Genomic DNA, 57333 nt, shown 5'->3' on the forward strand with positions numbered 1-57333 from the left:
CCCTGATCTGCCTCGCCTACAACGTCAAGAAAGCCGCCAGACTGGCCGCCTGAAGCCGCAAGCGCCGCGCCTCGGGCAAGTCCAGCCTCACATCCTGCTCCCGACAAACCATCCGCTCACTTTCCACAAGCGCCAAAAAGACCGGTTACGCAAAGCTCTCCGTAGGGAGAGGGCAGGGTGAGGGGTCGGCCGTTTGACGTTTTGGCCGTGCGCCAACCGCTGCCACGCTGCGAGGCTTCCACGTGACTGGTCCAGGGGCCTACACCTCACCCCTGCCCCTCTCACTGAACTCGGGCCTGCCCGAGTTCAGCACTCAAAGTGTTGAAGTCGGGTAGACCCGACTTCAATGCAGGAGAGGGGTTCCCCGCGCCTCCTGGAAGAAGGGTAGAACCCGCCCACTCATCCCGGTTCCGGGCCGATATAGCGGGCGCGGGGGCGGATCAGGCGTCCGGTCTGGAACTGTTCGAGCGCATGGGCGATCCAGCCGGTGCAGCGCGCCGTCGCAAAGATCTGGAACGGCGCATCCTCGGGAAGCGCCAGGACTTCGGCCAGGGCTGTGAGCGCGAAATCGATATTCGGCGGCGCGCCGGTGATCGCCTCGATGGCGAGGCGGACCTCCTCATAGTGAGCCGGCAGGGCGAAAACCGCCATCAGCGCCCGCGCCCGCGGATCGCCCTCCGGATAGATCGGATGCCCGAAGCCCGGGATCGGCACGCCGAGCGTCAGGCGCGCGCGGATCGCGGATTCGATGCCGTCGCGCCGGCATTCTCCGAGCAAAGCGCGCACGCGCGGCGCCATGCCGCCATGCAAGGGGCCAGACAGCGCTGACAGCCCAGCCAAAGCGCAGGCGGCGAGCGAGGCATGGGTCGAGGCGGTGACGCGGACAGCGAAGGTCGAGGCGTTCAATTCGTGATCGGCGAGCAGGACGAGGCTGCGGCGGATGAGATCGGCGCCGGTCGCGTCGCAGGCCCAGGCTGTTGCGAGGCGCTCATGGATCGGCCCATTGCCCGAGCCGCCGGCGACGGCGTCGACGAGCGCATCGAGGACGGCTGCCGCCTCGAAATAGAGCGATTTCAAGGTTCGGCCGCCAATCACCGGATCGCTGGCGGCACGGGCCGCCATCGCCGCGAACATGCGCTGATTGCCGCTGCCGGGTGCGATCGCGTTGCATTGTGTCGGGAAGCGCGCATCGCCGCAGGCCCAGAGCAGGCGCGCGACATCCTCGAGCCGCGCCGTCTGCGCCAGGGCCTCGGCGTCCCGCCCCCGATACCAGAGGCGGCCATGGGCGATCGTGGTGATGCTCGAGGCCAGGACGGGCTCCCCCCAGGCGATCGTGTCCTCCGCGATTGCTGCATTGCGTCGGCCGCGCGCCTTGCGATGCTCCAGCCGCGAGACATCCGCCGCGCGATAGAGGCTGCGTCGCGGCTCCTCAGGGTCTTCCTTCGCTTCAATGCGGCCGCGGCTGACATAGGCGTAGAGCGTCTGCGGCTTGAGCCGCAAACGGGTCATCACCTCCTGCGCCGTCAGCCAGTCATTCATCTCGATACATTGAATCTCGATATGTTGATTATATTGTTCAAGATTGATTATGTTGCATCGCAGCGCGATCCTCAAGGCCTTGTTGATGGAGGATCCGATGTCGGATGGACTTGATGATGTTGTCGCTGCGGAGACGGTTCTGTCGGATGTCGATGGGGCTGCCGGCCGCCTGATCATTCGCGGCCATCTCCTCGACGATCTTGCCGGCCGCACCAGCTTTGCCGAGGCCGCCGAGCTTCTGCTGGACGGCTTCTTCGAGGATTTGCCGCGCGGCGCGGCCTTCGCGGCGGCGCTCGGCCAGAGCAGGCTCGACGTCTTTCGCGAGGTTGCGGGCCTCGACGCTGAACTCGTGCGGCGGACCCCAATCGAGGCGATGCGCGCGCTGACGGCGCGATTGGCGGATGGCGACGATGTCGCCACCGCGCTGCGATTGATGGCGGCGCCGGCGGTCTTCACGCCCGCTGTCATCCGGATGCAGCGCCACCAGGCGCCGGTCGCGCCCGATCCGGCGTTGCCCCATGCCGCCGATATCCTGCGGATGATGCGCGGCGAGGCCGTCGACCCGGCGCAGGCCGCCGCGCTCGATACCTATCTCGTGACGGTCTGCGATCATGGCCTCAACGCCTCGACCTTCGCGGCGCGCGTCGTCGCCTCGACGCGGGCCGGTTTGACCTCCGCCGTCCTGGCCGGAGTAAGCGCCTTGAAGGGGCCGCTGCATGGCGGCGCGCCGGGGCCGGTCATCGAGATGCTCGACGAGATCGGCGAGGCCAGCAACGCCCGGGCCTGGCTCGAGGCGGCGCTGCAGCGCGGCGACCGATTGATGGGCTTCGGCCATCGCATCTACCGCGTGCGCGATCCCCGTGCCGATGCGCTGAAGCGTGCGATCCGCAGGCTCGATCCGAATTCCGGCCGCCTCGCCTATGCGGAGGCGGTCGAAGCCGCGGCTCTTGCGATCCTGCGCGAACGCAAGCCCGCCCGCTCGCTGCAGACCAATGTCGAGTTCTACACGGCGCTCCTGCTGGAAGCCTTGGCCTTCCCCCCGGAGAGTTTCACCTGCGTCTTCGCCATGGGCCGGGTCATCGGCTGGATCGCCCATGCGCAGGAGCAGCTCGCAGGAGGACGGCTCATCCGCCCGAAATCGACCTATATCGGCCCCGAGCCGAGGCAGGCCGCCTGAGGGTGGAGGGAGGCTTCCCTGGTCGGTACGGGCGCGGGGAACCCCTCTCCCGGATGGGAGAGGGGCAGGGGTGAGGGCAGGCCAGACAACCAGATCACGCAAGCGGTTCCGCATCGTCTCTGACGCTATCGGGATGGAGCCGGCGCAGCGGCTCCGTCGCGCCCCCATGATCGGCGGCACATCCTCATCCCTACCCTTCTCCCATCCGGGAGAAGGGTTGCCCGGGCTCTTTCCGGTACGTTCGGCACGGGCGACCACAGGCGGGAACCCCGCTCACTTCGCCTGCAGGCTCGCCCATAATTCGTCGGCGGCGTCGTTGCGGCAATCGGGGCTGCGGAAGAGCCGGATCTCGATGGGGATGTCGAAACGCTCGGGCCCGGCCCGGACCAGGCGGGCGCGGGCGAGGTCCTCTTCCGCCAGGGTGAGCGGAAGCCAGGCGATGCCATGCCCGTCCCGCGCCATGGTCAGCAAGGTCGCGGCCAGATGCGAGGTGAAGACGGTCGCCATGCCGGCAGCGTCGCGCGCCAGCGCCGTGTCCTGCGCGAGCGCCATTTGGGCCAAGAGGATGCGGCCGAGCCCGGAGGCCTGGCTATAGGCGAGGAGCCGCGCCGGCCGCTCGCCCGTTCCCGGGAGCGGCCAGAGGGGGCGCCCCTCGGCATCCGGCGCGCTAAATGGCACCAGCACGTCGTTTCCCACCCGGATGCTTGGGAAGCGCTCGGCTTCGAAGCGCGTCGGCGTCTGCGCATGATGGTGGCAAAGCAGGAAATGCACCTCGCCGCCCAGCATGATCTGCTCGCAAGCCTCCAGGCTGTCCGAGATCAGGTTGAGCGTGCCGAGCGCCTCGAAGCGCATGTGCCGACGTATCCAGCTGGGGAAAAAGGTGAAGGAGAGCGCATGCGTCGCCGCGATCGACAGCGCTCCTCTCTCGCGCTCGCCGACGGCCCTGGTCTCGCGCTGCAGGTGCTGCAGGCTGCGCAGCAGGTCCTGGGCGAGGGGCTGGAAATAGGCGCCGGCCGGGGTCAGCGTCGCGCCCTGGGCGCTGCGCAGGAACAGCGGCACGCCGATCCAGTCCTCGAGCGCGCGGATGCGCCGGCTGAAGGCCGGCTGCGTGACGTTTCGAACCTCGGCCGCGCGCGAAAAACTCTTTTGCTCGGCCAGCGCCAGGAAGTCCTTCAGCCAATCCAGATCCATGATGCCGCTCGTGCATGGGGTGAACCGATCTTGGCATTGGCCGACCGGCAGAGGCCAGACATACAGGACGGGGTATCGCCAGCCAGCCCCGCAGGGAGAGCGCCATGCGCATCGTCGATGTCCGCGAAATCACCAAGCCGATCGCCTCGCCGATCCGCAACGCCTATATCGACTTCTCCAAGATGACGACGAGCCTCGTGGCGGTGGTGACCGATGTGATCCGCGACGGGCGGCGCGTGGTCGGCTACGGCTTCAATTCGAACGGCCGTTACGGCCAGGGCGGCCTTATCCGCGAGCGCTTTCGCGGCCGCATCCTCGAAGCGGCCCCCGAGAGCCTGGTCAATCAGAGCGGCGACAATCTCGATCCCCACAAGATCTGGGCGACGATGATGACGAATGAGAAGCCGGGCGGCCATGGCGAGCGTTCGGTGGCGGTCGGCACGCTCGACATGGCCGTCTGGGACGCTGTCGCCAAGATCGCGGGCAAGCCGCTGTTTCGCCTCCTGGCGGAGCGGAAAGGCCGCGAAGCGAATCCTCGGGTCTTCGTCTACGCGGCGGGCGGCTACTACTACCCGGGCAAGGATGACAGTGCCCTGCGGGCCGAGATGCGCGGCTATCTCGACCGCGGCTACACTGTCGTGAAGATGAAGATCGGCGGCGCTGGCCTCAGTGAGGATCGGCGTCGCATCGAGGCGGTGCTGGCCGAGATCGGCTCGCAGGCTCAGCTCGCCGTCGATGCGAATGGGCGTTTCGACCTGGAGACCGGCATCGCCTACGCCAAGATGCTGCGCCAGTATCCGCTGTTCTGGTACGAGGAGGTCGGCGATCCCCTCGACTATGCCCTGCAGGCGGCTCTCTCCGAGTTCTATCCCGGCCCGATGGCGACGGGCGAGAACCTGTTCTCGCATCAGGATGCTCGCAATCTCCTGCGCTATGGCGGGATGCGGCCCGATCGCGACTGGCTGCAATTCGACTGCGCCCTGTCCTATGGCCTCGTCGAATATCTGCGGACCCTCGATGTGCTCGCGCAGTTCGGCTGGTCGCCGTCGCGTTGCATCCCGCATGGCGGCCACCAGATGTCGCTCAACATCGCGGCCGGCCTCGGGCTCGGCGGCAATGAGAGCTATCCCGACCTGTTCCAGCCCTATGGCGGGTTTCCCGACAGCGTTCGCGTCGAGAACGGCCATATCGTGATGCCGGAGCTTCCCGGCATCGGGTTCGAGGGCAAGTCCGACCTGATCAAGGTCATGCGCGAACTGGCGGAGTGAGGGAGCGGGTCCGGCGGGCGAGCTGGGGCTGGTAAGGACTCACTGGAACCACACCGTCATTCCGGGCTCGATCCTTCGGATCGCCCCGGAATGACGGCGGCATCAGCACAATCAATCCTTGCTGACGACCGTTGGGCTTGAAGGCGCAGTCGCCACCTTCGACATCGACCAGGAGCTCGTCCAGGTTTCTGTGAGGGTGCGGGATCGCGATTTCAGGAAGAGGCGCAGTTCGGCGGATTCGCCGGCGGGCAATGTCGCGTCGACGATGGCGCGGAAGCCTTTCGCGGCCGGGTTCGCATCGACGATCGTCGCGGTGATCGCCCCCGCCGTGGTCGATGCGACGATTTCGACGCGCTTGGGATCGGACAGGTAGTATTCGAGATCGCCATCGGTGAAATCGACGATGAAACGCTTCTTGCCGACGTCCTTGGCTCCGCTATCCTCGGTGTTCGAGCCGTCGAAGCTGTTACGGACCTGCCCGTAAGGGTGCAGAGCCTTCGTCGTCGAGAGCGCCGAGATGCGATAGCTGAACTGCCTGGCTTTCCTGGGTTCGAGCGGGGTGCTCGGGGTCCAGCAGGCGACGATGTTGTCGAAGGCTTCGCCGGTGGTCGGAATCTCGATGAGATCGACGCGCCCCTCGCCCCAGTCGCCGGCGGGCTCGACCCAATATCCCGGCCGCGCATGGTACTGCGCTTCGAGATCCTGATAGTGGCCGAATTCACGGTCGCGCTGCATCAGGCCGAAGCCGCGCGGATTGTTGTCGCCAAAGCTCGAGATCCGCAGCGATTTCGGATTCCGGATCGGCCGCCAGACCCATTCGCCGCCACCGGTCTTGAGCATGAGCCCGTCGGAATCGTGGATTTCGGGCCGGAAATCGGTGCGCTGGCCGAGATCGCCTTCGCCGGCGAGGAACATCGAGGTGAGGGGGGCGATGCCGATGCGGGGGATTTTTACGCGCGGGATAATCGTCGCCGTCACGGCAACGCTGGTCTGCTGTCCCGGCGTGACGACGAACCGATACGCGCCGGCGACGGAGGGCGAATCCAGCAAGGCGTAGATCACGAGATCGGTGCTTTCGCGCGTCGGCTCCTCCAGCCAGAGCGCCCTGAAGAACGGAAACTCCTCCGGCTGCTCGCCACCGACATCCAGCGCCAGCCCACGCGCGGACAGACCATAGCGATGGCCGCGCCCGATCAGGCGAAAATAGCTCGCGCCGAGAAAGGCGATCAACTCGTCCTGCACGTTCAGGGCATTCAGCGTCGTCGTCACGGCAAAACCGGCGAAGCCCAGCGCCGGCGAAAGCTGCTTGGGAACGGGAACCTTGCCGTATTCGAACAGACCGGTCGTGAAGGCGAGCGGGATGGCGCTGCCATCCCTAATGACGTGCAATTGCACCGGCTTGTCGTGGAGAAACCCGAGATGGAAGGGATGGAGGCGGTAGTCTGAGCCGCCATCCCGCCAGAACGCCTTGTCCCTGCGGAAGCGGATCTCCCGGTAGCTGTCGTAAGTCAGCTTCGACAGTTCCGGCGGGATCGTCAGCCCCTCGGCATCGAAGGCGCGCTCGCCCAGCGCCCGCGCCTGTTCGACGACGTCGTCATAGCTGAAGGGCCGGCCGCCCGGCGATGCCGGAGGCGCGGCGGCGCCGGGCCTGGCTGTGGCGAACAGGGCTGATGATGCGAGCATGGCCAGGGCCGTGCGGCGCGAAGGAAGCTGCACGGCCTGGTGATCGGGCGCCATGGCATGCGCGCTCTCCGCAGCCATCGATGCGTCTCCTGGTCGGATCATGCCGGTGCGGCGACAGTCAGTCATGGCGTGTAGGGTGACGGAACGATCACACGTATCTTACGGACGGGGGCAATCTCGGTTTTCGTTTCGACGGCTTGCGGAGAGGGCTTTTCCAGAGGCTGGGCGAGAACCGGATCGATCTCTGGCTTTTCGCCCAGGACGACGGAAACCCGCGTGTTGGCACCCGCCGGGCGTTGAGCTTGCGCATGAGCCTGCTCCGCAGCAGTCAAGCCCGCAGCGACCATCATCGCCGCCAGCGCTCCAGCAAATCTAATTCGCGTTTTCATTGTCGATCCGCCCAGTGATGCCTTGTGCATCGTGAACCGGTCAGCCGCGCTAATGTTCCTTTGTCCCGGGCGGTCCGAGGTGTCGGAGTCCGTAATTGCGAGGAGTGGTTTCGATCAGTTGCGGACCAAAGCATCGAGTTGGCCGAAATTCGGATTCCGACGCGCCCTGCCTTCGAACTAGCGCCTAGAAGTAAACCACCAAAATCCAAGGCAGCTGACAGCCGTGATGAACATCAGAATCTTGCTGCCGACCGGTGCATTATTCGCCGCATGCACCATCCAGCTTTGCCACTGCCCCGACTTGTGGGCGAGCCAGAACATAAAGACGCAGATCACAACGAGGGCCGCGATAAGTAAGATCGTCATTTGACCTTAGCCGCCCCACCTTGCCGAGCTTAATAGGTGTGCGTCATTCGCGGGGCTCGGCATGTCCGCTCCCCACGCCACAGCTGCCATCGCAGGCAATCCAGCTGAATGGCCGGGTCGACCCAAAGCTAGCGCCTGATCTCACACCCCGAACTGCGTGCGCCAGGCGGCGATGTCCTCCAGCGCGACATTCGAGCCGCAGAGCACGAGGCCGACGCGCTCGCCCGGCTTGAACTTGTCCTTGCTCGCGATCGCGGCGGCGACGACGCAGGCCGCCGCCGGCTCGAGCAGGACGCGGCCGTTCTGCAGCACCCAGAAGATCTCGCGCACCGCCTCGCTATCGGGCACGACGACGATGTCCTCCAGGAATTGCCGCGCGGCGGCCATCGTCCGCTCCGTCGCGAAGGGGGCGTTCAGCGTGCGGGCGATCGAGGTCGGGCGCAACGGCACCGGCTTTCCCGCCGCAAGCGCCTGCGTCATCGTCGTGGCGCCTTCGGTCTCGACGCCATGGATGCGCACGGCCGGGTCGAGCCCTTTCAGCGCCGCGCCGACGCCGGCCGAGAAGCCGCCGCCGCCGATCGAGATGAAGACATGGTCGAGCCGCCCGCTGGCGTCGCTGGCGAGTTCGAGCCCGAGCGAGCCATGGCCGGCTATGATGGCGGGATCGTCGAAGGAGTGGATGTTGGTCATGCCCTTGGCGGCATAGTCCGCCGCCTTGGCGAAGGCCTCGATCGCGTCCTCGCAGAGCTCGACCTCGCCGCCGGCGCCCTTTGTCAGCGCGATGTTCAGGGGCGCAACGTCCTTCGGCATCAGCACCAGCGCCCGCGTGCCCATTGCGCTGGCGACCATCGAGACGGCGATGGCGTGGTTGCCGCCCGAGACCGTGACGACGCCGCGCGCAAGCTCCGCCTCGCTCAGGCCCATCAGCTTGTTGAAGCAGCCGCGCACCTTGAACGAGCCGCCAAGCTGCAGCGCCTCGACCTTGACCACGGTCTCGACCCCGAGCCGGGCCGACAGGCCCGCGCTGTGATAGGTCGGGGTGCGCCTGATCTTGCCGGCGATCCGGGTCGCGGCAGCCTGGATGTCTGCGAGGGTGACGTCGAAATTCATGGGCATCCGCCTTTTTGCTGGGCTGCTGCCGTTATAGGCGATCAGCGGCTGCGGGCGAGGGGGCATTTGCAGGTCGCTCACGCGCACCGCGCGATTGACCCGGCGCTCCAGCGGCGTAGCCTGCCGGCACGAAACCTGCCTCTCGCCCGACCTTTGGAGACTGTGACCCGTGACCCTGACGCCCAAGGAGATGCTCGCCAAACTGGTTTCGTTCAACACGGAATCGCAGCGCAGCAATCTCGAGCTGATCCATTTCTGCCGCGACTATCTCACCGCGCTCGGCGTCGAGAGCACGCTGGTGCCCAGCGAGGACGGAGAGAAGGCCAATCTCTATGCGACGGTCGGGCCGAAGGTTGAGGGCGGCGTCGTGCTGTCGGGCCATACCGATGTCGTGCCGGTCGAAGGCCAGGACTGGACCTCCGATCCCTGGACGCTGACCGAGCGTGACGGCAAGCTCTATGGCCGCGGCGCCTGCGACATGAAGGGGTTCGACGCCATCGCGCTCGCCCTCGTGCCGGAGATGCTGCAGGCGCCGCTGAAGCGCCCGGTCCATATCGCCTTGTCCTATGACGAGGAGGTCGGCTGCCTGGGCGCGCGCATCCTGGTCGAGGCGATGGCGGCGGCCGGCATCAAGCCCGCGGCGGTGATCGTCGGCGAGCCCTCGATGATGCAGGTCGTCACCGGCCACAAGGGCGGCACCCGGATGCGCACCACGGTGAAGGGCCACGCCGTCCACTCCAGCCGCGTCGATGTCGGCGTGCCCGCCGTGATGATCGCGGGCAAGCTGATCGAATGGCACAACCAGACCATGGCGGAGAACAAGGCGCGGGCGAGCAACGAGAACCCCTTCGAACCGCCCTACAGCACCTTGCATGTCGGCGTCGTCCAGGGCGGCACCGCGGTCAACATCACCGCCGAGCATTGCGTCTTCAGCCATGAGGTCCGCGTCGTTCCCGGCGATGAGGGCGTCGATTTCGTCGGGCGCTATAAGGCCAGGGTCGCCGAGATCGAAGCCGAGATGAAGGCGATCGCGCCCGAGACGGGCATCACCGTCGAGATCACCTCCGCCACGCCGCCGCTCGGCCCGGAGAAGGACGGCGCGGCCGAGGCGCTGTCGCGCCGCCTGACCGGCGACAATGGCAGCCATGTCGTCGCCTATGGCACCGAGGGCGGCCTGTTCCAGGGCGCGGGCTGGTCGACCGTGGTCTGCGGCCCCGGCGACATCGCCCAGGCGCATCAGCCCGATGAGTTCATCACGATAGCCCAGCTCGAGGCCGGCACGGCTTTCGTGCGCGGCCTTATCGCCGATCTCTCGCGCTGATTGTAGTCGCGCCGGTCCAAGGCACGGCGATTGCATCGCTGGTGACGCAAGGATGATGGCCGGGGCGCTCGAATAAAAGTTCAATCTGGAACGAAAAGGCGGCGTCAAGCTGGACGCCGCTGCCAGAGCGTCTCTAAGCTGTCGTCTTCTGCGATTGTCCGCCAACGCATGTGGACGGTCGAAAAAGCCGCTCCCGGGAGGGGTGGGCGTCTTGGAGCTCCGGTTCCATTCGGAGCTCTCAACCAAAGGGGAGCAACCGGTCATGTCGTTCAAGACGAATTGCCTTGCCGCCGTGGCGGGCCTGGCGCTGATGTGCGGCGCGGTCCAGGCGCAGACCTTGCGCTACGCCAACCAGGGCGAGCTCAAATCGCTCGATCCCTACACCGTCAACGAGACGACGACGCATGCCCATCTCGGCCACCCCTATGAGGGGCTGATCCGGCGCGGCAAGAACCTCGAGATCCTGCCCGGTCTCGCCGAGAAATGGGAGGTCTCGGCCGACGGCCTGACCTGGCGCTTCTTCCTGCGCAAGGGCGTGAAGTTCCATGGCGGCGAGGATTTCACCGCCGAGGACGTGGTGTTCTCGGCCGATCGTTCGCGCGCGCCGGGCTCCAACGTCCAGACCCGCGTCCCCACCGGCGCCAAGGTCGTCAAGATCGACGACTACACCGTCGACTTCCAACTGCCCTCGCCCAACCCGATCCTGCATTACCAGTGGGACACCTGGTACATCATGTCGAAGAAATGGGCCGAGGCGAACAACTCGACCCAGCCGACGCCGGCCAACGCCACCACCCCGACCTTCGCCTCGCTCAACGCCAACGGCACCGGCGCCTTCAAGGTCGAGAGCCATCAGCCGGGCGTCAAGACCGTCTACAAGGTCAACGAGAACTGGTGGAACAAGAGCCCGGAGCACAATCTCAAGGAGATCATCTTCACGCCGATCGCCTCTGATGCGACCAGGGTCGCGGCGCTGCTGTCGGGCGAGGTCGACGTGATCGAGCCGGTGCCGATCCAGGACATCCAGCGCGTCAACGCCTCCGGCAACGCCCAGGTGCTGACCGGGCCGGAACTGCGCACGATCTTCCTCGGCATGGACCAGACCCGCGACGAATTGCTGGAGTCGAGCGTCAAGGGCAAGAACCCGTTCAAGGATGTCAGGGTCCGCCAGGCCTTCTATCAGGCGATCGACATCGAGACGATCAAGAGCCGCGTCATGCGCGGCCTGTCGACGCCATCGCCGCTGATGATCGCGCCGGAACTCTTCCCTAGCACCGGCTTCACCCGCGCCAAATTCGACAGCGCCGCCGCCAAGAAGCTGCTGGTCGATGCGGGCTATCCCGACGGTTTCGAGCTCGGCATGGACTGCCCCAATGATCGCTACGTCAATGACGGCGCGATCTGCCAGGCTGTCGTCGGCATGCTCGCCCGCATCGGCGTCAAGGTGAACCTCAACGCCCAGCCCAAGGGTCAGTATTTCGGCAAGGTGCTGAAGCCCGGCGGCTACAAGACCTCGTTCTATCTGCTCGGCTGGACGCCCGGCACCAGCGACGCCCACAACGTGCTCTTCGACATCATGGGCTGCCGCGACAACCCCGACTCCTCGCGTGGCGAGTCCAATGTCGGGGGCTACTGCAACAAGAAGCTGGACGCGCTGACCGACAAGATCCTGGTCGAGGCGGACAAGGCCAAGCGCGACGCGATGATCCGCGAGGCCTTCCAGCTCTCGATCGACGATTTCGGCTACATCCCGCTGCACCAGCAGGCGCTGGCCTGGGGCGTGTCGAAGAAGGTCAAGCTGCCGCAGCGCGCCGACAATGCGGTGAACTTCCAATACGCCATCAAGGAGTGAACGGGAGCGCGTTGTCGCGCATCGCTGCCGCCCCACCCCGTCATTGCGAGCGTAGCGAAGCAACCCAGAAGGGTCTCGCTCTACGGTTCCTGGATTGCTTCGTCGCTCCGCTCCTCGCAATGCCGGGGAGCGCGTTCCCTGTAAGGCGTTCATGCTCGCTTTCATCCTGCGCCGGCTCTTCCAGTCGCTCATCGTCATGTTGAGCGTGGCGCTGATCGCCTTTGCGATGTTCCGCTTCGTCGGCGATCCGGTGAATCAGATCGTCTCGATCGACACGCCTCAGGCCCAGGTCGCCGAGATCAGGCGCTCGCTTGGGCTCGACGATGCCTTCCTCGTTCAGTTCGGTCGCTACATCTACAATGCGGCGCGGCTCGAATTCGGCGTGTCCTATCAGTTCCGCTTGCCGGTGATCTCGCTTCTGGGCGAACGCGCCCCGGCGACGCTGGAGCTCGCCTTCTGCTCGGCGCTGTTCTCGCTCGCGGTCGGCATTCCCATGGGCGTCTATACGGCGCTGAGGCGCGAAAGCCCGCTCGCCAAGCTCTTCCAGGCGGTCTCGCTTGTCGGCATCAGCCTGCCGACCTTCCTGATCGGCATCCTGCTGATCTATCTGTTCTCGGTGACTTTGGGCTGGCTGCCGTCCTTCGGCCGCGGCGAGGTCGTCAAGATCGGTTCCTGGTGGACGACCGGGCTCCTGACCAGCTCGGGGCTGAAGGCGCTGATCCTGCCCTCGGTTACGCTCGGCCTGTTCCAGATGACGCTCATCATGCGGCTCGTCCGGGCCGAGATGCTGGAGGTGCTGCGCGCCGACTACATCAAATTCGCCCGGGCGCGGGGCTTGAAGACCAGCGCCATCCATTTCGGCCATGCCCTGAAGAACACGCTGGTGCCGGTCATCACCATCGCCGGCCTGCAGCTCGGCTCGATCATTGCTTTCGCCATCATCACCGAGACCGTGTTCCAGTGGCCTGGCATGGGCCAGCTCTTCCTGCGCTCGGTGCAGAACGTCGATATCCCGATCATGGCAGCCTATCTGATGCTGATCTCCTTTCTGTTCGTCAGCATCAATCTCGCGGTCGACCTGCTCTATGCGCTGGTCGATCCGCGCCTGCGCGCCACGGTCGGCGTGTGAGGGACGGGGAGGGCGAGAGAATGAGCACGATCCCGCCACCAACTGCTGCCCCCTCGCGCTGGCGCCGTTTTCGCGACAGCGACATCCTGGCGAGCTTCCTGAAATCGAAGGTGACGATGGTCGCGGGCCTCGTCGTGCTGCTGCTCTTCCTCGGTGCGGCCTTCTCGCCCTGGCTCGCGCCGACCAATCCGTTCGATCCTGCGACCGTCTTCCTGGCGGATTCGATGATCCCGCCCGCCTGGCAGGATGGCGGCGAGGCGCGGTTCATTCTCGGCACCGACGACCAGGGCCGCGACCTCTATTCCGCGATCCTCTACGGCATGCGCGTCTCGCTGGTCGTCGGCGGGCTCGGCTGCCTCCTGGCGGCGTCGATCGGCATCACGCTGGGGCTGCTCGCGGGCTATCTCGGCGGCCGCACCGACGCGCTCATCATGCGCATCGCCGATGTCCAGCTCACCTTCCCGGCGATCCTGATCGCGCTGCTGATCGATGGTGTCGTGCGCGGCGTCTTCCCGAAGGCCTCGCGCGAGGACACCGCGATCTATGTGCTGGTGATCTCGATCGGCCTGAGCTTCTGGGTGCAATATGCCCGCACCATTCGCGGTTCGACGCTGATCGAGCGCAACAAGGACTATGTCATGGCGGCCCGCCTCGTGGGACTGCCGGCGCCCCTGATCATGCTGCGCCATGTCCTGCCCAACGTCATCGGGCCGGTGCTGGTCATCCTGACGATCAATCTCGCGCTCGCGGTGATCACCGAGGCAACCTTGTCCTTTCTCGGTGTCGGCCTGCCGGCGACGCAGCCCTCGCTCGGGACGCTGATCTCGATCGGCAACAAATACCTGTTCTCGGGCGATTGGTGGATCGTGACCTTTCCAAGCGTGACGCTGGCGGCGCTGGTGCTGGCGGTCAACCTGCTCGGCGACTGGCTGCGCGACGCTCTCAATCCAAGGCTGAGGTGATCATGGCCCCATGCAGCCGCTCGCGTCCGGAGGCCAGATGACCGTCCCCATCCTCTCCGTCCGCGACCTCACGGTCGAATTCATGGCGCGGCGCGGCACGCTGCGGGCGCTCGACGCCATCTCCTTCGACATCGCACGCGGCGAGGTGCTTGGCGTCGTCGGTGAATCCGGCGCTGGCAAGTCGGTCACCGGCTCGGCCATCATCGGCCTGATCGACCCTCCCGGCCGCATCGCCGGCGGCGAGGTGGTTCTGTCGGGCGAGCGTATCGACAATCTGCCGCCCGACGCCATGCGCAAGGTCCGGGGCAAGCGCATCGGCATGATCTTCCAGGATCCGCTGACGAGCCTGAATCCGCTCTACCGCATCAGCACGCAATTGATCGAGACGATCCGCACCCATACCGATCTCGACGCGGTCGACGCCCGCAAGCGCGCCATCGCCCTGCTCGACGAGGTTGGCATTCCCGCGCCCGAGCGCCGCATCGACGGCTACCCGCACGAGTTCTCCGGCGGCATGCGCCAGCGCGTGGTGATCGCGCTTGCGCTCTGCGCCGAGCCCGAATTCATCATCGCCGACGAGCCGACGACGGCGCTCGACGTCTCCGTGCAGGCGCAGATCATCGCGCTGATCAAGCGGCTCTGTCAGGAGCGCGGCACCTCGGTGATGCTCGTCACCCACGATATGGGCGTCATCGCCGAGACCGCCGACCGGGTCGCGGTGATGTATGCCGGGCGCATCGTCGAGATCGGCCCGGTGCGCGACGTCGTCAAGCAGCCGCTGCATCCCTACGCCAAGGGGCTGATGGGAGCGATACCGTCGCTCGAGGGCGATGCCGAGCGCCTGGTGCAGATCCCGGGCACGATGCCGCGTCTCCAAGCGATCCCGCCGGGCTGCGCCTTCAACCCACGTTGCGAGAAGGCGTTCGCGCGCTGCCATGTCGAGCGGCCGGAGCTGGTCCAGCTCGGCGACCGCAAGGTCGCCTGCCATCTCTATGACCAGCCGCTATCGCGGGAGAAGGCGGGGATCGCAGCATGAGCCAAGGCCCCCCTGAGCGCCCCTTCGTCCAGGTCCGCGACCTGCGCCGCATTTTCGACGTCTCGAAGCCCTGGCTCAACCGCGTGCTGGAGCGCGCGCCGCGGCAATATCTCAAGGCCGTCGACGGCGTTTCCTTCGATATTCGCCGGGGCGAGACCTTTGCCTTGGTCGGCGAGTCCGGTTCGGGAAAATCGACCGTCGCGCGCATGGTTGTCGGCCTGCTGCCGCCTTCGGACGGCACGGTCTCGATCGCCGGCATCTCGATGAACGACGTCAATGTGGCGCAGGAGCGCCAGCGCCTGCGCCGGCGCATCCAGATGATCTTCCAGGATCCCTATGCCAGCCTCAACCCGCGCTGGCGCGTCGGGCGGATCATCGCCGAGCCGATCCGCGCCTTCGGCATCGTCCATGGCGAGGCGGACATCACCGGCCGCGTCGGAGAATTGCTGACGCTGGTTGGCCTGCATCCCGACGATGCCGGGAAATTCCCGCATGAATTCTCCGGCGGCCAGCGCCAGCGCATCGCGATCGCCCGCGCGCTCGCCTCCAATGCCGAGTTCATCGTCTGCGACGAGCCGACATCGGCGCTCGACGTCTCGGTCCAGGCCCAGATCCTCAATCTGATGCGCGATCTGCAGCAGAGATTCGGGCTGACTTATCTGTTCATCTCGCACAACCTCGCGGTCGTCAGGCACATGGCGACGCGCATCGGCGTGATGTATCTCGGCCGCCTCGTCGAGGTCTCGGAGGGCAAGCAGCTCTTCTCGCATCCCCGCCATCCCTATACGCGCATGCTGCTCGACGCGGTGCCCGACCTCGCCATGGTCGGCAAGGCGCGCGAGGGCGTGAAGGGCGAGATCCCGAACCCGATCAGCCCGCCCTCGGGCTGCACCTTCCATCCGCGCTGCCCATTGGTCTTCGAGCGCTGCCGCCTCGAGAACCCGCCGGTGATCGACGGGGTGGCCTGCCACGCGGTTAATCAGGACCGCATTGCTGCGGCTTGAACCGAGATATTCCGTACGGGCTCTCTCGTCATTGCGAGCGCTTCGCAATGAAGATTGAAGCCGGCTCAGTTCTCGGGAGCGGGCGCCAGGGGCCTGTCGTTCTTGCGCCGGTTCTGCACGTTGGCCGGCAAGGGCGCGACCGGCCGCTCGGTGCGGTATTGCCCGCGCGCGATCGCCGCAAACAGCAGGACCACCGCCGCCAGGGTCATCAGCCACCAGGGCTGTAGCGTCGCGAAGCCGAGCGCGGTCAGCGCGAAGGCGGTCGTATAGGCCGCGACCCCGCCCGCCGCCAGCGCGACCGGCATGTGGCGGGCGGCGCGGATGGCGAAATACAGGCAGGCCGCCGCCGCAGCAGCTCCGACGATGCCGAGTTCGTACCAGGTCTCGAAGAGCAACGTCGTCGGCGTCGTCGTCGGCAGGGCGCCGGTCACGCGGCTGCGCAGGACCGTGTCGAGCCCGTGGCCGGTGATCAACTGAACCGGCTCGCGGCCGACGACATCGGCCCAGACGCCGAGCGCCTGCACGAAGTCGCTGGTGCTCTCGGGAAAGCGCGAGACGATCGGGATCAGCAGGAAGGGCAGGATCGGCGCGAGCAGCATGACGCCGCCGATCAGCGCAGCGATGATCGGGATAGCCTTCTCGCGATTGGCGCTGACGGCGCCGAAGGCGACCGCGCCGCAGATCATTGCGACGGCCTCGCCATCCTCGAAGCGCGTCAGCGCGAGCAGGCCGACGACGAGGGCAAGCCCCAGCGCACTCAAGCCGCGGGCGCGCGACAAAAGCCAGGCCAGCGCCGGCCAGGCCATGATCAGCACGACGCTGATACCGCGCTCGACGCTGCCGATCTCCGCGTCGGAGCGGCGCAGCGCCGCCACGACGATGAGCGCGAGCGCGAAGATGGCGGCCAGGCCCGTGCCGAGCGCCGCGAGATTGAGGTTGGAGGCGCGCATGCGCTCGGGCAGCGCGGAGGTGCCGCAGAAGCCGAGCGTGACCGCGAGCACAAGATTGCCGGCCTTCTCCGTCGCCGAGGAGGTATAGGGGCTCCAGATCAGCGAGAGCACCGACCAGGCGACGAGGCCGACCAGAATCATGCCGGGCCGGCTCAGCAAGGCGCGCTTGAGCGTGCCGGTGAACCAGCCGGGCTCCTCGACCAGGGAGGAGATGACGAGCAGGACGACGCCGATCGGCACGAGCACGACCGCGGCGCGACGCGACACCAGCGACGCCAATGGCAGCGCGAGCGCCAGCGTCGCGAAGCCGATCCGGCGTAGCAGCACGGCGGCGTCCACGGCGGGGTCGCGAGGTCCTTGAGCATTACGGCGGATCATGACGATAAACCAGCAGCCAGCCTCATCCGGAAAAAGCGCCGGACATCAACCTGTCCGCACCCTAGCGGGCCACCGGGCATGCGGCTGTAGGTGCGGCGCAACACTATGCCGTCATCTCGGCCGCCATCTCGAAAGCCGGCTCCGTTGACTTGGTCGCTCCTGCGACGAAAGCACGCTGGCCTTGGACGGGCCTTTCGTGGGATGAATCGGCATGACTTTGCTCGCGGCCATTCCCTATTCCCAGGGCTTCCCGATCGACGGCTTCATGGCCGGTCTCGCGCGGCGCCTGAAGGATCGCGGCGTCAGGCTCGGCGGCGTCGTGCAGCTCAACACGGATGACTGCGAGAGCGGTTGCGCGGCGATGATGCTCGAGGATCTCGCCAGTGGTCGGCATTTTCCGATCAGCGAGGATCGCGGCGCTGGCTCTGCCGGTTGCAGGCTCGACGCGACTGGGCTTGCAGCCGCCGGCGGCGCGATGGCGTCGGCGCTGGCTGGTGGGGCCGAGCTCGTGATCGTCAACAAATTCGGCCGGCAGGAGATGCTCGGCCAGGGCTTGCGGCAGGAGATCGCCGCCGCCTTGCTGGCCGGCCTGCCGCTGCTCATCGCTGTTCGCCGCGATTTCCTGCCTGCCTGGCGCGATTTCGCCGGCGAGGATTGGGTCGAGCTCGCGCCCGAGGAGGCTGTCGTCGAGGCCTGGGCCGTCGCGCAAGCGCGCATCGCGGCCTGACGAACCCGCCGGAGCAAGCGCCGTGGCGCAGGATATGAGCTTTCTCGACGATTACCTGGTGCGCCCGGACCCCGCCGCGCCGCGCCTGGGCGCGACCGTTTCCGGCATCGACCAGACGGGGGCGACCGTCGAGACCCGCGTCGTCACGGAGCGAGCGCTGACGCTCTATCTGAACGCCCAGGAGATCGTCACCATGATGACGATCGGCGATCACCCCGACTATCTCGCGCTCGGCTATCTCCTGAACCAGAACATGCTGAAGCGCGGCGATGTCGTCGAGGCGGTCGATTATGACGAAGAGCTCGAAGTCGTGGTGGTGCGCACGCCGGAGCGCACCAATTTCGAGGCGAAGCTGAAGAAGAAGACGCTGACCTCCGGCTGCGCCCAGGGCACCGCTTTCGGCGACCTGATGGAGGCGATCGACGAGATCAAGCTGCCGAAGGCGCAATTGCGCACGAGCTGGCTCTACGCGCTGACCCGCAAGATCAACACCACGCCCTCGCTCTATCTCGAGGCCGGCGCGATCCATGGCTGCGTGCTCTGCGAGGCCGACAGGCCGCTGGTCTATATGGAGGATGTCGGCCGCCATAATGCCGTCGACAAGGTCGCCGGCTGGATGTTCAGGCACGATGTCGATCCCGGCAGGATGATCTTCTACACCACCGGCCGGCTGACTTCGGAAATGGTGATCAAGACCGTGCGCATGGGCATCCCCGTGCTGGTCTCGCGCTCCGGCTTCACCGAATGGGGCGTCGAGCTTGCCCGCAAGGCCGGGCTGACCCTGATCGGCCGGGCGCGCGGCAAGCGCTTCGTGGCGCTCGCCGGCGAGGGCAACATCGTCTTCGACCAGGATCCCGAGAGCGTCGAGGAGGAGGGCGGCAAGAGCCGGCGCAAGGGGGCGGAGCGTGATGACTGAGCTGAAGCCGGATAGGGGCATGCCTTGGTGCCCGGCTCATTTGCTCGAGCCCGGCGAGACAGCAATCTGGTGGGGGCGGCCGAATCTGGTTCGCTATATGCTCCGACAGAACATCTGGCTGGTTGCCCCCATGGTGTTATGCTTTTCCGTGCCGATAGGCGTGGCGATGATCTGGTTGCTGAGAAACACGACCGGTTGGCTGCTTGTCGGAGGAGCATTGTTCTCATTCATCGTCGCATATTTATTTTGGGCGAGTTTCCTCGGCTTGGCTGACAAATATCGCAATGAGGTGAAGAGTATGGCGTATCTGCTCACCGACAGGCGCGCAATTATTGAAAAGCCGTCGGGTATTGTCAGTATTGCGCACGCGTCGGTTAAGTTCATCGACCTTGAGGCTGGAGCATCTGGGAAGGGTAACGTGCTCTTCCATGAGTACTGGGTCGATGGTGGGGAAGGGCGAAGCCTCGTCAGCGACGGCTTTATCGGCATAGCCAATGCGGACGCTGTCGCTCGCGAGATGAGCCGGCTGAAAGCCGCCACATGACGCCACCTACCCTCGGCCTGCTCCTCGCCGGCGGCCTTGCGCGACGCATGGGCGGCGGCGACAAGCCGCTGCGGACGATCGCGGGCAGGACCATTCTCGCACATGTCGTCGAGCGGTTCGGCCCGCAATGCGAGAGCCTGCTGATCAACGCCAATGGCGATCCGGCGCGCTTTTCCGATTATGGCCTGCCGGTCGTCGCCGACAGCGTGCCGGATTTCGCCGGCCCGCTCGCCGGCATCCTCGCCGGGCTCGACTGGATGGCGAAGCACCGGCCCGGATCGAGCTGGATGGTCAGCGTCGCCGCCGACACGCCCTTTATCCCGCGCGACCTCGTCGCCCGTCTGCACCTCGCCCGCGCGGAGCTGAATGTTCCGCTCGCCTGTGCGGCATCGGGCGGCTGGACGCATCCCGTCATCGGGCTCTGGCCGCTGGCGCTGCGCGAGGAACTGCGCCATGCGCTGACCGTCGAGGACGAGCGCAAGATCGACCGCTGGACGGCGCGCCACGGTTGCGCCGGCGCGGAATGGCCGGTCGATCCCGTCGATCCGTTCTTCAACGCCAACCGGCCGGAGGATCTGACTGAGGCCGAGCGGCTTTTCGTGAGCCTGAACGACAGGGACCTTCCACCCTCATCCTGAGGAGCCGTGAAGCGGCGTCTCGAAGGATGCTCCTCGGGGTGAGCGCTGCCGGAGGCTGGGCTTTACCGCCCTTCGGCCTGCTTGATACAAGCCGCGCCGCTCGCTATCTCTCCTGGGAATAAGGACAGCTTATCGCTGCCGAGCCTTTCGCTGCTGAGTCTTGGGGGAAGATCGTGAAATCATTCGTCGCCGCCGTCATCTTCGCCGTGGTCGCCGCTTTCGGGGCTAGCCTCGTACTGAACGACTTCTTCCAGAAGCCGGTGGAAACAGCCTATTCGACCGGCAGCGTCAGGCTCTAGGCTCTAACCCTCCAGCAGCGCCTTCAACGCCGCCAGGTCGCGGGCGACCATGCCGGCGTCGCGCGCCATTTCGTCGTCTGACATGTCGCGCTGGAACAGCGTGAACACGACCTCGCTGCCGTCGCCATTGGCCATGACGCGCATCGGATTGTGCATGGTCTTGCCATTGTCGGGAATGACGGCGTGGTCGAGCACGCCGTAGCGGTTGGGCTCGCTGAACAGGATTCGCATCCGGCCCATCGGCGTCTCGGCGACCCAGGTCATGCCCTCGACATGGCTGAAACTATGCCCGAGCCCCTCGGCCCATTTCGGAAAGTTCAGCGGTTCGGCCAGGAAGGCATAGACCTCGTCCGCCGGACGATCGATGCCGATCCCGATATGGCGCGCATGGCTCACGGACATGGGCCGCTCCTTCGGTTCATAAAGAACAAAAGAAGAACATACTGGCGACCATGTCAAGAGGCGCTCTGATTCCGGGACGCGCACTCACTCGATGACGATGCGGGGCGCTGCCCTGACCGCGCCGCTCAAGCCCGCCTGCACCTGCCGCGCGATGGCGAGATAGGCCTTCGCATGGGCGCTGTCGGGGTCGCTGGCGACGATCGGGCGACCACCATCGGAGGTCTCGCGGATCGACATGGCGAGCGGCACCTCGCCGAGGAAGGGCACGCCGAGGCGCTCCGCTTCGTGCCGCGCCCCGCCATGGGCGAAGATGTCGGAGCGGTGGCCGCATTCCGGGCAGATGAAATAGCTCATATTCTCGACCACGCCGAGGATCGGCACCTCGACCTTGCGGAACATCGCGACGCCGCGGCGCGCATCGAGCAGCGCCAGATCCTGCGGCGTCGAGACGATGACGGCACCCGCCAGCGGCGTCTGCTGCGCCATGGTGAGCTGCGCGTCGCCGGTGCCCGGCGGCATGTCGACGACGAGCACGTCGAGCTCGCCCCAGGCGACCTCGCGCAGCATCTGGGTGATGGCCGAGATCACCATCGGCCCGCGCCAGATCATCGGCGTTTCCTCGTCGATCAGGAAACCGATCGACATGATCTTAAGGCCATAGGCCTCCATTGGCGCGAGCGTCCGGCCCGAGATCAGCTTCGGCTTGCCGGTGATGCCGAAGATTTTCGGCACGGACGGGCCGTAGATGTCGGCGTCGAGCACGCCGACCTTGAGGCCGAGCACGCTGAGCGCAACGGCGAGATTGGCGGTGGTGGTGGATTTGCCGACGCCGCCCTTGCCGCTGGCGACCGCGATGATTTGCTTCACGCCGGGAACGCCGGCGGCCTTGGGAGGCGGCCCGCCTGGACCGGGCGCGGGGCGATGCGCCTGGCTGCGCGCCTGGGCCGCGGCCGAGGCAGGCGCCTTGTCGGCGGTGAGGCCGACCAGCACCTGCGTCACGCCGGGCAGGCCGGAGACGGCGCTTTCCGCCTGTTTGCGCACCGGCTCCATCGCATCGGCCTCGGTCGCGTCGATGCCGATCGCGAAGATCACCTTGCCGCCGTCGATCAGGATGTTGTTGACGCGGCCGGACGCCGCGAGCGATTGCCCGCTCGCCGGCAGCTTCACCAGTTCGAGCGCGCGCAGGATGTCGGCTTGGGTCAGGGCCAATTCGGCAACTCCAATCGGGCGCGGCGTCAGGCCGCCGCCTTGCGGATATGAAAGACGAGGAGGTCACCCTCGCTCGCGCTGCGTTCGATCGCGTCGCCGGTCTCGCGCATCAGATTGGGAATGTCGATCGCCGCCATCGGGTCGGTGCATTCGACCACGAAGAGCGCGCCGGCTTCAGCCCCCTTCAGCGCCTTGCGCACCCTGAGCGCGGGCAGGGGGCATTTCAGGCCGCGCAGATTGAGCGGGATCGGGGTCATGGAACCTGGAACTCGGCGAAAGGGCTGCGCTTCATATGATGGCTGATCGGGCTGGGGCAACTGCGCGCCTTGCCAATCCGCTTCGCCGTTACATGATAACGGCATGCGCTTCATCGGTCTCGCCTGCCTCGGTCTCGCAATGCTTGCCGCGCCCGCCCCCGCCCAGGAGCTGCGTGGCCATGGCGGGCCGGTGCGCGCGGTTGCGGTCTCGACTGACGGGCAGTTCGCGCTGACGGGCTCCTTCGACCAGTCGGCGATCCTCTGGCGATTGAGCACGGGCAGCGCCGAAAAGGTGCTGCGCTTCCACCAGGGCGCGGTCAATGCGGCTGCGACCGTGAACGGCCTCAGTTTCGCCACCGGCGGGGAGGATGGCCGCATCGCGCTCTGGCAAGGCGAGGCGAACGCGCCTGCGCGGGTGATCGAAGGGCATAAGGGGCCGGTTTCGGCGCTGGCGGTCTCGCCGGAGGGCGGGAGCATCGCCTCCGCCTCCTGGGACGAGACGCTGCGCGTGACCTCGCTCGCGGATGGCTCCGCGCGCGTGCTGGAAGGGCATAAGGGGCCGGTGAATGGCGTCGCCTTCGCGCCCGGCGGGGTCGTCGTCAGCTCCGGCTACGACGCGACCTTGCGGATCTGGCCGGCGGGCGACGGACCGGCCAGGATCGTCACGCTGCCGGTGCCGCTGAACGGCGTCGTGGTCGCGCCCGATGGCGAGATCGCGGTCGCCGCCGCCGATGGCAGGCTCAGGCTGTTCGGCCCCGAGGGCGAGGCCCGCGCCGAGATCGAGATCGGGCAGACGCCGTTGATCGCGCTGGCGCTCTCAGCCGATGGCGCGATGATCGCGGCCGGTGGCCTGCGCGGGCAGGTCGCGCTGATCGACCGCAAGACGCGCACGATCCGGGCGACGCTGCTCGGGCCCGGCTTACCCGTTTGGTCGTTGACCTTCCTGCCCGGTGGCAAGGAATTGCTCTCGGGCGGCGCGGACCGGCTGGTCCGGCGCTGGAACGCGGTCACTGGCGAGCACATCGGTACTGTCGTTCCGCGCGCCGGCGAGGATGTGCTGGCGGCCTTCCAGGGCGAGCGCGGCGCGCAGGTCTTTCGCGCCTGCGCCGCCTGCCACACCCTCACCCCGGCGGATGGCAACCGGGCGGGGCCGACCCTGCATGGCCTCTTCGGACGCAGGATCGCAACCGCGCCGGGCTACGCCTATTCCGACGCCTTCAAGACGATGGACATCGTCTGGAGCAAGGAGACGGTGGCGAAGCTCTTCGAGCTCGGGCCGAATGCCTACACGCCGGGAACCAAGATGCCGGAGCAGACGATCGGTTCGGCCGAGGACCGGCAGGCTCTGGTGGAGTGGCTGGAGAAGGTGACGCGGTGATTCCCCTCCCCACAAGGGAGAGGGAGAAAGCTCTACTGCAACGGATCCTCGCCCCGCTCGGCCCGTTCGCGCAGATAATCGTCCGTGGTGCGCACGGGCGGGCGTTGCGGCGAGAGATGCGGGTCGAAGCTCTCATTGACCACGACCTCGACGCGGCAATCCTCGCACATCCTGATCACCGAGATGCGCTTGGCGGCGTCGCCCGAGAACATCCAGTGCTTGTTCTCCAGCTTGGCCGCGATCTTCTCGATCGTGCTCCTGACGCCGAAGGGTTTTGCGCAGTTGATGCAGTGGAAGGGCTCTTCCTGCTTCAGCACGCGCTTGCCGCCGGCCCAGGCGTCGAAATCGATGCGCGGCTCCAGCGTGATCACCTTTTCCGGGCAGGTCGCGGCGCAAAGGCCGCATTGCACGCAAAGGTCTTCCTGGAAGGCGAGCGTCGGGCGATCGGGATTGTCCGAGAGCGCTTGCACCGGGCAGGCGGAGACGCAAGCCAGGCAGAGCGTGCAGCCCTCGCTATCGACATGGATCGTCCCAAAAGGGGCGAGCGGCGGCATCGCCACGGCCGCGATGGGCGTCGGTGCGGCGGCATGCAGTTCCCCGATCGTCTGGCGCAGCAACGGCCGGCCATCGCCCATTGGGCGGAAGCGGGCCGGCGTCGTGCTGATGGTGCCGGGCGCGATCCGCGCCAGCTCTTGCGCCAATTGGTCAGGGTCGTCGGTCTCGATCAGCCCGGCGCGACCCTCGCCATAGCCGAGCGCGCCTGCCAGCGCGTTGGCGTAATCGAGATTGCGGGTCAGGCCGGAGAGGTCGTGCTTCGGTTTGGCGCGGCCGAGCACGCGGATGGCGGACGCCCCGAAAGCCAGCGCCGCCGCATGGGTCTCGAGCCCGATCTGCGTGATCTCGTTGACACGCAGCGGCAGCACGCGTGCCGGCAGGCCGTCACCAAAGCGGGCGAGCGCGTCGATCAGCGCCTCGCCATGCTCGCCATCATGCAGCAGCAGCACGGCCTCGCGGCCGCCGGCCTCAGTATAGGTGGTCAGCAGGGTGCGCAGGCGGCGCAGCAGCGCGTCGGTCGGCGGCAGGGCGTAGGTCACGGCGCCGGTCGGGCAGACGGCCGCGCAAGCGCCGCAGCCGGCGCAGATCTCGGCCGAGATCGCGACATGGTCGCCCGCTGGCGTGATCGCCCCGGTCGGGCAGAGCTCGAGGCAGCGCGTGCAACCGATCTTGGACGAGCGCGAATGGGCGCAAAGATCCTGGTTCAGCCGGACGTAAGCCGGCTTGTCGAATTCGCCGACGAGATGGCTGGCCTCTCCGATCAGGCGCTCGACCGCTGCCTTGTCGCGCGGGTCGGCGCGCAGATAGCCGGCGCGCAGATCGCCGGCCGGGAAGAGCGGCGCGCCGCCGGAAACATCGATGACGATGTCGCATTGCGAGTTCGCGCCATTGCGCGCTTCGCCGAAGACGAGCTTGCTCCGCGAGGAGGGGGAGGGCGCGGCGTAGTCATTGACCGTCAGATCGAAGGCGCCGAGCCAGCCGGTTGCGGCGACGACCGTGCCCTTCAGCACCGGAATGTCGGAGAGGCGCGGCGGCGTGATCTCGCCGGGCCGCGAGAGCAGGATGGTGACGTCGAGATGTTCGGCCAGCCTCTGCCCGACCGAGAGCGCGACCTCGTCATGGCCATAGACCAGCGCCACGCCCTTGCTTTCCAAGGTGGTGAAGCTCGTCGGCGGCATCGGCTCGGCGGCCGCCGCCAGCAGAGCCGCCATCTTGGGGCCGGCCGACTTCGCCTCACGCGCCCAGCCGCCGGTCTCACGGATATTGGCGAAGACGAGATCGCCGGAGTAGTCGAGGTCCGCCGCGATTTCTTCAAAAAGCGGGGCCTCCTGCGTGCAGCCGACGGTGATGGCGTCACGCTCGCCGAGCAGCTTGGTGAAGAGGTCCGTCTGCGTGCGGCAGAGATGCCGCGCCGTCCTGATCTCGCTGCCCTTGCAGCCACGCGCCAGCGCTTCGCCATCAAGCGGCATCGTGTCCTCGCAGGTGCAGACCATCAGCGTGCGTGCGGTGCCGGTCATCGCGTTCACTATCCTTGGCCGATCTGCCGGGAGCGTCTTTTCGTCTCCCTTGCGATGATCAAGGCTTATATGGAATTGGAAAGGTTCAAAAGAAACCGGCGATGAGCAATTCGTCGCGGCTTCGGAGGTTTTGAGACGCCCATGGCCACCCACAGCCCTCATCCTGAGGAGCGCCGCAGGCGCGTCTCGAAGGATGCCCCAGTTCGCGAGGACAGCGCCTGCTGGAGCATCCTTCGAGACGCAAGGCCTTGCCTTGCTCCTCAGGATGAGGGCTCGCGGGAGCTGCCGGCCTATGGCTTCGATCGCGCGAGGCCGCCATGCCGGTGAATATCCCGCGCCCTGACGATCTCAGGCGGGAGCCTGTCCTGCCGCCGGGTTTCTCGCTCGTGACCCTGCGCGAAGCCGGCGACGCCTTCGCCCATGCCCAGGCGATCGCCGCCGAGGCGGGGGCTGCGACGCTGGTCTGGGTGCGCCGCTTCGACATCGTCGAATTCGCGGTGGTGCTGGAGCCGGACGCCGTGCTCGGCGAGGCGCGACTCGCGCACTACCTCGCGATGAATGCGCTTGCCGACGCGCTTGCCGTGCATTGCCCGCCGGAGCGGCCGGTCTTGTTCCGCTGGCCTGACGCGCTGATCTACGACCATGGCCTGATCGGCGGCGGCCGGCTCGCCTGGCCGCAGGGTTGCGGCGAAGGCGATGTGCCGGATTGGCTGGTCTTCTGCGCGATGCTGCGCGCCACCACCATGGCGCCCTTTGCGCTGGGGCAGACCGGCGTCGGCATGGCAGAGGAAGGTTTCGAGGAGGTCGATGCGGTCGATCTGATCGAATCCTTCGCGCGTCATCTCATGCTCGGCGTCACGCATTGGCAAAGCGATGGGCCCAAGGCCGTGGCCCGCCGCTGGCTCGACCGGCTCGACAAGGTCGTCGGCATCCGCCACGGCATCGAGGCGAATGGCGATCTCATCGCGACCTCGCAGAGCGGCGCCGAGCGCCGGAGCCTGGTCGATGCGCTGGGCCGGGCTGACTGGCTCGACCGCGACAGCGGCGGGCCCAAGCTGTGAGCGCGCTCAAACTGCCCCGCGCGATCCGGCTCGACCCGTCGGACACGTTCGTCTTCCGCCGCGCCGCCGAGCCCGGCGAATGGCTGGTGGCCGGCTCCTTCCTGTTCGACCCGGCTGGGATCGCGGCGCTCGACGCCAAGGGGCGCACAGCCTTCCGCTCCGGCTTCCTCGGCATTGCGAGCTTCGGCTGGAGCACGTTGGCGGTGGTGACCGAGGCGACGGAGGCGGAGCGCGAGGCCGCGATCGCGCAGCTCGCCGGCCATCTCGTCGCAAAACTCGGCGCCCCCGATCTCGCCATGGCGCGCGGCGCTGCGGCCGAGGAGGTCGCCTTCGCCGCCTCGCTCTGCGACCATCCGGCGCAGACGCTGATCGCCTTGCATCGCACGCTGGAGGATGGCGAAATCCGCGAGCGTTTCCGTACGCTCACCCCGCGCGGCGAGCCGGACGGCACGGGTTTCCGCGCCTTCGAGTTTATGGAGGTCGAGGGCGAGGACGGGCCGCAGGATGAGGTCGATCTGCTGGCGCTGGGCAAGATGCCGGTATCGGGAAAGAAGACGGACGCATCATGATGCATTTCTGGGCGACCTCCGGCCATGTCCTGCTGGACCGCGCCGCCAGTGGCGGGCTCGTCGTTACCGATGATTTCCTCAAGGCCTATCTGGCGCGGCCCGAAGTGCTGCCGCCCGAGGACGCCTGCGCGGCCGAGCGCGCGCTGCATGCCAGGCTGATGGCGACGCCCCAGGCCGAGGTCTCGGCGGCCGAGATCGCAGCGATCGCAGACGAGGATGCCCGCGAGAACTGGCGCTTCCTGATCGGCTGGCGCGACCGCTTGCTCGCTGCGCCGACGCTGGAGGCGGCCTATGCGCGGATCATCCGCGAGGGCGTCGCGGGCGTGCCGCCCTTGTTCCTCGACCAGCTCGCCCATGTCATCCTCCGCGGCGCGCTCGATGAGGTCGACGATCCCTATGTGGTGCGCGCCGCTGAATGCCTGTTCCGGCCGCAGCGCGTCACCCTGCACGAGAACACGATCCTTCTGGCCGATGCCGAGATCATCGAGGGCCATGAGGCGGATCGTCACGCCTCGCCCCTGCTCGCCATGCTGGGCGGCCCCGCCGTGACCTCGCTCGATATCCTCAAAGCCGCCAATGCCGACCGCTATTGGCAGCGCTCAGACGGCTTCGACATGGTGCTCGATCTCGGCGGCTCGCCATCGGGGCGGGCGGCGCTGGCGGCGGCGCTGCGCCATTGGGTGCGTGCCCTTCACGGCTTCGATGTCGTCATCGAACCGATCGAGAGCGTCAGGGACGCCGACTGGCGCTGGTTCGTCGGGCTCGATGCGCAGGCGACCGCGATCGGCAACGCGCTCTGGCAGGGCGAGAGCATTAGTGAGGAGGCGCTGTTGCGCGTGCTGGCGCTCTATAGGATGACGCTACCACCTGATGTGCCGGTGTTGGCGGCGGCGCAGGCAAGGCCCATCTATCTCATCATGGCGATGTCGGCCGACAAGGTCCTGCGCTTGAAGCCGCAGAATCTGGTGACAGGCCTGCCCCTGTCGGCGAACGCGATGACGAATTGAGGATCGCGACATGACGCAAGCGCACATCGAGGTCGGGATCGTGGTCGAGCGGCGCGCGATCGATTCGCCCTGGGTCGACCATGCCTGGAGCCCGCTCGCCGTGCTGCCCGAGCCGCCGGCGCTGGCGCCCTGGACCGAGCTTGCCCGCGAGCCCGGCCGGCGCAGCGTCTATCTCGGCCCGGCGACGTTGACGCTGCATTCGGTCGACACGGCGCATTTCCGCGAGAACTTCCAGGCCGGCCGCGCCAAGCTCTGGGTCGCGATCCGGCCGACCGGGATCGAGCCCGAGCTGGACTTCGTCGGCGTCACCGCCGACCCGTTCGAGGGCGAAGTCTATGCCGAAAATGTCGGGGACATCGTCGAGGCGCTGCCGATGCCGGCCCTGATCGCCGAACAGGTGCTCGCCTTCTTCGAGGCGCACCATGTCGAGCGCGAATTCATCAAGCGCAAGCGCAGCGAGCATGATCCGCGCAAGGGCGGGGGCCCGCGTCCCGAGCCGGGCCTACGCCGGGGCGAGGGCGAGAGATGAGCCCGCGTGCAGGCGATCCCGACGACGAAGGCTTCCTGACGCGCTGGTCGCGGCGCAAGCGCGCCGTGGCGGAGCAAGGCGAGGCTCTCCCGCCATCGCCGGTGAGCGAAGCGCTGCCGGCTAAGGAAGCCCCGCCGGCGGAGCAAGCGTCGCCGTCGGAGATTGAGCCGCACGCCGCCGCATCCGAGCCCGACATGGTCGAGCCGCCCTCGCTCGACCTGATCGACAAGGATTTCGACGTCGCCCATTGGCTCAAGCAGAACGTGCCCGAAAGTTGGAAACTCGCGGCGATGCGGCGGGCCTGGGAGAGCGATCCGACGATTCGCGATTTCGAGAATCCGGCCCGCGACTACGCGCTCGACTGGAACACGCCGGGTGGCGCGCCGGGCTACGGCCCATTGACGGAATCGGACGATGTCGAGGCGATGGTGCGCGGCATCTTCGGTGACGCGCCGGAGCCCGGTCCGGCTCTTTTTGGACTGGATGAGGGCGCGGGCGACAGCGTGTCGCATGAACTTTCGTCTCATGACGAAAGTCGTAATCAGGACGCTGCGCTGCGAAGTGAGCTGGCTACGGCGGTCTCGCTCGGGCCTGTCAGGGTGAGCGAGGCCGGCACGAACCCGGCGGAAGAGGCCGAAACAGACCGGGTTACGCCAGATCGGGTCTATGCTGCGGTGCAAAATAATCCTGAGCCGGAGCCGCGGAACGCGCCCCGTCGCAAGCGCGGCGGCGGAGCCATTCCAATCTAAGTCCAGATTAGAATTCTTGTATTCTGTGGTGATAAGTCTTCATTATCACCACGCTTAGAAGATTCAGCGGCGGAGTAACGTCGCGTGATGATGAGAGGAACGCCGCAAAAGATGCGTGATCCGGCACTCGAGAGAGCGATCGGGGCTGCCGGTGGGGTGCGTGCATTGGCGCGCAGCCTGGGCGTGTCGCAGCCAGCGATCTCGAGCTGGAAGCGTGTTCCTGCTGACCGCGTGCTCTCCGTCGAAGCCAATACCGGCGTGCCGCGCTCCGACCTGCGACCGGATCTCTATCCCATCGAGACCGCGCTGCACCAGCCCGCTTCGATGAACGGTGGTTCGTCGCTGGCGATCGATGAGATCGACGAGGCGCGCGCCCAGGAATACCAATTAATCGGAGCGCTGCTCTGGCGGGCGCCGACGGCCGAGACGCTGGCCGTTCTGCAAGGTCTGCGGGGCGATGCCTCGCCGCTCGGCATGGCCCATTTTGCCTTGGCCGAGGCTGCCGCCGAGCTCACGCCGGAAGCGGCGCGCGACGAATTCTTCGAACTCTTCATCGGCGTCGGCCGTGGCGAGATCCTGCCCTACGCCTCCTATTACCTGACCGGTTTCCTGCATGAGCGTCCGTTGGCGCTGGTGCGCGAGGACATGGGCAAGCTCGGCATCGCCCGGGCCGAGCGCGCCGGCGAGCCGGAAGATCATATCGCCATCCTGATGGACATCATGGCGAACCTGATCCGCGGCGCCTTTGCGGGCGAGGGCGTCGATGCCGCCGCCTTTTATGCGCGCCATATCGAGCCCTGGGGCGAGCGCCTCTTCGCCGATCTGGAGGTCGCGAAGGGTTCGAAATTCTACCGGGCCGTCGGCCGTGTCGGCAGCCTGTTCCTGTCCATCGAGACGGAAGCCGGAAGGCTGCCGTCATGACGTCCGCCAGTCTGCCCGGCGCGGAGGAGACGACGATGTCGCAAAAGCCCAAAGAGACCGTGACGTCGGCCTTCGACCGCCGCAGCTTCTTCAAGGCGCTGGGCGCCGGCGCGGCGGTGGCCGCGACACCCGCCATGGTGACGCCGGCCGCTGCCGTCGATCCTGGCAAGGAAGAGACCAAGGCGCGCTACCAGGAGTCGGAGCACGTCAAGAACTACTATCGCGTCAACCGGTACTGAGGGCGCAAAGCCATGCTCATCAAGCGCAAATCGACCGATGTTCAGCGCGGCAAGCTCCGGGCCGCCATGGCGGGCCTGTCCTCGGGCGTGATGGACCGGCGCACCTTCCTGCGGCGCTCGGGCCTCGTCGCCGGCGGCGTCGCGGCCGCAAGCGCGCTCCAGATCGGCTCCGTCCGCAAGGCGGATGCGGCGGAGGGGCTGGGCCCGGCGAGCGGCACCAAGATCGTCAAGAACATCTGCACCCATTGCTCCGTCGGCTGCACCGTCAAGGCGGAGGTCGCCAACGGCGTCTGGGTCGGCCAGGAGCCGGCCTGGGAAAGCCCGATCAACCGGGGCAGCCACTGCGCCAAGGGCGCCTCGGTGCGCGAGCTGACCCATGGCGACCGCCGCATCAAATACCCGATGAAGCTGGTCGACGGGCAGTGGCAGCGCATCACCTGGGATGTCGCGATCAGCGAGATCGGCGACAAGATGATGCAGATCCGGGCCAAATCCGGCGCCGATTCCGTCTATCTGCTCGGCTCGGCCAAGTTCTCCAATGAGGGCTCCTATCTGTTCCGGAAGTTCGCCGCCTTCTGGGGCACCAACAATGTCGACCACCAGGCGCGCATCTGCCACTCCACCACGGTCGCAGGTGTCGCGAACACCTGGGGCTACGGCGCGATGACGAACTCCTACAACGACATCCGCAACTCCAAGACGATCATGTTCATGGGCTCGAATGCGGCCGAGGCCCATCCGGTCTCGATGCAGCACATCCTGAGCGGCAAGGAGATCAACCGGGCCAATGTCATCGTCTTCGACCCGCGCCTGACCCGCACCGCGGCCCACGCGACCGATTACATCCGCATCCGCTCCGGCACCGACATTGCGGTGATCTGGGGCATGATGTGGCACATCTTCAGGAATGGCTGGGAAGACAAGGACTTCCTCGCCGCGCGCGTCTACGGCATGGATGATGTCCGCAAGGAGGTCGAGAAATACGACCCCAAGACAGTCGAGGACATCACCGGCGTCCCCGAGGCGCAATTGAAGCGCGCTGCGGAAACCTTCGCCAAGGTCAAGCCGGCGACCTTCATCTGGTGCATGGGCGTGACCCAGCACTCGGTCGGTACGGCGAACGTCCGGGCGATCTGCAACCTCCTGCTCGCCACCGGCAATGTCGGCGGCATGGGCAACGGCGCCAACATCTTCCGTGGCCATTGCAACGTGCAGGGCGCGACCGATTTCGGCCTCGATATCTCGAATCTGCCTTGCTATTACGGGCTGGTCGAAGGCGCCTGGCGTCATTGGGCCCGCGTCTGGGGCGTCGATTACGATTATTTCGTCACGCGCTTCGACGAGGTGCCGGCCAAGGGCGGCCGCCCGGCCCGCACGGCCAAGGCCAATATGGAGACCTCGGGCCACACCTCGACGCGCTGGTTCGACGCCGCCAACATGCCCGCCGAGCAGGTCGACCAGAAGGACAACCTCAAGGCCATGATCGTCATGGGCCATGGCGGCAACACCATCCCGCGCATGCCCGACGCCGTGAAGGGGCTGGAAACGCTCGAATTGCTGGTCGTCGCCGACCCGCACCCGACCAATTTCATCTCGCTCGGCCAGCGCAAGAACGGCACCTATCTCCTGCCGATCGGCACGCAGTTCGAATGCTCGGGCTCGCGCACCTGCTCCAACCGCTCGGTGCAATGGGGCGAGAAGGTCGTCGATCCGATCTTCGAATCGGCCAATGACTACTGGGTCATCTACAAGCTGGCGCAGAAGCTCGGCTTCGCCGAGCCGATGTTCAAGACCCTCGAACTGGTGCAGGGCAAATACGGCCTCGAGCCTTCGGCGGAATCGATCCTGCGCGAGATCAACAAGGGCGGCTGGTCGACCGGCTATACCGGGCAGTCGCCCGAGCGCCTCAAGCTGCATATGCAGCACCAGGACAAGTTCGACCTGGTTTCGCTGCGCGGCGCCAAGGGCTCGCCTGTTGAAAACGACTTCTACGGGTTGCCCTGGCCGTGCTGGGGTACGCCGGAACTGAAGCATCCCGGCACGCATATCCTCTACAACACGGGTCTCGAGGCGAATAATGGCGGCGGTACCTTCCGCCCGCGCTTCGGCCTGACGCGCGAGCGCACCTTGCCGGACGGCAGCAAGGTCAACGACACGCTGCTGGCCGAGAACGGCTCCTACTCGCTGAATTCGGAGATCAAGGACGGCTATCCCGAATTCACCATGGGCATGCTGAAGAAGCTCGGCTGGGATCAGGATCTGACGCCGGCCGAGATCGCGACCATCACCTGGATCGGCGGTAACGCGATCGACACGGTGAACTGGGCCAACGACCTGTCAGGCGGCATCCAGCGTGTCGCGCTCAGCCATGGCTGCGTGCCCTATGGCAACGGCAAGGCCCGCGCCAATGCCTGGAACCTCCCCGATCCGGTCCCGACCCATCGCGAGCCGATCTACTCGCCGCGCGTCGATCTCGTGGCGAAATGGCCGGCGCGTCCCGACGAGCGGACTTTGCGCATCCCCAACCTCCACACGACCATGCAGAAGGCGGCGGTGGAGCGCGGCGTCGCGAAATCCTTCCCGATCGTCCTGACCTCGGGCCGGCTCGTCGAATATGAGGGCGGCGGCGAGGAGACGCGCTCGAACAAATGGCTCGCCGAATTGCAGCAGGACATGTTCGTCGAGATCAACCCGGCGGATGCGACCGAGCGCGGCATCAAGGACGGCGCCTTCGTCTGGGTTTCGGGGCCGGAGAACAACTCCAAAGCCAAGGTCAAGGCGCTGGTGACGGAGCGCGTCGGCAAGGGCGTCGCCTTCATGCCCTTCCATTTCGGCGGCTTCTACCAGGGCGTCGACCAGCGCGGGAACTACCCCAAGGGGCTGGATCCGATCGTGCTCGGCGAGTCGGTCAACACCCTCACGACCTATGGCTACGACCCGGTGACTGCCATGCATGAAGGCAAGGTCACGCTCTGCCAGATCGCCGCAGCGTGAAGAGGAACTGAACCATGGCCCGGATGAAATTCCTCTGCGACGCCGACCGCTGCATCGAATGCAACGCCTGCGTCACCGCCTGCAAGAACGAGAACGAGGTGCCCTGGGGCATCAACCGGCGCCGCGTCGTCACCATCAATGACGGCAAGCCAGGCGAGCGCTCGATCTCGATGGCCTGCATGCATTGTACGGACGCGCCTTGCATGGCGGTCTGCCCGGTCGACTGCTTCTACAACACCGCCGACGGCGTCGTGCTGCACAACAAGGACCTCTGCATCGGCTGCGGCTATTGCTTCTACGCCTGTCCGTTCGGGGCGCCGCAATATCCCAAGGTCGGCAATTTCGGTTCGCGCGGCAAGATGGACAAATGCACCTATTGCTCGGGCGGCCCGGAGGTCGATCTCTCCCCGGCCGAGTTCCAGAAATATGGCTCGAACCGCCTGGCCGAGGGCAAGCTGCCGCTCTGCGCCGAGATGTGCTCGACCAAATCGCTGCTCGCCGGCGACGGCGAGATCATCGCCCAGATCTACAAGGAGCGGGTGGTCAAGCGCGGTTATGGCTCCGGCGCCTGGGGTTGGCAGACTGCCTACAAGGAAACGATCGCCATCTAGCTCGGGGGGAGGGGCGCGTCTCGGCCGCAAGGTCGGGCGCGTTCCCCCGAGCAGGATGTCCGGTTCATCTCGCGAGAGGAATTTCGCAATGCGTCTCAGCGCTCACCTTCGTCTCCTGGTCACCGGCCTGCTGCTGACCTTCGCTGTCGCGCTGGCCGTTCCGGCTTTCGCGCAGCAGGTCAACCCGACTGCGGACTCGGTCAAGGAACAGCAGTTCCTCGACGCGCTGAAGGGCAATCCTTCGGCCGAGCTCACGGGCCGCATCACCATTCCCGACGGCAAGGCCGCGACGCTGGAGCGGCCCGCCGGGCGCGAATGGCGTGCCTTCCACCAGGGCACCATGGTCAAGGTCGGCGCCGTCGTGGTGCTCGGCACGCTGCTTCTGCTGGCGGTGTTCTACCTCGTGCGGGGCCGCATCCGGGTCGAGTCCGGCCTGTCGGGCCGCACGCTGACGCGCTTCAACGGCTTCGAGCGCTTCATGCACTGGCTGACGGCCGCCTGCTTCATCGTGCTGGCGCTGTCGGGGCTCAACGTCACCTTCGGCAAGCTGCTGCTGCTGCCATTGGTCGGGCCGCAGACCTTCACCAATATCTCGGTCGTGGCGAAATGGGCGCATAACTATCTCGCCTGGCCGTTCATGCTCGGCATCGCGCTGATGTTCGTCGTCTGGATCAAGGACAACATCCCCGGCATGGTCGATCTCCGTTGGTTCGCCGCCGGCGGCGGCATCGTCGGCAAGGGCCACCCGCCGGCCAAGCGCTTCAATGGCGGCCAGAAGATCGTGTTCTGGACGGTGGTGGTCGGCGGCACGGCGCTCTCGCTGTCTGGCCTCAACCTGCTGTTCCCGTTCTTCTCCGGCGGCGTGCTGGCCATGCAGTTCTGGAATGTGGTGCATGGCATCGTCGCCGTGCTGATGGTCGCGGCGATCCTGGCGCATATCTATATCGGCACGATCGGCATGGAGGGCGCTTTTGACGCGATGGGCTCCGGCGAGGTCGATCTCAACTGGGCCAAGGAGCACCATTCGCTCTGGGTCGCCGAGGAGATGCGGAAGGGCCATGTGCCGGGCGGCCAGACGCTGCAGCCGGCGGAGTGAGCCTGTTCTCGCCAAGTCTGTCCTGGACAGGACGGATTGCTTGACCGCGAGAGGCAATCTGAAAGATGACAGCCGGGCGCTTTCGCGCCCGGTTTTTGTTTGGAGACCGGTTTTTGTTTGGAGACATGGCCCTCGATGCGCGTGATCGGTCTGGCGGGATGGAGCGGGGCGGGCAAGACGACGCTGCTGACGCGATTGATCCCGGAACTCGGCCGCCGCGGCGTTTCGGTTTCGACGCTCAAGCACGCCCACCATGCCTTCGATCTCGACACGCCCGGCAAGGATTCCTACGCGCATCGCCAGGCCGGCGCGCGCGAGGTCCTGATCTCCTCGGAACGGCGCTGGGCCCTGATGCGCGAGTTGCGCGGCGAGCCGGAGGCGAAGCTCGGCGAATTGCTCGGGCGACTGTCGCCGGTCGATCTCGTCATCATCGAGGGCTTCAAGCGCGACCCGCACGCCAAGATCGAGATTTACCGCTTAGCCAATGGCAAGCCGCCCTTGCATCCCGAAGATTCGAGCATCCTGGCAGTGGTGAGCGACAGCGCCTTTCCCGAAGCGGGGCGCCCGGTGGTCGACCTCGACGACATCGCAGCGGTCGCCGATATCGCGCTGGCGGCGGCCGAGCCGCTCGCTGCCGTGCTGGCGCGGCGACACGGGCAAGGGCGACACGGGGAAGAGTGAGGACGTCATGGCCCAGCTCAGCAAGGATGAGGAAGCCTTCGGCGCGTTGATGAGCGTCGAGCAGGCAGCCGAGCGCGCCGGCTCCCTGGTCGCGCCATTGGCGGGAGCGCAGACTATCGCGCTCGCCGAGGCCGATGGCCGCGTTCTGGCGCAGGATGTCGTGGCGGGGCTCGACCTGCCGCCCTTCGCCAATTCGGCTGTCGATGGCTATGCCGTGCGCTTCGCCGATCTGGCCCCCGCCGGGGAGAGCCGCCTGCGTCTGCGGGGCCGGGTCGCTGCGGGAGCGGACGCGTCGGGCACCGCGACGGCGGGCGTCGCGGTGCGGGTCTTCACCGGCGCGCCGATGCCGCCGGGCGCTGATACGGTCTTCATGCAGGAGGATGTCGGGCTCGATGACGGCTTCGTCAGGCTGCCGGCCGGGCTGAAGATCGGCGCCAATGCCCGCCCGGCGGGCGAGGATATCGCGCGTGGCGAAACCGCCCTGAAGACCGGACAGCGCCTGCGGCCGCAGGATCTCGCGCTCCTGGCGGCGCTCGGGCTGATCGAAGTGAGCGTTCATCGCCGGCCGCGCGTCGCGATCTTCTCGACCGGCGACGAACTGACCGAGCCGGGCGAAGCGCTCGCGCCCGCGGCGATCTACGACGCCAATCGCAGCCTGCTGCGCGCCATGGTCGCGCGCGCCGGCGCGGAGGTCGTCGATCTCGGCATCCTGCGCGACGAGCCCGTCAGCCTGGCGCTGCGTCTCTCCGAGGCGGCTGCCTCTTGCGATCTGATCCTGACCTCGGGCGGCGTCTCGACCGGCGAGGAGGACCACGTCAAGGCGGCGGTCGAGCGCGCCGGCTCGCTGGCGTTCTGGCGCATCGGCATCAAGCCCGGCCGCCCCGTCGCGATAGGGCTCGTCGGCGCCACGCCCTTCATCGGCTTGCCCGGCAATCCGGTCGCGGTCTTCGTCACCTTCGCCTTCGTCGCGCGCCCGCTGCTCGCGCGGCTTGCGGGCGCCGATTATGTCGCGCCGACGCCGCTGCCGGTGCGGCTCGGCTTTCCCTACGCCAAGAAGGCGGGCCGGCGCGAATATGTCCGGGTCTCGCTGACGCCGGCCACCGACGGCGTCATGGTTGCGCGCAAGCACCCGCAGGACGGGGCCGGCGTCCTGACCTCATTGACCCGCACCGACGGGCTGGTCGAACTCACTGAGGATCTGACACGGATCGAGGAGGGGACGATGGCGCCCTTCTTCGCCTATGGCCTGCTGATCGGCTGAAGGCTTTCGCTCAATCCTTGCGGAAGACGACGCTGGACAGCCACCCGAAGAACAGCGCAAGCGCGACGGTCGCGAGGCCGTAGAGCAGGGAATGCTCATAGGCGCCCGTGGCCAGGCGCTGCTCTATGCCGGATTTGACCACCTCGAAATTGGTCGATTGCCGGGCCAGCGGCACGCCCCCGGCATAAAGCACGATGTCGATCTCGTAGGACCCGGTCGGCGCCGTGGCCGGCACCGGGATCGGCGCGCTGAACAGCGTGTTGGAGAGGAAGGTGACGCCGCGCGCCTCCTGGGAATAGAGCCCCTTCTCCGCGAGGATGCGGATCATGCCGTCCTTGAAGCGCGCTGTCGTCCGGCCGAAATCGAGCCCTGGATCGGGCAGGCGCTGGGCGTTTTCAATGCCTATCCGCTCGCGCCGCGCGGTCTCCTCGCTCATGATCTCGTTGAGCGGCCGGTTGCTCGCCACCGCCAGGAAGACCGAGTTGTCGGGAAAGCGCCGCTGGGTGCGGTTGATCCAGATCGGCCCGAGCCGCTCCTTTTCACGCACCAGAAGCATGCGCCGCGGGCCGCGCACGGTGACGATGATGTCGTAGGGATCGCCACGCGCGGCGGTGCGCCCGTCGCGCTCGACCAGCCCGAAGACCGTGAGCTGGTCGCCGGTGTAGTTGGAGTTGATCTGGATCTGATGGCTCGACATCGCCGCGATCAATGTCTCGGCGCGCGCCGAGGCGGCCGTGAGCGCGGCCAGTGTCGCCAGCAGCAGGATTGTAAGGGAGTGTCTCACCGTATGCCCTCCGTCACGATCACGGAGAAGGGCTCGGTCGGCGCGATGAACAATTCGATGGCGAAGCGCAGGCCGACGGAGAGGATCAGGAGCGCCAGCAACAGGCGGAAGGATTCGACATTGAGGTTGCGCGCCGCCCGCCCGCCGAACTGTGCGCCGATGACACCGCCCAGCAGCAGGAGAACCGCAAGGATCAGGTCGACCGACTGGTTGGTCAGCGCGTGCAGGATGGTCGCGCCGGTCATCGTCACCAGGATCTGGAACAGCGAAGTGCCGACGACGACGGCGGTCGGGATGCGGAAGAAATAGATCAGCGCCGGCACCAGGATGAAGCCGCCGCCGACGCCGAGCACCGCACCGATGAAGCCGATCACGATCGCCAGCAGCGCGATCGGGATCACGCTGGCGTAGAGCTGGGAGCGATAGAAGCGCATCCGCAGCGGCAGGCCCATCCACCAGGGATGTGTTCCCGCCCGCCGCCGCAACCGCGCCGGCCTGCCCGCCCGCACGCGCCACATCGCCCGCAGGGCGTCGTAGAGCATCAGCCCGCCGATGATCGTGAACAGGGTCACATAGGACAAGGTGATGACGAGCTCGAGCTGGCCGAGCCTGCGCATCAGATTGAAGAACAGCACGCCGAGCACGGTGCCCAATATGCCGCCGGCAACGAGGACGCCGCCGAGCTTGAAGTCGAGCGCGCGCCTTCGCCAATAGGTCAGGACGCCGGTGGTCGAGGAGCCGGCGACCTGCGCGGCAACGGTCGCGACCGCGACTGCGGGCGGAATGTCGAGGAAGATCAGGAGCGGCGTCAGCAGGAAGCCGCCGCCGACGCCGAACAGGCCGGAGATGAAGCCGACCGCGCCGCTGAGGCCCAGCACCATCAGGATGCTGATCGGGAGTTCGGCGATCGGAAGGTAGATCTGCACCCTTGGTCCTCGCGTCCCGGCGCGCTTTTGCTGAAGCCCGGCGCCGGATCGTCCCAGATTGCACCAATCGGGTTAGACAAATCCTTATCGTTGCGAAAAAGGGAGTTTTGTCCCGGCCGGTGACTGGAGGCCTCGTCCCGTCATGGCGCGCCAACGCGTCGAAACCGTGACGTTGAAAGCGAAAACAGGCATTAGAGCATTTTCGAGCGAAGTGGACACCGGTTCGCGTGAAGAAAATGCGATAAAACAAGAAGGTAGAGCATTTCGGCGTTTCGAAGAAACGCGGAAATGCTCTTGCGCGCCTGTCATGTCGTGGGTTCAGCCATGCGCCGGCTTGGCGGGCTTTTTGGTGGTCGCGCTCGGCGCCTCGTCCCAGCCCTTGCCGGGTGGGGTCACGTCGTTGGCGGTGGCTTCGAGCGCCTTCGGCTTCCAGCTCTCGGCGGCGGCCTTGGCGGTGGCGAGATCGCCGGGGCTCAGGCGCTGGGCGACCTCGTCGCGCTTGCGGCTGGCGTCCTCGTCGCCCTGGGCGGCGGCGATGGAGAACCAGAGATAGGATTGGCCGAGATCGGTCGGCGCACCGAGGCCGCGCCCGAGCAGGATGGCGAGGTTGTATTGGCTGTCGCGCACGCCGAGTTCCGCGGCCTTGCGGAACCACTCCGTCGCGGTGGCGTAGTCGGGTTTGCCGGAGGCGCCCTCGGCATGCAGCACGGCGAGGTTGTGCATGGCCTTGGCGTTGCCGCGCTCGGCGGCGCGTGTGTACCAGACCCGCGCCAGCGAGGCGTCGCGCGTGGTGCCGATGCCCTTCTCGAACATATTGCCGAGGCGGAACTGGGCCGGGGCGAGCCCGGCCACGGCGGCGCGCTCGAACAGGCGCAGCGCCAACTTGGGGTCGCGGCCGGGGCCCGGGCCGTCGGCCGCGCGGCTGGCGACTTCATAGACAGCGCGTGCATCGCCCGCGAGTGCTGCCTTGCGCAGGCCCACGCTGCCGAGCCCGGCCGGAAGCTCGTCGATGCCCGTGACCGTCAGGACCGCGGTCTGGGCGGGAGGCGCGGAAGCGGTCGCAAGCGGCTCCGCAGCCGGAGCCGCTTCCGGAATGGTGATGGCGGCCTGGGCGGGGCTCATGAAGGCGGGCGCCGCGCTGATCGACGGTGCAGACACCGGCGGGAGGGCGGAGGTCTGGTCCTTGGCGGGCGCAGGCGTCGCCGGGACGGGAGCCGGAGCCGGCGGTGCGGCGGGGATGTCGACCGCCTCGGCGTTGGCCGGCTTGCCCGTGCCGCCGCCTTGCAGCGCGCCGGTCACGACATGAGCTGTGCCCATGGCGAGCACGAGCGCGGCAAGGCCGAGCAGAAGCGGCTTGCGGCGCTTCTCCATGATCTCTTTCAGGCGGCCGCTGCCCTTGGCGGGCTCGCTCGTCGCGGCCGGCGTCGTGCTGGCTTCGGTCGCGGCCTTGGCGGAGCGCCGTGCCGCGGCGATCAGGCTCTGGCGGACCGATTGCGCATCCTGCGGCGCGGTGGTGGTGCTGACGCGCGGGCGGCCCGAGCCGGGCTCCAGCGGCAGATCGAGCGAGGCCGCGACCGGCGAGGATGCCTCGGGCTGGCCCGCGCGCGGGCGCTCAGTGGCGATGCGGTCCTCTTGGGGAAAACGATCGGCTTGGGCGATGCGATCTTCTCGGGCGATGCTGACGCTCGCCGCCGGCTCCGACGCACGGGCGGCGGACTGCGCTTGTTCGGCATGACGGGGCGGCATCACCGGGCGCGGGGCCGGGCCTTGCCGCTCGGCGGCAAGCTCGGCCTCGATGCTGGCGAGCCGCGAGATCACGGTTTCAAGCGTCTGGTGGACGGCGCCGATCGCGTCCTGTGTCTCGCGCCCGGAGGAGACATGGGTGTCGCGCAGGCCCGAGAGCAGATTGCTGATCTCGGCGATGCCGCTGGCCGGCCCGCCCTTGCTCCCCATATCGGCCATGGCGGCGCGCGCCGCGCGCTCGGCGGCGGCGGTGGCGTCCTGCCGCAGCGTCTGCAGATGGACGACGAGATCCTGCAAGGTCCGCTCGATGCCGGTCTCGGCGGAGCGCGTCGCCGCGGCGGTGTCGAGCCTCTGGGCAAGGCCGGAGATCTGCTGCTCCAGCGCGTCGAAGGCGCCGGTTTCCGCGCCGGGGCGGCCAGCCTCGTCGATCTTCTCGGCGAGGCCGCGCAGCATGTCCTCGATCGGGCGCAGATCGACGCGGGCGACTTGCGGGCCTTTGCCCTCGCTGATGATCTGGGACAGGTTGCTCGCTGCAGCCAGGCTCTCGATGCGGCCGGCCAGGGCTTCGATCTGCCGCGTCACGGCGACCGGGCCCTGCTCGGCCAGGGTCTCGATGCTCTCCTGCAGGGCGTCGATGCGGCTCTCGAGCTGGTCGGGCTGTCGGCCGGCCAAGTCCTTGCCGGCCAAGTCCCTGCCGGCCATGTCCTCCAGCCGGATCACCAGCGCCTCGATGCGGTCGGACAGGACATGCGAGACACCGCGTCCCGAAGCGTCCATTTCGTTGAGCCGCGCCGAGAGCTGCTCCGCCTGGGCGTTGATCACCTCGGGCCGCATCGCCGGCAAGGTGTCGATCTTGTCGGCCAGGTTCTCGATCTGGCGCGACAGCGAGGTCAGCTGCGTGGGATCGGCCTGACGGTCATGGGCGCGGTCGGACAGGATGGCGTCGCGCACATCCTCGATAGCCTGCGAGAGACTGCGGATCTCGCGCCCGTCCGGCTGCGCTTCGCGCAATTGCGCCAGTTCCGTGGACAGCGACGAGATCTGCTGCGACAGGGTGTCCATGCGGGGGTCGGCGGCCGGCGCCCGCACCATGTCACGCAATTCGGCGATATCGCGCAGGACCGGGGCGATGACGCTGCGGTCGCCGCCGCGCGCGACGAGCGCATCGACCTTGGCGGCGAGATGGGCGATTTCGAGCTCGAAGCGCTGATAGCCCTCGGCCGAACGCTCCTGCGACAGGCGCGAGACGTCCGACTCGATCCGCGCCAGCGGCTTCATGATCGGGTCCAGGCGATCGCGCTTGTCGAGCTTGTCGAGCCGCGCGCCGAGATCGGCCAGCATCGCCTCGATCGGGTTGCCCTGGAGCGGGGCTGAAGCAGGGGCCGGACGCTGGGCCGGGGTGGCGCGCATGCGCTGATGCGGCGCCTCCGCCTCTGGCGAGGCGGGCACGATCCGGTTGCTCAACTCGCGCAGATCCTGGCGCAGCGCTGCGATCCGGTTTTCCGGGACCGAGCGGCGCGCCGGCGGGGCTTGCCCGTCGACGTCGAGGACGCGCTGGCGGGTGCGGATGTCGTTCACGGCTTCGGCCAGGCCGTCGCGGCTGAAGGCGAGGCGCGGGGCCGGCATTGCCTTGGCATGGGTCTGGGCTTGGATCTGGGCTTGGGCCTGTTTCGCTTCGCTGGCCTTGCGCTCCATCTCGACGAGGCGCTCGCCCATGGTCTTGATCGCATCGGCGATGACGCTGGTCGCGCGCTCCTGGCGCTCGGCGGCGGCGCGCTCGCTGGAGGTGATGCGACTTTCGGTCTTTTCGATCCAACGGGTGATCGAGTCGAGCGCACCGGCCGTCTTGGCGCTGGATTCGCGGGTCAGGCGTTCGACGGCGGCCGCCTGATTGATCACGGCGTCGATCTCGCCGCGCGAGAGCTCACTGGCGCCCTGCTGAGCGGCACTGGCGGCCGCGTGCGAGGAGGTGTCCATCTGCCCCTGGGACAGTTTGGCGAGACGTTCCGAAAGCGCTGCGATGTCGAGTTGCTCGGGCGCGGCCTGCTCGGGCTCCGCCTCGCCGGCCTCTTCGCGAATCTTGTTGTCGAGCCATTCGCCAAGCGTCATGCCGGCTCGGCGGGCTGCGGCTTTCGCGGCGTCGCGGGTGCGCGGATCAACGCCCTTGACGCTCCAGGGCAAGCTAGTGGCCATGTTGTCGCTCGCCTACGGGGCTCGTCCTCATCGGAAAGGCGCGGGCCCCTGACACCGCTGCTTTCCTTGCGAATGTGGCGATCCGTGAAGATTACGTTGCTGCTGACGGGACGCCGATCCGCAGAGCAGACTTTTGGCGACCGTGGTAAACAGTCAGTTAAGATTGTGGGGTCGGGAGTTAATTTTTTACGAACGGGCGCAGAGGCCGGCCCCGAGCGGGGCGCGTATAACGGTAACTTACCTCACGGAAGCGCCACATTACCTGACGCTAGGGGAAGCAGCCGGCTATCTGTTGCCGAAGGGATGATCGCCACCTGCATGGTCGGCGTTCCCGAGACCCAACCCGCAAGGAATGCACCCTTAATGTCGCGCCCAAGCTTCGCTTTGGCGGCTGCCTCGACTCATGAAGGCCGCTCGCCCAACCCTGCCGTCACCGAGACCGAATCCGTCGGTGGCTTCACCATCAGCGATCTCGCCCGCGATTTCGATGTGACCTTGCGCACGCTGCGCTTCTATGAATCGCGCGGCCTGCTCGCTCCGGCCCGCTCCGGCATGACCCGGATTTATTCGAGCCGCGACCGCGCTCGCCTGGCCCTGATCCTGAAGGGCAAGCAGCTCGGTTTCACGCTGGTCGAGATCCGCGCGATGCTCGCCAATGAAGAGAAGAAGGGCGAGGCCGCCGAGGGTTCGGCGTCCGTTGGCGGCCTGCAGCTCAGCCATGAGCAGGTCACGGAGCAGCTCGAGCTGCTGCGCAGCCAGCGCAAGGAGATCGAGGAAGCGATCGCTGAGCTGGAAGCGACGCAAGCGCGCTTCCGCAAGGGCTGAGCACCTTCGACCAGGATACGAGGCGCCTTTGAAGGGCGGCATGCGAGAAGTGGGGGCCGATTTTTCGCAGTAGCCAGCTTTCAGGGAACTCCGTTTTTCCGCAAAAAGCCCCGGGCAGCCGCCCGGGGCTTTTTGCTGTCTTGCGGCTGTTGCGCGCCGCGCGGAAGGGTGGTCCGATTGCGCATGAGGCAATTGCCTCTTTTTGAAACTCACCTTGCCAAGTCTGCCCTGATAGTTTACATATGAACTATTCTGATGTGGCCCCCGCGGTGATCTGGCGGGCCGGCGTCGCGACGAGAGGGAGGATGAACATGCCGGTCTACAAGGCACCCGTCGAAGACACGCTTTTCCTGTTGAACGACGTCTTCAATATCGAGCGCTACAACAACCTGCCGGGCTTTGCCGACGCGACGCCCGATGTGGTCGAGGCCGTGCTGGCGGAAGGTGCGAAGGTCTGCGAGGAGATCCTCCAGCCTTTGAACCACTCGGGCGACCAGGAAGGCTGCACGCGCAACGCCGATGGCTCCGTGACGACGCCCAAGGGCTTCAAGGCGGCCTATGAGACCTATGCCGGCGCCGGCTGGATCGGTCTTGCCATGGACCCCGAATATGGCGGCCAGGGCCTGCCCTATACGCTGGGTGCCGTCATGAACGAGTTCGCCTCCTCGGCGAACATGGCTTTCGCGATGTATCCCGGCCTGACCATGGGCGCGATCGCGGCGCTCTATGTCCACGGCTCGGACGAGCAGAAGCGCACCTATCTGCCGAAGATGATCGAGGGCGAGTGGTCGGGTACCATGAACCTGACCGAGCCGCATTGCGGCACCGATCTCGGCCTGATCAAGACCAAGGCCGTGCCCAATGGCGACGGCTCCTATGCCATCACTGGCACCAAGATCTTCATCTCGGCCGGTGAGCAGGACATCACCCGCAACATCATCCATCTCGTGCTCGCCCGCATCGAGGGCGCCCCAGCAGGCGTGAAGGGCATCTCGCTCTTCGTCGTGCCGCGTAACGCGATCGGCGCGGATGGCTCCGTCGGCGAGAACAACCACGTCTCCTGCGGCTCGATCGAGCACAAGATGGGCATTCACGGCAATTCGACCTGCGTCATGAACTATGACGGGGCCAAGGGCTGGCTCATCGGCGCCGAGAACAAGGGCCTCAACGCCATGTTCGTGATGATGAACGAGGCGCGCCTCGGCGTCGCGATCCAGGGGCTGGCGCAGTCCGAGGTCGCCTATCAGAACGCCGTCGTCTATGCCAAGGAGCGCGTCCAGGGCCGCGCGCTGACCGGCGCGAAAAGCCCCGACAAGGCGGCTGATCCGATCATCGTGCATCCCGATGTGCGCCGCACTTTGATGTCGATCAAGGCCTTCAACGAGGCGGCCCGCGCTTTCGTGATCTGGAACGCGATCAAGTCCGATATCTCCCATCGCTCCACCGACGCCGCCGAGCGCCAGGCGGCCGATGACCAGCTCGGCCTGATGACGCCGGTGCTCAAGGGCGTGCTGACCGATACCGGCTTCGACAATGCGGTGAAGGCGCAGCAGATGTTCGGCGGTCACGGCTACATCGCCGAGACCGGCGTCGAGCAATTCGTCCGCGATGCCCGCATCGCCATGATCTATGAGGGCGCCAATGGCGTCCAAGCCATGGATCTCGTCGGCCGCAAGCTCGGGCGCGATGGCGGCCGCGCCATCATGGCCTTCTTCAACGAGGTTGCGGGCTTCCTCAAGGACAATGCCGAGGATGAAGGGCTGAAGCCCCTGCTCGGGCCGCTCCAGCTCTCGCTCGGCCATCTCCAGCAGGCGACGATGTGGTTCATGAACAATGCCCTCGCCAAGCCCGACAATGCCGGTGCCGGCGCGAGCGACTACATGCATCTGCTCGGCCTCGTCTCGCTCGGCTATATGTGGGTGAAGATGGCCAAGGTCGCGCAGGACAAGCTCAAGGCCGGCGCCAATGGAGCGACCGAGCGCATGAACACCAAGCTGGTGACGGCGCGCTTCTTCATGGAGCGCAGCCTGCCGGAGACGGCCGCGCATCTGGCCCGGATCACCTCGGGAGCCGACAGCACCATGGCGCTGAGCGCGGACCAGTTCTGATAGACGGGCAATGGGCCGTCGGCAGTAGGCAGTCGTAACCTCTGCCTACCCGACTGCCGACTGCCCATTGCCGACTGCCCAACAACAAAATGCCGGGAGGCCCTTGATGGCTGATGCATTCATCTACGACCACGTCCGCACGCCGCGCGGCAAGGGCAAGGCCGATGGCTCCCTGCACGAGGTCACCGCGATCGAACTCGGCACGCAGACGCTGCGCGCGATCAAGCAGCGCAACAACCTCGACACCAAGCTCGTCGAGGACGTCGTCTTCGGCTGCGTCGATCCTGTCGGCGAGGCCGGCGCCGACATTGCTCGCACCATCGCGCTCAAGGCAGGCTACGGCAAGGAAGTGCCGGGCGTGCAGATCAACCGCTTCTGCGCCTCCGGGCTGGACGCGGTGAACCTCGCCGCCGCGCAGGTGATGTCGGGCCAGAAGGAGATGGCGATCGGCGGCGGCGTCGAGAGCATGAGCCGCGTCGGCATGGGCGCCTCGGGCTTCGGCATCGCGGTCGATCCCAGCGTCGCGATCGACACCTATTTCATGCCCCAAGGCGTCTCGGCCGATCTGATCGCGACGAAATACGGCTTCTCGCGCGATGATGTCGATGCCTTTGCGGTGCGCTCGCACAAGCGCGCCGCCGCCGCCTGGGAGGCCGGGCGTTTCAAGAATTCGGTGATCCCAGTCAAGGACGTCAACGGCCTGATCCTGCTTGATCGCGACGAGACCATCCGCCCCAACACCGACATGCAGACGCTGGCTGGCTTGAAAGCCTCCTTCGTCCAGATGGGCGAGATGGGTGGGTTCGATGCGGTCGCGACCGCAGCCCATCCCGATGTCGAATTCGTCAACCACGTCCACCATGCCGGCAACTCCTCGGGCATCGTCGACGGCGCGGCGGCTGTGCTCGTCGGCTCGAAGAAGGGCGGCAAGGCGGCGGGCCTGAAGCCCCGCGCCCGCATCAAGGCCTTCGCCACCATCGGCTCCGACCTTGCCTTGATGCTGACCGGCCCGGTCGATGTCACCGAGCTCGTGCTGCGCAAGGCCGGCATGACGACCAAGGACATCGACCTGTTCGAGCTGAACGAGGCCTTCTCCTCCGTGGTGCTGCGCTATCAGCAGGCCTTCGACATCGATGACGCCATCCTCAACGTGAATGGCGGCGCGATCGCGATGGGCCACCCGCTGGGAGCGACCGGCGCGATGATCCTCGGCACCGTGCTCGACGAGCTGGAGCGCACCGACAAGAACACCGCCCTGGTGACCTTGTGCGTGGCGGCCGGCATGGGCGTCGCAACCATCATCGAACGGGTGTGAGTTTCCCCTTCTCCCCTCGGGGGAGAAGGGGGCCCGGCGTAGCCGGGTCGGATGAGGGAAGGACAACAATTTCACCCGAAGCATGGCGTGCGGACTTCCCTCATCCGCCTCGCTGCGCTCGGCACCTTCTCCCCCAAGGGGAGAAGGCAGGGAGGCTACCAATGAACCTCACCAATTTCCGCTTCGAAACCGATTCCGACGGCATCGCCACCGCGACCTGGGACATGCCCGGCCGCTCGATGAACGTCATCACGCCCGAATTGATGGGCGAGCTCGACCAGATCATCGACAAGGTCGCAGGCGACGAGGCGATCAAGGGCTGCGTCATCACCTCCGGCAAGGAGAGCTTTTCCGGCGGCGCCGACCTCACCATGCTGCAGGGCCTGCGCGATCTCTATGTCGCCCTGGCCAAGGAGAAGGGCGAGCAGGTCGCGATGCAGAGCTTCTTCGACGAGAGCCGCAAGCTCTCGCTGCTCTACCGCAAGCTCGAGACCTGCGGGAAACCCTTCGCGGCGGCGATCCATGGAATCTGCCTGGGCGGCGCCTTCGAGCTGTCGCTCGCCTGCCAGTATCGCGTTGTCTCGGATGATGCCTCGACCCGCGTCGGCCTGCCCGAGATCAAGGTCGGGCTCTTCCCCGGTGCTGGCGGCACGCAACGCGTCTCGCGCCTGATGCAGACCGGCGACGCGCTGCAGATGATGTTCAAGGGCGAGCAGATCAAAGCCTTGCCCGCACGCAACACCGGTCTCGTCCATGCGGTTGTGCCGCGCGACCAGCTCGTCGCCAACGCCAAGGAGTGGCTCAAGGCCAATCCGCAGGCCAAGGCGCTCTGGGATGATCCGAAATTCAAGCTGCCCTCCAACAAGGTCTATTCGCCGGCCGGCATGCAGATCTGGCCGCCGGCCAATGCGATCTATCGCCGCGAGACCAATGACAATTACCCGGCCGCCCGCGCCATCCTCTCGGCGGTCTATGAGGGGCTGCAACTGCCGATCGATCTCGCGCTGAAGGTGGAGAGCCGCTATTTCGCGAAAATCCTGCGGACGAAGGAGGCGGCCTCGATGATCCGCTCGCTCTTCGTCTCGATGCAGGAACTGAACAAGGGCGCGCGCCGCCCAGCCGACGTGCCGCCGAGCAGGCTCAAGAAGGTCGGCGTCGTCGGCGCCGGTTTCATGGGCGCCGGCATCGCCTATGTCACGGCGCAGGCCGGGCTCGAGGTTGTGCTGGTCGACCGCGACCAGGAGGCGGCCGACAAGGGCAAGGCCTATTCGCACAAGCTGGTCTCCGACCAGATCATGAAGGGCCGCGCCAAGACGGCCGATCGCGATGCGCTGCTCGGGCGCATCACCGCCACCGCCGATTATGCCGCGCTGAAGGGCTGCGACCTGGTCGTCGAGGCCGTGTTCGAGGATCCCAAGGTCAAGGCCGAGGTCATCGCCAAGGTCGAGGCCGTGATTGCGCCCAAGGCGATCTTCGGCTCCAACACCTCGACCCTGCCGATCACGGGGCTGGCCGAACATAGTGGGCGGCCGAAGAATTTCATCGGCATCCATTTCTTCTCGCCGGTCGAGAAGATGCTGCTGGTCGAGATCATCATGGCCAAGAAGACCGGCAAGAAGGCGCTCGCCATGGCGCTCGACTTCGTCCGCGCCATCAAGAAGACGCCGATCGTGGTCAACGACACGCGCGGCTTCTACGCCAATCGCTGCGTCGGCAACTACATCCGCGAGGGCCATCTCATGCTGATGGAAGGCGTGCCGCCGGCGATGATCGAGCAGGCGGGCAAGCAGGCCGGCATGCCGGTCGGCCCGCTCTCCCTGAACGATGAGGTCGCGGTCGATCTCGCCTACAAGGTGCTGAGGGCGACCAAGGCGCAGCTCGGCGAGGGCGCGGTCGATCCGGCGCAGGAGAAGCTGCTGGCCGAGATGGTCGAGACGCATGGTCGGCTCGGCCGCAAGAACAAGAAGGGCTTCTACGATTATCCCGAAGCCGGGCCGAAGCGGCTCTGGCCGGGGCTGGCGGATCTGGTTGCGACGCATCTCGACCCCGAGAGCGTCGACATGCAGGAACTCAAGCACCGCCTCCTGGTGACGCAGGCCCTGGAGGCGGCGCGCACCTATGAGGAGGGCGTCGTCACCGATCCGCGCGAGGCCGATGTCGGCTCGATCATCGGCTTCGGCTTCGCGCCCTATTCGGGCGGGACGCTGAGCTATATCGACAATATGGGCGCGGCCGCCTTCGTGAAGCTCTGCGAGGCCCTGGCGAAGAAGCATGGCGAGCGCTTCAAGCCGAACAAGCAGCTCAAGCGCATGGCGAAGATGGGCGAGAGCTATTACGGCACGGCGAAGAAGGCGGCCTGAGCCTTCTTCTCTCGGATGAGGGAAGCCTCTCGACAGACGAAGAAAAGGGTCGCGCGAGCGACCCTTTTCTCATTCGCTTCACTGCGCCCGGCAGATTCTCCCGCCCATGTCGGATGTTTCCGACATGGGCATGAACTTTGCCAAGATCGGGCAAGCCCGATCTTGGTGGAGAGAAGGGAAAGCGCTCAGGCTGCCACCGCCCGGATCCCCCGGCGCAGCTTGTCGACCAGCTCCCCGACCTGGCTTTCGGTGATGATCAGCGGCGGCGAGAAGGCGATCGTGTCGGCGGCGGTGCGGACCATCAGCCCTTCCTCGCGGAAGAGGCGGTCCATCGCTTCGAAGGCGCGCTTGCCGACACCGTCGGCCCGCGGCGCGAGATCGATGGCACCCACGATCCCGACCTGACGGATGTCGACCACATTTGGCTCGCCCTTCAACGTCATCAGGGCGTCGGCCCAGGCCGGCTCCATCTCGCGGGCGCGCTCGAACAGGCCTTCTTCGCGGTAGACGTCGAGTGTCGCCAGGCAGGCGGCGGCTGCCAGCGGATGGCCGGAATAGGTGTAGCCGTGGAACAGCTCGATGGCGTTGTCGGGGCCGTTCATGAAGGCGTCGTAGATGTGCTTGCGCACGATCACGCCGCCCATCGGCACGGTGCCCGAGGTCACGCCCTTGGCGAAGGTGATCATGTCGGGGATGACGCCGTAACGCTCCGCGGCGAAGGCATAGCCGAGGCGGCCGAAGCCGGTGATGACCTCGTCGAAGATCAGCAGGATGCCATGCTTGTCGCAGAGTTCGCGCAAGCGCTTGAGATAGCCCTTCGGAGCCGGAAGCCCGCCGGTCGAGCCGGCCATCGGCTCGACGATAACGGCGGCGATGGTCGAGCCGTCATGCAGCGCGACGATGCGGTCGAGGTCATCGGCGAAATGCGCGCCGTAATCCGGCTCGCCCTTGCTGAAGGCCTGCTTCTCGCGGTCATAGGTATGCGGCAAATGGTCCGTGCCAGCGAGCAGGCTGCCGAAAAATTTGCGGTTGTTGACCATGCCGCCGACAGAAATGCCGCCGAAGCCGACGCCGTGATAGCCGCGCTCGCGGCCGATCAGCCGGGTCTTCGAGCCCTTTCCCGTGACGTTCCAATAGGCGAGCGCGATCTTCAGCGCGGTGTCCGCGGCCTCCGAACCGGAGCCGGCGAAGAAGACATGGTCGAGATCACCCGGCGCCAGGGAGGCGATGCGGGCGGCGGCCGCGAAGACCTTGGGGTGGCCGAACTGAAAGGAAGGTGCGTAATCGAGCTCCTCGGCCTGAGCCTGGATAGCCTGGATGATCGGCTTGCGGGCGTGGCCGGCATTGCAGCACCACAGCCCTGCCGTTCCGTCCATCACCGGCTTTCCTTCCGGTGTGTAATAAAACATCCCCTCGGCGCGCGCGATCATGCGCGGATTCTGCTTGAACGAGCGGTTCGCCGTGAACGGCATCCAAAAGGCTTCGAGATTGTTCGGCGTGCCCAGCGGCTGCGTGGCGGATGTCATCAAGGCGTCCTCGTGGGGTTAAGCGTCTCTCAACCTAACAGTACGATCCGGGCTGTAAATCGCCGTCGCATCGGGGCATCCCTGCGCGCCACGAGAGTCGACCCATCATTCTTTGCCGGGTGACGTTACGTCGTGTCTAAGCTAGTCTGAACAAGGGGAGCGACAAACTGGGCCAGACCCCAATGGTCTCAAGCGGTCAAGCCGGCGTCAGGCTGGACGAGCAGAGAGCCGCAGTGATTCGCGCGGGGCTCGATCGTGTCCTGGCTTCGGACCTGTTCCGCGGTGCGCCGCAGCTTTCCGCCTTCCTGACCTTCATCGTCGATCGCGCGCTCGACGGGCGCAGCGCCGAGCTGAAGGGATATACCGTGGCGGTGGAGGCCTTCGGCCGCCCGCCCGATTTCGATCCGCAATCGGACCCGATCGTACGCGTCGAGGCGGGCCGCCTGCGCAAGGCGCTTGGGCAATATTATCTCGGCGAGGGCGCCGACGATCCGGTCCGCATCGCGATCCCGGTGGGCGCCTATGTACCGGCATTCGAGATCGATGAGCGCGCCGGGGTCGACGCCGCGACCGCGGCTGCGGGCGATGCCGTGGCGCAGGAGGAGGCGCCCCGGCGTCCCGATGCCGCCGTCTCGCGCCGCTGGCTGCTGGGCGCTGGCTTGGCGCTCCTGCTCGGATTGGCGTCGCTGGCCTCCTGGTATCGTATCCGGGACGATGAGCCCCCGGTGTCCGGCGCACGCTCATTGCAGCCGGGCGTTTTGCAGCAGAGCGTTCCGGTCGAGCGGGCGGTGAAGCCGACGACATCCACCACTGCGGCGCATCTGCCCGTCCTGGCGATCGTGATCGGCGAGTTGCCGCCTGACCCGATGGCGAACGAGATCGCGCGCCGGTTCGTGGCGCTTCTGGCCGACGCGATCGCCGGCTTCGACGATCTCGTGACCGTGAAGGCCCCGCTCGACCCGCGCGCGACGACGGTCGATGCCGACTACGTCTTCGAGCTGAGCGCGACGCGTTTCGGCGATGTCACCGAGAGCGCGGCGAGACTGCGCGCGGTCAAGGATGGGCGCATCGTCTGGACCGGCTCCAGCAACAGGAAGTTCCGGTTCAATGCAGAGGATCCAGAATTGCCGGAAATCGCCCGGCGCCTGGCGATCCGCCTGGCCGAGCCGTTCGGCGTCATCCATGCCGATTTCAGGCAGTCCTCGATCATTTCGCCGGCGATGCGCTGCATCTTCCAAGCTCTCGATTTCCGCCTGACGATGAAGGCGGAGGACCATCTGGCGGCGCGCACCTGCCTGGAGGGCATGCTCGAGAAGGATCCGAACTTCCACGCGGCCTGGTCGCAGCTCGCCCTCCTGACCCTCGACGAATACACCGCCGGCTTGAATCTGCAGCCCGGCCCGCCGCTCGACCGGGCGCTGAGCGCGGCGCTGAACGCAGTTCGCCTGGCGCCGTCCAGCGCCCGCGCCCTGCAGGCGATGATGGACGTGCTCTTCGCACGTGGGCAGCCCGACGAGGCGCTGGCAGCTGGCCGCGAGGCTTTGACGCGCAACCCCTATGATCCCGACATCATGGCTGATCTCGGGGCGCGTTTCATCCAGCTCAACCGCCCGGCCGAAGGCTTGCCCCTGCTGGAACGGGCGGTCTCGCTCAGCAGCGGCCGGCCGCCCTGGTATGATTTCTTCGCCTTTCTGGGCGCGCGGCTGACCGGCGCCAACAAGCAAGCCGAAAGCCATGCCGCCCGGCTCCTGGCAAATGAAGGGCCGCTGAGCCTGCTTGGACGCGCGCTGCATTACGCCGGAGCCGGAGACCAGGCTGGATTCGTCGCAGCAGTGTCGGGCCTAGCCGAGGCGTCTCCGTTGTTTCGCGTCGATCCGCGCCTCTTCCTCGAGCGCCGGGGGTTCAGCCCTCCGGTTATCGAACGGGTCATGAGCGATCTGGGGCCGACGATCTTGGACCTGATCAAGCGGCCCTGATCCGTCTTCGCCGCGCGATCCACTGTTTTTCCTGCATTTGCAGTCGCAAAGCCCCCACCCGGCGCTCGCAAGCGGTCCGACCTATGGTTAAGGTTGCGGAACACCCGTGATTCGCCGATTCGTCCCGATCAACCCAACGCGCGAATGCTGCCTTGGCCCCTGCCCGCCTGAACGCATTGCACCCTCTCGCCGCCGCCGTCACAGGCGTTTCGGCCGGCGCGATCGCGACTTTGCTGCTGCCGGGCGGATTGGGCGCAGCCGCGGGACTCCTGCTCTGCGGCGGCGGGCTGATCGGCACGGCCCGGCTCTATGAGCGGCGTCTGCTGGCGCAGCGCGAGCAGATCTTCGCCGGCCTCGGCGAGGTCAAGGTCAGGCTCGCGACAAATGCGATCAGGCTGGACAACCTGTCGCAGCGCGTCGAACAGATGCCGATGCGCGAGGCCGACGCGGCGCCGGCGCGCGCCGCGATCAACGAATTGACGGCCGAGGTCGGCCTGCTCGGCGATCTCATCCATCAGGTTGCGACCACGCTCGCCGACCACGACGCCCAATTGATCGTGGCGCAAGCGCGGCAGGTGTCGCCACCAGCCAAGTCCGCGCCGGCGCCGGTTCCGGTGATCGATCCGGAGGCCGCGCGCCAGGCGCGGCTCGATGCGATCGCGGCCGAACGCGAGGAGGCTGAGCGCGCCGCCGAACGTCGCGCCGCCGACAAGCGTGCTGCGGTGATCAGCACGGCCTTGTCCGAGGGCAAGGTCGAGGTACATCTGCAGCCGATCGTGCAATTGCCGCAGCGACGCACATGCGGCTACGAGGCGCTGGTGCGCTTGCGGGTCGACGAGAACACGCTGCTCCTGCCCGAGGATTTCCTGTCGGTCGTCGAGCAGCGCGGCTTCGGTCCGACACTCGATGCGCTGGTGCTGACGCGCGCTTTGGCGATCGCGCGCCATCTCGGCACGAAGCAGGGTGGGCTCTTCGTCTCCTGCAATTTCAGCGAGGCGACCTGGAGTTCGTCCAAGGCACTGGCGACGCTGTCGCGCATTCTCGACAAATATCGCGAGCACAATGGCCACCTCGTGGTGGAGATGCCGCAGCGCGTCTTCCGCGCGCTGGACCCGGCAAGTCTGGGACTGCTCGGCGCGATGTCGGCCAATGGCGTGCGTTTCGCGCTCGACCAGGTCGCTGATCTGCGGCTCGATCCCATCGCGTTGTTCGATCGCGGCATTCGCTTCGTCAAGGCGCCCGCAACGTTGTTCCAGGCCGAGATGGCAGGTGAGGGTTCGCTCGACATCGCGGCTGGTGATTTGGCGTCGATGATGGCGCGGGCCTCGATCGCGCTGGTCGCCGACGAGATCGCCGACAACCCGACCGTCGCGGACATGATCGAGCTCGGCATCACCTATGCGCAGGGCCTGATCTTCTCGCCGCCGCGCCCGGTGAAGCCAGAGGTCTTCGCCGAGCCGGAGGCCGCGCCGCCCACTGCCGCAAGCGAAGCCGCACTGCCGCGCCCCACCGCCGAGGTCCTCGGCTATCCCCAGCCGCCCGCCAGCCCGGAGCAGGACGAGGCCAAACCCGAGCGTCAGTCGTTCCGCTCCGTACTGCGCCGCGCCAGCGCCTGATCGCCCGTATGGGCCCTGGCCCTCCTAGCCTCATCGGTGCATGAAAGCTCGAGTGCATGAGAGCTCGACGCCGAGAAGCGGTTGTCATTTTCCGGCATCATGCTTTCCTTCAGGCGGTAGAATCCGCCCAACACCATCCGGAGTGACCGCGACTTGAGTGATCAAGACTTGCCGCCATCGAAGAGCAAAGCCACCACGGCCCTGACCGGCTTTTCCGAGATCGCCGACCGGTTCGATCTCTGCCTCTGCGATGTCTGGGGCGTGGTCCATAACGGCGTCGTGGCGCATCGCGACGCCGTCGAGGCGCTGGTGGCTGCCCGGCAGCGCGGCGTCTTCGTCGTCCTCGTCACCAACGCGCCGCGCCCGCGCGCCGAGATCGAGCGCCAGCTCGCCGGGTTCAATGTGCCCAAGGACGCCTGGGACGCGATAGTGACCTCCGGCGATGTCTGCCGCGCCTTGATCCAGGAGCGCGCCGGCGAGCCTGTCTTCATGCTCGGCCCCGACCGCGACCTGCCGCTGGTCGCGGGGCTTAATGCTCCGCGTGTCGGGCCGGCGGAGGCGAATTACGTGCTCTGCACCGGCCTGTTCGACGACGAGACCGAGACGGCGCAGAGCTATGCCGGCATGCTGGCCGACTTTGCCCGGCGCGAACTCACCCTGATCTGCGCCAATCCCGATCTGGTGGTCGATCGGGGAGGGCGCATCGTGCCTTGCGCGGGCTCGATCGCGCTCGCCTATGAAGAGGCCGGCGGCAAGGTCATCTATGCCGGCAAGCCGCACCAGCCGATCTACGAGATGGCGGTCGCGATCATGGAGCGGGAGCGTGGCGTAGGCGTTGAGAGATCACGCATCTGCGGCATCGGCGATGCGATCCGCACTGACATCGCCGGGGCCAACGGCTTTGGCGCGGCGAGCGTCATGGTGCTGGCTGGGATCCATGCGCAGGACCTGCTCGAGGCGTCGTGGGAGCACAGGCACAATTGGTTCGCCGAGCAGAGCCACCGGCCGGACTACGCCTTGCCGCATCTGGTGTGGTGAGGGTCTTCAGAGCGTCATCCTGGGCGCCCGCAGGGCGTCCTGGGATAACGGCGCGTTTCCGAGAGAACGCGGCAGGCGCTCAGGCGGCGCAGACCGATTCGATCTTGGTCTTCAGCGTCTGAGCGTTGAACGGCTTGACGATGTAGTTGTTCACGCCGGCCTTCTTGGCGGCGATGACGTTTTCGGTCTTGGATTCAGCGGTCACGATAATGAAGGGCGTCTGCGACAGCGCATCTTCCTCGCGCACGCGGCGCAGCAATTCGAAGCCGGTCATCGGCTCCATGTTCCAGTCCGAGATCACCAGCCCGTATTTCTTGTCGCGCATCTTGGCGATCGCCGCGGAGCCGTCGGATGCATCGTCGACATCCTCGAAGCCGAGCTGCTTCAGGAGATTGCGGATGATTCGGACCATGGTCTGATAATCATCGACCACCAGGATCGGCATGGAGGGGTCGAGAGCCATTATGGTGCTCCAAGCATCAAATTCGCAGGGCGGGGCGATACCCAGGCTGCGTGCCGTCTCTAACGGGCGGCCATGGATCAACGGTCATAGTCCTGCGGCGTTTCAAAGCGGTTAATCCAATGCCGAAGTGACCCAACGGTATTTCCCGTTTTGCCGGCTGCAATGGCCGGCGATCACCAAAGTTCAATGGTCGAAGCCGGGCGGCTGTGACAGGCTTTCGCAGATGCGAGATAGAAACCGGGCCGCGCCGAGGTGCTGCCCTGGAGCACCGGCACGACCAGGAAGACCAGGATGATGACCAGCTCTCTTTATCAGGTTCATGCCTTCGAGGATCTGTCGATCGGGCAGAACGAGAGCCTGATGCGCACCGTGATGGAGCGCGACATCTCGCTTTTCGCCGATCTCTCGGGCGATGCGAACCCGATCCATCTCTGCGACCGCTATGCCGCCAGCACCAAGTTCGGCCAGCGCATCGCCCATGGCATGCTGACCGCAAGCCTCGTCTCGGCGCTGCTCGGCACACGCCTGCCGGGGCCGGGCGCAGTCTATCTCTCGCAGACCCTGACCTTCCTTGCGCCGGTCAAGATCGGCGATGTCGTCACGGCCCGCGTCGAGGTGGTGGAGCTGGTGGCCGAGCGCAGGCGGGCGCGGCTGTTCTGTGAATGCCTGGTCGACGGCAAGGCCGTGCTGGAGGGCGAGGCCTGGGTCGCGCTGCCGCCTGCGCGGTCGAAGGTCTGAGCGTGCCATAACGTCATGGTCGGGCTTGACCCGGCCATCTCAGGCAGGAAAGCCCTTTCTTGAAAAAGGTTCTCGGATCTGCGCTTCGCTTCGTCCGAGAATGACGGGTCTCGCTCTTGGCCTTGACGCCTCTGCGGCCTTGAGGCCAAACACTGCTCCGGCCCGGGCTCCTCGGGCGCCCGGACGCTTGCGATCGATGACCTTTCC

50 protein-coding genes (1 of these 50 only partly in view) are annotated in these 57333 nt (G+C 66.6%); 35 read left to right on the forward strand and 15 right to left on the reverse strand.

What is annotated here, in order from left to right; all coding sequences use genetic code 11:
• Positions 1–399: 399 nt before the first annotated feature.
• The gene (locus tag J2Y55_RS10790) at positions 400–1539 is read right to left on the reverse strand and encodes a citrate synthase family protein (RefSeq protein WP_310152076.1); all 1140 of its coding nucleotides are present in this window, start codon (positions 1537–1539) and stop codon (positions 400–402) included.
• 97 nt (positions 1540–1636) lie between these two features.
• On the opposite strand from J2Y55_RS10790, the gene J2Y55_RS10795 reads away from it, so the two are divergent.
• Complete coding sequence (locus J2Y55_RS10795; RefSeq protein ID WP_310152079.1) at positions 1637–2716, forward strand: citrate synthase/methylcitrate synthase; 1080 nt, start codon at positions 1637–1639, stop codon at positions 2714–2716.
• A gap of 273 nt (positions 2717–2989) precedes the next feature.
• Here J2Y55_RS10795 and J2Y55_RS10800 read toward each other — a convergent pair whose 3' ends face one another.
• Positions 2990–3907 carry a LysR family transcriptional regulator gene (locus J2Y55_RS10800; RefSeq protein WP_310152082.1) on the reverse strand — a complete coding sequence of 306 codons (918 nt, stop codon included), beginning with the start codon at positions 3905–3907 and terminating at the stop codon, positions 2990–2992.
• A gap of 104 nt (positions 3908–4011) precedes the next feature.
• Here J2Y55_RS10800 and J2Y55_RS10805 point away from each other — a divergent pair, with 104 nt between their 5' ends.
• A complete protein-coding gene (locus J2Y55_RS10805; RefSeq protein WP_310152085.1) occupies positions 4012–5175 on the forward strand; it encodes a mandelate racemase/muconate lactonizing enzyme family protein in 1164 nt (387 codons plus the stop codon).
• Between the two features lie 111 nt (positions 5176–5286).
• On the opposite strand, the gene J2Y55_RS10810 is transcribed toward J2Y55_RS10805, so the two are convergent.
• From J2Y55_RS10810 to J2Y55_RS10820, 3 genes are all read right to left on the reverse strand, one after another.
• Positions 5287–6936 carry an OpgD/OpgG family glucan biosynthesis protein gene (locus J2Y55_RS10810; protein ID WP_310152088.1) on the reverse strand — a complete coding sequence of 550 codons (1650 nt, stop codon included), beginning with the start codon at positions 6934–6936 and terminating at the stop codon, positions 5287–5289.
• Between the two features lie 44 nt (positions 6937–6980).
• Positions 6981–7247: a hypothetical protein gene (locus J2Y55_RS10815; RefSeq protein ID WP_310152091.1), complete on the reverse strand. Its 267-nt coding sequence runs from the start codon at positions 7245–7247 to the stop codon at positions 6981–6983.
• A 507-nt stretch (positions 7248–7754) separates the two neighbouring features.
• Positions 7755–8723, reverse strand: coding sequence for a threonine ammonia-lyase (locus J2Y55_RS10820; protein WP_310152094.1), 969 nt, complete (start codon positions 8721–8723; stop codon positions 7755–7757).
• A 169-nt stretch (positions 8724–8892) separates the two neighbouring features.
• Here J2Y55_RS10820 and argE point away from each other — a divergent pair, with 169 nt between their 5' ends.
• The 6 genes from argE to J2Y55_RS10850 all read left to right on the forward strand — a co-directional run bounded on the left by argE (position 8893) and on the right by J2Y55_RS10850 (position 16027).
• Positions 8893–10044, forward strand: coding sequence for an acetylornithine deacetylase (argE, locus tag J2Y55_RS10825; RefSeq protein ID WP_310152096.1), 1152 nt, complete (start codon positions 8893–8895; stop codon positions 10042–10044).
• A 262-nt stretch (positions 10045–10306) separates the two neighbouring features.
• Positions 10307–11896: an ABC transporter substrate-binding protein gene (locus J2Y55_RS10830; protein WP_310152099.1), complete on the forward strand. Its 1590-nt coding sequence runs from the start codon at positions 10307–10309 to the stop codon at positions 11894–11896.
• Between the two features lie 151 nt (positions 11897–12047).
• Positions 12048–13025 (forward strand): ABC transporter permease, encoded by a 978-nt coding sequence (locus J2Y55_RS10835; RefSeq protein WP_310152102.1) that lies wholly within the window; start codon positions 12048–12050, stop codon positions 13023–13025.
• A 20-nt stretch (positions 13026–13045) separates the two neighbouring features.
• Entirely contained in the window at positions 13046–13987 is a 942-nt protein-coding gene (locus J2Y55_RS10840) for an ABC transporter permease (protein ID WP_310152104.1), read from the forward strand.
• 37 nt (positions 13988–14024) lie between these two features.
• Positions 14025–15023: an ABC transporter ATP-binding protein gene (locus J2Y55_RS10845; RefSeq protein WP_310152106.1), complete on the forward strand. Its 999-nt coding sequence runs from the start codon at positions 14025–14027 to the stop codon at positions 15021–15023.
• Positions 15020–16027, forward strand: coding sequence for an ABC transporter ATP-binding protein (locus tag J2Y55_RS10850; RefSeq protein WP_310152108.1), 1008 nt, complete (start codon positions 15020–15022; stop codon positions 16025–16027). The genes J2Y55_RS10845 and J2Y55_RS10850 overlap by 4 nt, the downstream gene beginning before the upstream one ends.
• 65 nt (positions 16028–16092) lie before the next feature.
• On the opposite strand, the gene J2Y55_RS10855 is transcribed toward J2Y55_RS10850, so the two are convergent.
• The gene (locus tag J2Y55_RS10855; protein ID WP_310152110.1) at positions 16093–17355 is read right to left on the reverse strand and encodes a peptide ABC transporter permease; all 1263 of its coding nucleotides are present in this window, start codon (positions 17353–17355) and stop codon (positions 16093–16095) included.
• 211 nt (positions 17356–17566) lie between these two features.
• Between J2Y55_RS10855 and J2Y55_RS10860 the strand changes: the two genes are divergently transcribed.
• The 5 genes from J2Y55_RS10860 to J2Y55_RS10880 all read left to right on the forward strand — a co-directional run bounded on the left by J2Y55_RS10860 (position 17567) and on the right by J2Y55_RS10880 (position 20479).
• Positions 17567–18082: a DUF2478 domain-containing protein gene (locus J2Y55_RS10860; protein ID WP_310152113.1), complete on the forward strand. Its 516-nt coding sequence runs from the start codon at positions 17567–17569 to the stop codon at positions 18080–18082.
• A 34-nt stretch (positions 18083–18116) separates the two neighbouring features.
• Positions 18117–18998: a formate dehydrogenase accessory sulfurtransferase FdhD gene (locus J2Y55_RS10865; RefSeq protein ID WP_310153302.1), complete on the forward strand. Its 882-nt coding sequence runs from the start codon at positions 18117–18119 to the stop codon at positions 18996–18998.
• Entirely contained in the window at positions 18991–19542 is a 552-nt protein-coding gene (locus J2Y55_RS10870; protein ID WP_310152116.1) for a YdbT family protein, read from the forward strand. Before J2Y55_RS10865 ends, J2Y55_RS10870 begins: the two co-directional genes overlap by 8 nt.
• Complete coding sequence (mobA, locus tag J2Y55_RS10875) at positions 19539–20180, forward strand: molybdenum cofactor guanylyltransferase MobA (protein ID WP_310152119.1); 642 nt, start codon at positions 19539–19541, stop codon at positions 20178–20180. The genes J2Y55_RS10870 and mobA overlap by 4 nt, the downstream gene beginning before the upstream one ends.
• A gap of 173 nt (positions 20181–20353) precedes the next feature.
• Positions 20354–20479, forward strand: a complete 126-nt coding sequence (locus J2Y55_RS10880; protein ID WP_310152123.1) for a hypothetical protein — start codon at positions 20354–20356, stop codon at positions 20477–20479.
• 3 nt (positions 20480–20482) lie between these two features.
• Here J2Y55_RS10880 and J2Y55_RS10885 read toward each other — a convergent pair whose 3' ends face one another.
• The 3 genes from J2Y55_RS10885 to J2Y55_RS10895 all read right to left on the reverse strand — a co-directional run bounded on the left by J2Y55_RS10885 (position 20483) and on the right by J2Y55_RS10895 (position 22347).
• Positions 20483–20881: an SRPBCC family protein gene (locus J2Y55_RS10885; RefSeq protein ID WP_310152125.1), complete on the reverse strand. Its 399-nt coding sequence runs from the start codon at positions 20879–20881 to the stop codon at positions 20483–20485.
• Between the two features lie 84 nt (positions 20882–20965).
• A complete protein-coding gene (locus J2Y55_RS10890) occupies positions 20966–22090 on the reverse strand; it encodes an Mrp/NBP35 family ATP-binding protein (protein WP_310152128.1) in 1125 nt (374 codons plus the stop codon).
• Positions 22091–22116: 26 nt separating this feature from the next.
• The gene (locus J2Y55_RS10895) at positions 22117–22347 is read right to left on the reverse strand and encodes a sulfurtransferase TusA family protein (RefSeq protein ID WP_092169792.1); all 231 of its coding nucleotides are present in this window, start codon (positions 22345–22347) and stop codon (positions 22117–22119) included.
• Positions 22348–22450: 103 nt separating this feature from the next.
• Here J2Y55_RS10895 and J2Y55_RS10900 point away from each other — a divergent pair, with 103 nt between their 5' ends.
• Complete coding sequence (locus J2Y55_RS10900; protein ID WP_310152137.1) at positions 22451–23725, forward strand: c-type cytochrome; 1275 nt, start codon at positions 22451–22453, stop codon at positions 23723–23725.
• Between the two features lie 32 nt (positions 23726–23757).
• Here J2Y55_RS10900 and J2Y55_RS10905 read toward each other — a convergent pair whose 3' ends face one another.
• Positions 23758–25797, reverse strand: coding sequence for a 4Fe-4S binding protein (locus J2Y55_RS10905; protein ID WP_310152140.1), 2040 nt, complete (start codon positions 25795–25797; stop codon positions 23758–23760).
• Positions 25798–26114: 317 nt separating this feature from the next.
• Here J2Y55_RS10905 and J2Y55_RS10910 point away from each other — a divergent pair, with 317 nt between their 5' ends.
• The 12 genes from J2Y55_RS10910 to J2Y55_RS10965 all read left to right on the forward strand — a co-directional run bounded on the left by J2Y55_RS10910 (position 26115) and on the right by J2Y55_RS10965 (position 37515).
• Entirely contained in the window at positions 26115–26858 is a 744-nt protein-coding gene (locus J2Y55_RS10910; RefSeq protein WP_310152142.1) for a biotin/lipoate--protein ligase family protein, read from the forward strand.
• Entirely contained in the window at positions 26855–27427 is a 573-nt protein-coding gene (locus tag J2Y55_RS10915; RefSeq protein ID WP_310152146.1) for a DUF6505 family protein, read from the forward strand. Before J2Y55_RS10910 ends, J2Y55_RS10915 begins: the two co-directional genes overlap by 4 nt.
• Positions 27424–28434: a DUF6352 family protein gene (locus tag J2Y55_RS10920; protein ID WP_310152149.1), complete on the forward strand. Its 1011-nt coding sequence runs from the start codon at positions 27424–27426 to the stop codon at positions 28432–28434. The genes J2Y55_RS10915 and J2Y55_RS10920 overlap by 4 nt, the downstream gene beginning before the upstream one ends.
• Before the next feature lie 10 nt (positions 28435–28444).
• A complete protein-coding gene (locus J2Y55_RS10925) occupies positions 28445–28963 on the forward strand; it encodes a DUF3305 domain-containing protein (RefSeq protein WP_310152152.1) in 519 nt (172 codons plus the stop codon).
• Entirely contained in the window at positions 28960–29712 is a 753-nt protein-coding gene (locus tag J2Y55_RS10930; RefSeq protein WP_310152153.1) for a DUF3306 domain-containing protein, read from the forward strand. The genes J2Y55_RS10925 and J2Y55_RS10930 overlap by 4 nt, the downstream gene beginning before the upstream one ends.
• A 111-nt stretch (positions 29713–29823) precedes the next feature.
• The gene (locus tag J2Y55_RS10935; RefSeq protein ID WP_310152156.1) at positions 29824–30633 is read left to right on the forward strand and encodes a Cro/CI family transcriptional regulator; all 810 of its coding nucleotides are present in this window, start codon (positions 29824–29826) and stop codon (positions 30631–30633) included.
• Positions 30630–30872 (forward strand): formate dehydrogenase, encoded by a 243-nt coding sequence (locus J2Y55_RS10940; RefSeq protein ID WP_404978884.1) that lies wholly within the window; start codon positions 30630–30632, stop codon positions 30870–30872. The genes J2Y55_RS10935 and J2Y55_RS10940 overlap by 4 nt, the downstream gene beginning before the upstream one ends.
• Before the next feature lie 12 nt (positions 30873–30884).
• Complete coding sequence (locus J2Y55_RS10945; RefSeq protein WP_310152159.1) at positions 30885–33866, forward strand: formate dehydrogenase subunit alpha; 2982 nt, start codon at positions 30885–30887, stop codon at positions 33864–33866.
• A 14-nt stretch (positions 33867–33880) separates the two neighbouring features.
• Complete coding sequence (gene fdh3B / locus J2Y55_RS10950) at positions 33881–34477, forward strand: formate dehydrogenase FDH3 subunit beta (protein WP_069690071.1); 597 nt, start codon at positions 33881–33883, stop codon at positions 34475–34477.
• A gap of 88 nt (positions 34478–34565) precedes the next feature.
• Positions 34566–35573 carry a formate dehydrogenase subunit gamma gene (locus J2Y55_RS10955; protein WP_310152165.1) on the forward strand — a complete coding sequence of 336 codons (1008 nt, stop codon included), beginning with the start codon at positions 34566–34568 and terminating at the stop codon, positions 35571–35573.
• A 135-nt stretch (positions 35574–35708) separates the two neighbouring features.
• Positions 35709–36254 carry a molybdopterin-guanine dinucleotide biosynthesis protein B gene (mobB, locus tag J2Y55_RS10960; protein WP_310152167.1) on the forward strand — a complete coding sequence of 182 codons (546 nt, stop codon included), beginning with the start codon at positions 35709–35711 and terminating at the stop codon, positions 36252–36254.
• Positions 36255–36261: 7 nt separating this feature from the next.
• Complete coding sequence (locus tag J2Y55_RS10965; RefSeq protein ID WP_310152170.1) at positions 36262–37515, forward strand: molybdopterin molybdotransferase MoeA; 1254 nt, start codon at positions 36262–36264, stop codon at positions 37513–37515.
• Positions 37516–37525: 10 nt separating this feature from the next.
• On the opposite strand, the gene J2Y55_RS10970 is transcribed toward J2Y55_RS10965, so the two are convergent.
• The 3 genes from J2Y55_RS10970 to J2Y55_RS10980 form a co-directional block, all read right to left on the reverse strand.
• Entirely contained in the window at positions 37526–38299 is a 774-nt protein-coding gene (locus J2Y55_RS10970) for a TIGR02186 family protein (protein WP_310152173.1), read from the reverse strand.
• Entirely contained in the window at positions 38296–39225 is a 930-nt protein-coding gene (locus tag J2Y55_RS10975; RefSeq protein ID WP_310152176.1) for a sulfite exporter TauE/SafE family protein, read from the reverse strand. The genes J2Y55_RS10970 and J2Y55_RS10975 overlap by 4 nt, the downstream gene beginning before the upstream one ends.
• Before the next feature lie 318 nt (positions 39226–39543).
• A complete protein-coding gene (locus tag J2Y55_RS10980; RefSeq protein ID WP_310152183.1) occupies positions 39544–43161 on the reverse strand; it encodes a hypothetical protein in 3618 nt (1205 codons plus the stop codon).
• A 363-nt stretch (positions 43162–43524) separates the two neighbouring features.
• Here J2Y55_RS10980 and J2Y55_RS10985 point away from each other — a divergent pair, with 363 nt between their 5' ends.
• The 4 genes from J2Y55_RS10985 to J2Y55_RS11000 all read left to right on the forward strand — a co-directional run bounded on the left by J2Y55_RS10985 (position 43525) and on the right by J2Y55_RS11000 (position 49769).
• The gene (locus J2Y55_RS10985; protein WP_310152186.1) at positions 43525–43986 is read left to right on the forward strand and encodes a MerR family transcriptional regulator; all 462 of its coding nucleotides are present in this window, start codon (positions 43525–43527) and stop codon (positions 43984–43986) included.
• A gap of 311 nt (positions 43987–44297) precedes the next feature.
• The gene (locus J2Y55_RS10990; protein WP_310153309.1) at positions 44298–46094 is read left to right on the forward strand and encodes an acyl-CoA dehydrogenase C-terminal domain-containing protein; all 1797 of its coding nucleotides are present in this window, start codon (positions 44298–44300) and stop codon (positions 46092–46094) included.
• A 106-nt stretch (positions 46095–46200) separates the two neighbouring features.
• Positions 46201–47409: an acetyl-CoA C-acetyltransferase gene (locus J2Y55_RS10995; protein WP_310152190.1), complete on the forward strand. Its 1209-nt coding sequence runs from the start codon at positions 46201–46203 to the stop codon at positions 47407–47409.
• A 161-nt stretch (positions 47410–47570) separates the two neighbouring features.
• Positions 47571–49769: an FAD-dependent oxidoreductase gene (locus J2Y55_RS11000; RefSeq protein WP_310152193.1), complete on the forward strand. Its 2199-nt coding sequence runs from the start codon at positions 47571–47573 to the stop codon at positions 49767–49769.
• Positions 49770–49954: 185 nt separating this feature from the next.
• On the opposite strand, the gene aptA is transcribed toward J2Y55_RS11000, so the two are convergent.
• On the reverse strand, positions 49955–51295 hold the full coding sequence (gene aptA / locus J2Y55_RS11005; protein WP_310152196.1) for an omega-aminotransferase AptA: 1341 nt from the start codon (positions 51293–51295) through the stop codon (positions 49955–49957).
• A 233-nt stretch (positions 51296–51528) separates the two neighbouring features.
• Between aptA and J2Y55_RS11010 the strand changes: the two genes are divergently transcribed.
• From J2Y55_RS11010 to J2Y55_RS11020, 3 genes are all read left to right on the forward strand, one after another.
• Positions 51529–53271 carry a tetratricopeptide repeat protein gene (locus J2Y55_RS11010; RefSeq protein WP_310152199.1) on the forward strand — a complete coding sequence of 581 codons (1743 nt, stop codon included), beginning with the start codon at positions 51529–51531 and terminating at the stop codon, positions 53269–53271.
• A gap of 152 nt (positions 53272–53423) precedes the next feature.
• Complete coding sequence (locus J2Y55_RS11015; protein ID WP_310152202.1) at positions 53424–54887, forward strand: EAL domain-containing protein; 1464 nt, start codon at positions 53424–53426, stop codon at positions 54885–54887.
• Positions 54888–55040: 153 nt separating this feature from the next.
• On the forward strand, positions 55041–55925 hold the full coding sequence (locus J2Y55_RS11020; protein WP_310152205.1) for a TIGR01459 family HAD-type hydrolase: 885 nt from the start codon (positions 55041–55043) through the stop codon (positions 55923–55925).
• Between the two features lie 79 nt (positions 55926–56004).
• Here the strand turns inward: J2Y55_RS11020 and J2Y55_RS11025 are convergent, their stop codons facing one another.
• Entirely contained in the window at positions 56005–56388 is a 384-nt protein-coding gene (locus J2Y55_RS11025; protein WP_069690084.1) for a response regulator, read from the reverse strand.
• A gap of 294 nt (positions 56389–56682) precedes the next feature.
• Between J2Y55_RS11025 and J2Y55_RS11030 the strand changes: the two genes are divergently transcribed.
• Together J2Y55_RS11030 and J2Y55_RS11035 are read left to right on the forward strand one after the other, a co-directional pair.
• Complete coding sequence (locus J2Y55_RS11030; RefSeq protein ID WP_103719563.1) at positions 56683–57126, forward strand: MaoC family dehydratase; 444 nt, start codon at positions 56683–56685, stop codon at positions 57124–57126.
• Between the two features lie 196 nt (positions 57127–57322).
• Positions 57323–57333 carry the start of a bifunctional riboflavin kinase/FAD synthetase gene (locus J2Y55_RS11035; protein ID WP_310152212.1) on the forward strand. The gene runs 988 nt beyond the window's last position, so 11 of the gene's 999 nt are visible here — the first part of the coding sequence; the start codon lies at positions 57323–57325; the stop codon falls past the right edge of the window.

The organism is Allobosea sp. BE125, from assembly GCF_031456075.1.
Classification (GTDB): domain Bacteria; phylum Pseudomonadota; class Alphaproteobacteria; order Rhizobiales; family Beijerinckiaceae; genus Allobosea.

Coding starts and splice junctions, on each gene's coding strand:
- J2Y55_RS10790 (WP_310152076.1), bottom strand. CDS start 1,539: ATGAATGACTGGCTGACGGCGCAGGAGGTGATGACCCGTTTGCGGCTC.
- J2Y55_RS10795 (WP_310152079.1), top strand. CDS start 1,637: ATGTCGGATGGACTTGATGATGTTGTCGCTGCGGAGACGGTTCTGTCG.
- J2Y55_RS10800 (WP_310152082.1), bottom strand. CDS start 3,907: ATGGATCTGGATTGGCTGAAGGACTTCCTGGCGCTGGCCGAGCAAAAG.
- J2Y55_RS10805 (WP_310152085.1), top strand. CDS start 4,012: ATGCGCATCGTCGATGTCCGCGAAATCACCAAGCCGATCGCCTCGCCG.
- J2Y55_RS10810 (WP_310152088.1), bottom strand. CDS start 6,936: ATGGCTGCGGAGAGCGCGCATGCCATGGCGCCCGATCACCAGGCCGTG.
- J2Y55_RS10815 (WP_310152091.1), bottom strand. CDS start 7,247: ATGAAAACGCGAATTAGATTTGCTGGAGCGCTGGCGGCGATGATGGTC.
- J2Y55_RS10820 (WP_310152094.1), bottom strand. CDS start 8,723: ATGAATTTCGACGTCACCCTCGCAGACATCCAGGCTGCCGCGACCCGG.
- J2Y55_RS10830 (WP_310152099.1), top strand. CDS start 10,307: ATGTCGTTCAAGACGAATTGCCTTGCCGCCGTGGCGGGCCTGGCGCTG.
- J2Y55_RS10835 (WP_310152102.1), top strand. CDS start 12,048: ATGCTCGCTTTCATCCTGCGCCGGCTCTTCCAGTCGCTCATCGTCATG.
- J2Y55_RS10840 (WP_310152104.1), top strand. CDS start 13,046: ATGAGCACGATCCCGCCACCAACTGCTGCCCCCTCGCGCTGGCGCCGT.
- J2Y55_RS10845 (WP_310152106.1), top strand. CDS start 14,025: ATGACCGTCCCCATCCTCTCCGTCCGCGACCTCACGGTCGAATTCATG.
- J2Y55_RS10850 (WP_310152108.1), top strand. CDS start 15,020: ATGAGCCAAGGCCCCCCTGAGCGCCCCTTCGTCCAGGTCCGCGACCTG.
- J2Y55_RS10855 (WP_310152110.1), bottom strand. CDS start 17,355: ATGATCCGCCGTAATGCTCAAGGACCTCGCGACCCCGCCGTGGACGCC.
- J2Y55_RS10860 (WP_310152113.1), top strand. CDS start 17,567: ATGACTTTGCTCGCGGCCATTCCCTATTCCCAGGGCTTCCCGATCGAC.
- J2Y55_RS10865 (WP_310153302.1), top strand. CDS start 18,117: ATGAGCTTTCTCGACGATTACCTGGTGCGCCCGGACCCCGCCGCGCCG.
- J2Y55_RS10870 (WP_310152116.1), top strand. CDS start 18,991: ATGACTGAGCTGAAGCCGGATAGGGGCATGCCTTGGTGCCCGGCTCAT.
- mobA (WP_310152119.1), top strand. CDS start 19,539: ATGACGCCACCTACCCTCGGCCTGCTCCTCGCCGGCGGCCTTGCGCGA.
- J2Y55_RS10885 (WP_310152125.1), bottom strand. CDS start 20,881: ATGTCCGTGAGCCATGCGCGCCATATCGGGATCGGCATCGATCGTCCG.
- J2Y55_RS10895 (WP_092169792.1), bottom strand. CDS start 22,347: ATGACCCCGATCCCGCTCAATCTGCGCGGCCTGAAATGCCCCCTGCCC.
- J2Y55_RS10900 (WP_310152137.1), top strand. CDS start 22,451: ATGCGCTTCATCGGTCTCGCCTGCCTCGGTCTCGCAATGCTTGCCGCG.
- J2Y55_RS10905 (WP_310152140.1), bottom strand. CDS start 25,797: ATGACCGGCACCGCACGCACGCTGATGGTCTGCACCTGCGAGGACACG.
- J2Y55_RS10910 (WP_310152142.1), top strand. CDS start 26,115: ATGCCGGTGAATATCCCGCGCCCTGACGATCTCAGGCGGGAGCCTGTC.
- J2Y55_RS10920 (WP_310152149.1), top strand. CDS start 27,424: ATGATGCATTTCTGGGCGACCTCCGGCCATGTCCTGCTGGACCGCGCC.
- J2Y55_RS10925 (WP_310152152.1), top strand. CDS start 28,445: ATGACGCAAGCGCACATCGAGGTCGGGATCGTGGTCGAGCGGCGCGCG.
- J2Y55_RS10930 (WP_310152153.1), top strand. CDS start 28,960: ATGAGCCCGCGTGCAGGCGATCCCGACGACGAAGGCTTCCTGACGCGC.
- J2Y55_RS10935 (WP_310152156.1), top strand. CDS start 29,824: ATGCGTGATCCGGCACTCGAGAGAGCGATCGGGGCTGCCGGTGGGGTG.
- J2Y55_RS10940 (WP_404978884.1), top strand. CDS start 30,630: ATGACGTCCGCCAGTCTGCCCGGCGCGGAGGAGACGACGATGTCGCAA.
- J2Y55_RS10945 (WP_310152159.1), top strand. CDS start 30,885: ATGCTCATCAAGCGCAAATCGACCGATGTTCAGCGCGGCAAGCTCCGG.
- fdh3B (WP_069690071.1), top strand. CDS start 33,881: ATGGCCCGGATGAAATTCCTCTGCGACGCCGACCGCTGCATCGAATGC.
- J2Y55_RS10955 (WP_310152165.1), top strand. CDS start 34,566: ATGCGTCTCAGCGCTCACCTTCGTCTCCTGGTCACCGGCCTGCTGCTG.
- mobB (WP_310152167.1), top strand. CDS start 35,709: ATGCGCGTGATCGGTCTGGCGGGATGGAGCGGGGCGGGCAAGACGACG.
- J2Y55_RS10965 (WP_310152170.1), top strand. CDS start 36,262: ATGGCCCAGCTCAGCAAGGATGAGGAAGCCTTCGGCGCGTTGATGAGC.
- J2Y55_RS10980 (WP_310152183.1), bottom strand. CDS start 43,161: ATGGCCACTAGCTTGCCCTGGAGCGTCAAGGGCGTTGATCCGCGCACC.
- J2Y55_RS10985 (WP_310152186.1), top strand. CDS start 43,525: ATGTCGCGCCCAAGCTTCGCTTTGGCGGCTGCCTCGACTCATGAAGGC.
- J2Y55_RS10990 (WP_310153309.1), top strand. CDS start 44,298: ATGCCGGTCTACAAGGCACCCGTCGAAGACACGCTTTTCCTGTTGAAC.
- J2Y55_RS10995 (WP_310152190.1), top strand. CDS start 46,201: ATGGCTGATGCATTCATCTACGACCACGTCCGCACGCCGCGCGGCAAG.
- J2Y55_RS11000 (WP_310152193.1), top strand. CDS start 47,571: ATGAACCTCACCAATTTCCGCTTCGAAACCGATTCCGACGGCATCGCC.
- aptA (WP_310152196.1), bottom strand. CDS start 51,295: ATGACATCCGCCACGCAGCCGCTGGGCACGCCGAACAATCTCGAAGCC.
- J2Y55_RS11025 (WP_069690084.1), bottom strand. CDS start 56,388: ATGGCTCTCGACCCCTCCATGCCGATCCTGGTGGTCGATGATTATCAG.
- J2Y55_RS11030 (WP_103719563.1), top strand. CDS start 56,683: ATGACCAGCTCTCTTTATCAGGTTCATGCCTTCGAGGATCTGTCGATC.